Genomic DNA, 57,671 nt, shown 5'->3' with positions numbered 1-57,671 from the left:
GTTGGCGATCGTGTAGCCGAGGATCGCGCTCTTGGCATCGGCGGCCTTGACGTCCTTGCAGGGCCGTCCGATCACGACGGCCAACTCCCCCTCGAAGTCGACCCGCTCCGACGACGGCGGCCGCACGATCGGCACCTCGGGACCGATGATGGAGGTGTTCGGCTTGAGGAAGATCACCGGCGATGCGGGTGCCTGCCCACCCATCTCCGCCACATGTGCCGCGTAGTTCTTGCCGATGCAGATGACCTTGGTGGCCAGGATGGGCGCGAGCAGTCGGACGTCGGCCAACGGCCACGAGCGTCCGGTGAACGTCGGTGTGCCGAACGGATGCTCGGCGATCTCCTTGGCGACGATCCCCTCCGGGGAATCGTCGAGGGAGACAAAAGCGACACCGTCCGGACTGGCGATTCGACCTAGGCGCATAGGTGCGAGGGTATCGCACCCCAGATGTCCACACTTCGAGACGTCGGTTGGTCCCGCGGCACGATCCGGTTCTAGAATGTGGAAACGAAATCTCATTATTTGAGATTCGCCCGATCCTGCGGAGGTGTGATGCGCACTGTCGAGAACGTCGGCACCACCCGGAGGTGGGTGATGCTCATCTGCTCGCTGGTCGCCGCGATGACGACCACCTGCGTGGTCAGTGGCGTCGCCTATCTCATCCCGGCACTGCACGCCTCGGGCATGACCGTCTCGCAGGCATCGGTCCTGGCCGCCGTTCCCACCGTCGGTCTGATGCTGGCGATCCTCGGCTGGGGTGCCCTGCTCGACCGCCACGGCGAACGGCTGATCCTGACGGCGTCCCTGTCGATCACCCTTCTCGGCGCGGTGGCCACCGCGATCGCCGCCGCCACCTCGGCACCGTTCTCGGTACTGGCGATCTGCCTGTTCATGGGCGGGCTCGGGTCGGGCGCGGCCAACGGGGCATCCGGGCGGATCGTGGTCGGGTGGTTCCCACCGCAACAACGCGGCACGGCGATGGGTGTGCGGCAGATGGCACAGCCGTTGGGCATCGCCGTGTGCGCGCTGACCATGCCGGTACTCGCCGAACGGCACGGAATCGCTGCGGCCCTGGTGGTTCCGGTCGCCGTCACGCTCATCGGGCTGCTCGCATGCCTGCTGGGAATCGCCGATCCACCGCTGCGCCGAGCCGACGGCACCGCACCGGAATCCACCCGAAATCCCTACCGGCAGAGCTGGTTCCTGGCCCGGGTACACGCGGTCAGTGTGCTGCTGGTGATCCCGCAGTCGATGCTCTGGACGTTCGTGCCGACGTGGCTGATCGTGGCACGGCAATGGTCTCCGGCGACGGCGGGGATCCTGGTCACCATCACCCAGACCATCGGGGCGTTCGGACGGATCGCGGCCGGTCGATGGTCGGATGCGTGGCTGTCGAGAATGCGTCCGATCCGGGTGATCGCCGTGGCCGCCGGACTGTCGATGGGCGTGTTGGCGTTCACCGATTGGCGCGACAGTTCGATGTCGGTGGTGCTCATGGTGATCGCGTCGATCGCGTCGGTGGCCGACAACGGCCTGGCGTTCACCGCGATCGCCGAGTTCGCCGGCCCGCGCTGGAGTGGACGCGGACTGGCCGTGCAGAACACGGCGCAGTACCTCGCGACCGCGGTCACCACACCGATCTTCGGGGCCGTCATCACCGCCGTCGGATTTCCCCTCGCCTTCGCCGCCGGGGCGATCGCCCCGGCCATCGCCGCACCGTTGGTACCCGATGACCCGGCACCCCGGCCGGAGCCGGTGAGCCGGTAGAGCAGGAACTCCGGCTACGTCATCTCCTGCGCCACAGTCGCATTGATGAGCCCCGCGGCCACCGCGGCGTCGTCGACGACGACGAGGTCACGCCGCCCGTCGGATCGGGTGACCAGCAACGCGTCTCCGGATCGGAGCACGAATCCCTGTGCGCCGGCGAGGGGTCCGCGTATGGCGATCCGCTGACCGTAGCCGCCGAAGTCACGCAGCGCGTGCACCCTCACCACCTCGGCGCGGACGATGTCGGTCATCGGGACCCGGATTCGCGGCCATCCGATCGCGTTCTGCACGGCGAGGTGGTTGCGGTCGACGGTCACCCGTACCGACCAGAATGCCGCCATCAGCATGGTGAGCACCGCCACCAGGATGAGCAACCACCACAGCCCGGTCACGGCCGCGACGATGATCACCGTTCCGAATGACGCGATCACGACGATCATCGGGATCGTCGACATCGCCACCCGGCGCTGCCACAGAAAGCGTTCTGCCGCACCGAGTTGCGCGGTGGGCACCGTACCGACGGGATCACGTCGGGGCGACGGCCACGACGGTACCGCGATCGCCGACAGCGCCGCGGCGCTCAGCCCACACACCGCCGCGACGACGATCGCGAGGGCAGGTACCGACACCCGATGGATGTCGGTGACGCCGCGCTGCGTCTCGATCACACCGAGCAGCAGTACCGTCACGAAGACGGCCAAACCGTTGGCCAGGGCCAGAATCCAACGCAGCGCGCGCGAGTCGGCCACTCTGCCGGTGGCCGCACCGACCACCGCGAGGCCGCCGACGACGGCTCCGACGGCGATCACCGCGGCGAGCGTGACACATGCGCCGACCAGGCTGCTGGTGCCGTCGACTCCACTCGAACCCCAATGGGAGGCAACGGGATCGGGAAGATCGGGCGACCAGGATGTCAGGGCGAGGGCACCGGTGAGGGCCATCGTCACCGCCGGAACGGCCACGATCGCCACCAGAATGCCCAGCGACCGTGACGTCGGGGCCGGTCGGACGTCGTTCATGTCATCCTCCTCGTGATCTCCGCGGCCAGTTCGGGTGCGCTCACGCCGAACCGCCGCGCCATCTCCACCAGACGGTCGAGCGCATCGCCCATCTCGGCGCGCACCGGTGCGTGCGCGGAGACCACCGCTCCGCGGCCCCGTCGTAACTCGACCAGTCCGTCGTCGCGCAGGATCTGGTAGCCGCGCAACACCGTGTGCATGTTGACGTCCAGGGACGCGGCCAACTCGCGAGCCGCCGGCAGCCGCTCTCCGGCAAGCACCTCTCCGTCCGCGATCGACCGGCGGACCGATGATGCGATCTGGGCGAAGATCGGCGTCCGATCGGTCGGATCGATGCGAATCAACACACCCTGATCCTATAGTTCTAGTCTAACTAGAACAAGTAGAGCCGACTGAACACCGATGGCCGGTCCCCTGCTCGGGACCGGCCATCGGTGTCGGATGAACGAATGCTACGCCGAAGCGGTTGCGCTACAGCCGCTCTCGGATGCGCTTGCCGATCTCGGACGTCGACAGCTGCGCACCGTCACGCTCGAGGAGATCGTCGGCGACCGCCTTCTCGACGCGGCGCGCGTCATCGGACCGGCCGACGTGATCGAGCAGCAACGCCACCGACAGGATCGCCGCCGTGGGATCGGCCTTGCCCTGCCCGGCGATGTCGGGCGCGCTGCCGTGCACCGGCTCGAACATCGACGGGTTGGTGCGGGTGGCGTCGATGTTGCCCGACGCCGCCAGCCCGATACCGCCGGACACCGCGGCCGCGATGTCGGTGATGATGTCGCCGAACAGGTTGTCGGTGACGATGACGTCGAAGCGTCCCGGATCGGTCACCAGGTAGATGGTGGCCGCGTCCACATGGCAGTAATCGGTGGTGACGTCGGGGAACTCCTTGCCCACCTCGGCGACCGTGCGACTCCACAGCGATCCCGCGAACGTCAGCACGTTCGTCTTGTGGACCAGGGTGAGGTGCTTACGGCGGCGGGTGGCCCGTTCGAAGGCGTCGCGCACCACACGCTCCACCCCGAATCGGGTGTTGACGCTGACCTCGGTGGCCACCTCGTGCGGGGTGTCGACCCGGATCGCACCGCCGTTGCCGGTGTAGGGACCCTCGGTGCCCTCCCGGACCACGATGAAGTCGATGTCGGGATCACCGGCCAGCGGTGAGGTCACCCCCGGCAGACGCCGCGACGGACGCAGATTGACGTGATGATCGAGCGCGAACCGCATCTTCAGAAGCAGACCGCGTTCGAGGATGCCCGAGGGCACCGACGGATCACCGATCGCGCCCAGCAGGATCGCGTCGTGCTCACGCAGCGAATCGAGGTCGGCGTCGGTCAGCAGTTCACCGTTGCGGTGGTAACGACGCGCACCGAGGTCGTAGTCGGTGGTGTCGACGTCGGGAACCACCGCGCGCAGCACCTCGAGTGCCTCGCCGATGACCTCGGGTCCGATGCCGTCGCCGGCGATTACTGCGAGTTTCATGACAGATCCACCTGTTCGATGAGGGTTGCGCCGACCGCCGCCGAGATCGCGTCGACCAGCGAGTCGTCGAGTTTGCGGCTGATGCGCAGCACCATGGTGGCGCCGCCGCCCTCGGCATCCTGCGACAGGCCGGCGGCCAGGATGTCGACCCCGGCATCACCGAGCAGGGTGCCGATCTTGCCGAGCGAACCCGGCTGATCGGCGTAGCTGACCAGCAGGTTCAGGCCTTCGGCACGCAGATCGAAATTGCGCCCGTTGATGTTGACGATCTTCTCCACCTGATGCGGTTCGGTGAGTGAACCGGCCACGTTGTGCACCGAACCGTCGGCGAAGACCGCCTTGACGTCGACCACGCTGCGATGGTTGGGGCTCTCGGTGGCGACGGTGACCTCGCTGGTCACACCGCGATCCTCGGCCACCTTGGGGGCGTTGACAAAGGTCACCGGCTCCTCGAGGGCCGCCTCGAACAGACCGCGCAGGGCCGACAGACCGAGCACGTCGACCTTGCTCGACGCCAACTCACCGCGGACATCGACGACGATCGAGCTCGGCAGTTCGGAGCTGATCGCGCCGACGAGCACACCGAGCTTGCGGGCCATCTCCAGCCACGGGGCGACCTCTTCGTCGACGGCACCGCCGACGATGTTGACCGCGTCGGGCACGAAGTGTCCGGCCAGGGCCAGCCGCACGCTCTTGGCGACGTCGGTGCCGGCGCGGTCCTGTGCCTCACTGGTCGAGGCTCCCAGGTGCGGAGTCACGACGACCTGCGGGAGCTCGAACAGCGGGGAGTCGGTGCACGGCTCGGTGGCATAGACGTCCAGGCCGGCGGCGCGCACCTGTCCCGAGGTGATCGCGTCGGCCAGGGCCTGCTCGTCGACGAGGCCACCGCGGGCGGCGTTGACGATGACGACCCCCTTCTTGGTGCGGGCGAGCTGCTCGGCCCCGATGAGTCCCAGGGTCTCCGGCGTCTTGGGCAGGTGCACGGTGACGAAGTCGGCGCGCTCGAGGAGTTCGTCGAGGGAGACCAGTTCGATGCCGAGTTGGGCGGCACGCGCCGGCGACACGTACGGGTCGTAGGCGATCACGTGGGTCTCGAAGGCCCCCAGCCGGGCGGCGACGAGCTGCCCGATGCGGCCGAGTCCGACGACGCCGACGGTCTTGTCGAAGATCTCCACACCGTTGAACGAGGAGCGCTTCCAGGTGTGCTCGCGCAGCGTCGCATCGGCGGCCGGGATCTGTCGCGCCGCCGACATCAGCAGGGCGATCGCATGCTCGGCGGCGGTGTGGATGTTGGAGGTGGGCGCGTTGACCACCATCACGCCACGTTCGGTGGCGGCGGGCACGTCGACGTTGTCGAGTCCGACGCCGGCACGTGCGATGATCTTCAGCTTCTTACCGGCGTCGAGCACCTCGGCGTCGACGGTGGTGGCGGATCGAACCAGGATCGCGTCGGCGTCGACGACGGCCTCGAGAAGTTTGGGACGGTCCGGACCGTCCACCCAGCGCACCTCTACGCCGTCGCCGAGGGCTTCCACGGTGGATGGGGCCAATTTGTCGGCGATGAGGACGACCGGCAGGCCTGCTGAGGTCACGTTTGTTCTCCAGAATCGGTTGCGAGATCGGGTGCGATGTCGTAGGGACATCCGCCCCACAGCTTAGAGGCCGCCGCATCGACGTCGGACAACCGGGCGGCCAACTCGGTCTCGACGCTCAGGTTCGACGTGTACATTGTGAGCGGCATTACGGAAGCATTCCAATGCGGTAGCGGAATCCTTGCGTGAGATCGATGCCTCCCCGGCGCCGGTACGGTGGCTGTTCGGGGGGGGGGTGACGTCGCCCAGTCGATCACGTGTGTCGATCGCTATGAATTGGTCCACCACCCGCGCCGGTCGCCGTGGATCAAGAACAAGAGTGGAGTGTGTGGATGAAGAAGAAGCTGACAGTACTGTTGGCTGTTCTGGCGGCAACGGTACTGGCCGGCTGGGGGGCTCCGGGCACGGCCACGGCTGCGCAACCGAAGATCTACCTCGGTGGCGGCTCGGGAATCCTGGTCCTCGAGGGCGGCAACTCGGCGGCCGCGTGCACACTGACCACCATTGGCCACGCCAAGACCGGTGAGTTGATCGGCATCACCGCCGGACACTGCGGCCAGCCCAATCAGCAGGTGCTCTCCGAGAGCTTCTCCGATCGCGGCGTGGCAGGGGTCATCACGCATTCCGATCCCAAGGAAGACATCGCGATCATCAAGTTCAACAGCAATGTCGTTCCGTTGCGCACGGTACAGGGTGTCACCATCAGCGGCATCGACACGCGACCGATCGGCTTCCCGACCATCGCCTGCAAACAGGGACGCACCACCGGCAACACCTGCGGCGTGGCGTGGTTCTCCGACGGCGACGTCCACCTCACCCAGATGTGCGTCATCGAAGGCGACTCCGGCAGCCCGGTGGTCGTCGGCAATCGCCTCGTCGGCATGGTCAACGCGTACTACCTGCTCGGCTGCGTCGGACCGGAGAAGGGCACCAACGCCGCCGCGATTCTCAACTACGTGAAGTCCACCAACTACAAGGGCTTCACACCGATCTGATCGGGACGGATCACCGTCGACGACGAGACCCGGGACGCGCGCGTGCGTCCCGGGTCTCGTCGTCTCATCCCCGGCGCCGTCACAGACGGGAACTGCGCCCGCTGTTGATCTCCCAGTTGTTGATCTCCCAGTTGTTGATCTCATCGTCGAGCTGGGCGCGCACCCAGGCTCCGATCCGGTTCAGGTCCGCCGGCGCCAGTCCCCCGCTGCGCCACGACCATCCGCCGGTGTCGATCCATTCGTCCATCGCCACCGCGAGGCGACGCCGGTACTCCGCCTCGCGTACCCGCTCGTCGGCGCAGAACAGCGCGTAATCGTCGGAGCGCCATTGTGCGGGCATCGGGAAGACGGTGTCGGTGATCGTCTCATCGCCCAGTGCGCCGACGACATCGCGGATCTCCGCCCGGTTCCGTGGATCGGCTCCGAGATCACGAAGCACCGCAAGATATTCCGCGGGAATCGGGGTGTCGGCTCCCCGGTCGGCCGGATCATCGGACATGGCGACCGGCGTCCTCGACGAGCGAGCCCGTGCGCAGCCGCCCCGTCGCCCGGATGTCACCGAGTTCGTCGCGCAACTCGGGGTGGCGGGCATAGAAATCGATGAGCCAGAAGGTCCCGGATGCCCCCAGATGCAGCGGGTCCAGCCGGATCTCGCCGGCGCGGATCGCTGTCGCGTCCTTCTCCGCGGTGGTGGTCATCCGGACGCCCTCGCGTCGGCTCGCCGCCGTCGGTACCGCCCGCACCGCGACCACCTCGCCCCAGGGGAGGAAGCGACGCCGGCCGGCCAGGGCACCGACGTCGACACCGTCCGGGGACACCGTGACCGCCGATCTGCCACGACGGATCACCAGCAGCGCCTCGACGGCCCCGACGACACCGACGGCGAGAAAGGTGTAGGCGGTCGGATGCCGCGGCGAGTCCTGCATCCACGACATGTCGAGGTCACCGCGCCACACCGCGACGAACGCGAGGACACCCGCCGCACCCATGCCCAGCGCCGAGGCGATGTCGCAGCACAGCGCCACCGGGTCGACGCCGAGACGCAGCGCATGCCGGTGGAAGCGGACACCCGCCAACTCGATCCGCCCGCTGCGCTGCCGCCGGCCGGTGCGACACCACGACCACGCCCACAACGCCACCCCGGCACTCCCGGATGCCGCGGCTGCGGCGGTCAGCGGATGGCCGCCGGCCAGGGTGTGCACGGCCGCCCAGCCGAGCAGCACGGCGGCACCGGCCAGGAGATATCCGAACAGGCTCAGACGCCACGAGCGGCCCAACCACGCCGACGGGACCGGGTATCCGGCAGCCGATTCGGCCGAGATCTGTTTGTTCACACCGGAATCCTCACTTGCACACCAACTGTCCGACCACGTTGCCCAGGGTCGACGCACCGAGACTGGTGCCGGTGCCGACCAGAAATGCCTTGCCCGCCGTCATCTCCGGCATCGTGGCCAGCGCCACCAGGTCGACGCCGAGCGATACCCCGCCCGCGACCCCCGCCTTGCAGACCTCGTACTGGTTCTCGGCGGTGGCGACGCTCAGTGCGGTGGACAGGATCGTCAGGCCCGGGCCGGCGACCTTGGCGCCGGCCTGCAGCTGCTGGGCCTGCACCGCCGACAGATACGGCAACCCTCGGGTCACCTGGGATTCCGTTGCCGCCATCCCACCGGCGGCCAACGCCACGGTGATGTCCTGGGAACTGGGAATCGGCGCCTGGAATCCGTCGATGTCGGCGACCGCGGTGCCGTCGGCGCGTTCGGTGACGATCACCGGGGACCGTCCCTCACGCATCAACTCGATCCGCGTCGTACCGTCGGGATTGGGTGTGCGGATGGCGGTTCGGCGGCCGGTGGGATCGAAGAACTCGGTGCGTTCACCGCCGGGTCCGGAGATGTAGACCTGCGAACTCCCGTCCAGCATCGAGACGGTGGTTTCGGTGATGCCGTCGTGGGTGGTGGTCGACGACTCGACCACACTGCCCAGCAGGTGCTCGGTCAGACGCCGGTTTTGATGGGTGCGTCCCAGTTCGGGATTCTCCCCGCGTGTGGTGTCGGCGTACGGATCCTTGGTGAAGTCCTGGGGTGCGCGTGGGTCCAGGTGGAGTTCGGGAAGCTCGATCCCGAGGTCATTGCGCGTCACCTGGTGGCGGATGAAGTTGCCCAGGTCATAGTCGGCGTAGCCCAGCGCGGTCAACTTCGGGTTCAGTTGATCCTGAAAGCCGGCGGCGGCCAGGGCGAGTGCCTTGATCACCTGCGGCGCATAGCGTTTCACCCGCGGCAGCACCACCCAGTCGTCGGCGACGAACAGATCGCCCGACTCGATCACGCCCAGCAGGTGCCGGATGCCGGTGGTGGCCTCCACCAGCTGCGGCCCGAAGCGCCCGATCCCGACGGCCGATCCGGTGGCGATCGCGACGATCTGGTTCACCCGTTCGCGACCGACCTCGACGGCCTCCTCGGCGGCGACCTGCGCCGGACCGGTCCACAACCCGTCGTGGGCGAGTCCGAGCACCTCGTACCAGGAATCGGCGACGGTGTCGGCGAATCCCTCGGCGTCGGCCCGCAGCGTGTCCCCCGCCGCGAGGAGCGCCTCGGGCCGCCATCCGTCGAAGACCGTGCGGCTCGGGATCATTCGGATGCGCCTGCAAGAGAACGGAATCGGGCGGCGAGGGCGTCATCGGCCACCTCGTAGGTGCCCGCTGCGGTGTACACCGCGTCCGCGACGCCCTGGAAGTACCGCGCCACCGCCCGCAACGGTTCACCGATCGCCTCGGCGGCGGTCGCGGCGGAATACTGCGTCGACGATCCCGGGAGGCAGTCGGCGACGGCCGCCAGATCGGCGGGCATGGGAGCCGCCGGGATCCGGCCCGCCAGGCCGGTCACCGATGCCGAGAACTGTCGCAGCGCTTCGGGATTGACGTCCACCCCACACCCCCTCGTGATTGTCGTCTGATCCGACACGATAGGTCATCGGGGCCGAATCGGCGGTCAACCATCCACAGGCCGCTCCCGCTCACGAGTCCCACCGACGGCCGCGAGACGAACCCGGAAACGACCGTGGCCCCGACTCCGGGCGGGAGTCGGGGCCACGACGGGGCGAAGGAGATCAGGCGGTCTCGGTGATCGGGCGATCCACCCAGCTCATCAGGTCGCGCAGCTTCTTGCCGGTGACCTCGATGGGGTGCTCGGCGTTCTTCTTGCGCAGCGCCTCGAGCTCGGCGTTACCGCCCTCGACATTGGCGACGAGTCGCTTGACGAAGGTGCCGTCCTGGATGTCCTTGAGGATGCCGCGCATGCGCTCCTTGGTGTCGGCGTCGATGACGCGCGGACCCGACAGGTACCCACCGAACTCCGCGGTGTCGCTCACCGAGTAGTTCATCCGGGCGATGCCACCCTCGTACATGAGGTCGACGATCAGCTTGAGCTCGTGCAGCACCTCGAAGTAGGCCATCTCCGGTGCGTAACCGGCCTCGACCATGACCTCGAAGCCGGTCTTGACCAGTTCCTCGGTGCCACCGCAGAGCACGGCCTGCTCGCCGAAGAGGTCGGTCTCGGTCTCTTCCTTGAAGGTCGTCTTGATGATGCCGGCGCGGCCGCCACCGATGGCCGACGCGTAGCTCAGGGCCAGGGCCTGACCTTCACCCTTGGGGTCCTGGTCGACGGCGATCAGGCAGGGCACGCCCTTGCCGTCGACGAACTGCCGACGCACCAGGTGGCCGGGGCCCTTCGGGGCGACCATGCCGACGGTCACGTTGGCCGGAGCCTTGATGAGACCGAAGTGGATGTTGAGGCCGTGCCCGAAGAAGATGGCGTCGCCGTCCTTGAGGTTCGGCTCGATGTCCTCGGTGAAGATCTTCGCCTGGCTGGTGTCGGGGGCCAGGATCATGATGACGTCGGCCCAGGCTGCCGCCTCGGCGTTGCTCATCACCTTCAGGCCCTGCTCGGCGGCCTTCTCCCGCGACTTGCTGCCCTCGCGCAGACCGATCGCCACGTCGACGCCCGAGTCACGCAGACTCAGCGAGTGCGCATGTCCCTGGCTGCCGTAGCCGATGACCGCGACCTTGCGGCCCTGGATGATCGACAGATCCGCATCGTCGTCGTAGAACAATTCGATCGCCACAGTTGGATTCCCTTCGATATGTGGTGTGCCCCAGGCGAATCGGTTCTGCACGCGAGGGGCGCGTTGGTGGTGCGTACGTCAGCGGTTGGCCGACATGCTCTTGGGTCCGCGTCCCAGGGTGACCGCCCCCGACTGGGCGATCTCACGGATGCCGTACGGATCGAGCATCCGCAGCAGCGCCTCGAGTTTCTCCGAGGTGCCGGTGGCCTCGACGGTCAGCGACTCCGGCGAGACGTCGATGACCTTGGCGCGGAACAGGTTCACGACCTCGATGACCTCGGTGCGCACCGTGGAGTCGGCGCGGACCTTGACCATCATCAGCTCGCGGGACACCGAGTTGGACGGATCCTGCTCGACGATCTTGATGACGTTGATCAGCTTGTTGAGCTGCTTGGTCACCTGCTCGAGCGGGAAGTCCTCGACCGAGACCATGATGGTCATCCGCGAGATGCCCTTGAGTTCGGTCGGTCCGACGGCGAGGGATTCGATGTTGAATCCGCGCCGGGAGAACAGACCGGACACGCGGGCGAGGACGCCCGGACGGTCCTCGACGAGGACGCTGAGGGTATGGGTACTCATTTCTTCTCACCCTCCTGGCCGAGATTGGTGTTCTGGTTGACGACCTCGTGGATGTCGGCCGGATCCGACGCCGACGCGTCGTCGTCGAACAGCGGCCGGATGTCGCGCGCGGCCATGATCTGGTCGTTGCCGGTGCCCGCGGCGACCATCGGCCACACCTGGGCGTCGGCGCCGACGATGAAGTCGATGACGACCGGGCGGTCGTTGATCGCGCGCGCCTGGGCGATGACCTCGTCCACCTCGGATTCGTTCTCGACGCGGAATGCCGCGCAGCCCAATGCTTCTGCGAGCTTCACGAAGTCCGGGATGCGCATCGAATGCGTCGCGAGGTCGGTGTTGGAGTACCGCTCCTCGTAGAACAGCGTCTGCCACTGACGCACCATGCCCAGGTTGCCGTTGTTGATCAGCGCGACCTTGATCGGGATGCCCTCGATGGCGCAGGTCGCCAACTCCTGGTTGGTCATCTGGAAGCAGCCGTCACCGTCGATGGCCCACACCTCTTTCTCGGGTGCGGCCATCTTGGCGCCCATCGCGGCCGGAACCGCGTAGCCCATCGTGCCGAGTCCGCCCGAGTTGAGCCAGGTGCGCGGCTTCTCGTAGGAGATGAACTGTGCCGCCCACATCTGATGCTGGCCGACACCGGCGCAGTAGACCGCATCCGGCCCGGCAAACTTGCCGACCTGGGAGATGACGAACTCCGGCGACATCGCCCCGTCGGCGGGCCGGTCGTAGCTCAGCGGGTAGGTGCGACGGATGCCGTCCAGATACCGCCACCACGCGGTCAGGTCGGGGATCTCGTCGGTGGTCGCCCGCTCGGCACGCAGCGTCTCGATCAGGTCGACGATGACGGCCTTGCAGTCACCGACGATCGGCACGTCGGCGTGCCGGTTCTTGCCGATCTCGGCGGGGTCGATATCGGCGTGGATGACCTTGGCGTCCGGCGCGAACGAGTCGAGCTGACCGGTGACCCGGTCGTCGAAGCGGGCACCGAGGGTGATCAGCAGGTCGCTGCGCTGCAGTGCGGCCACCGCGGCGACGGTGCCGTGCATACCCGGCATGCCGAGGTGCTGCTGATGCGAATCGGGGAACGCGCCCCGCGCCATCAGCGTCGTCACCACCGGGATGCCGGTCAGTTCGGCCAGTTCGAGCAGTTCGGCCGACGCGTTCGCCTTGATGACGCCACCACCGACGTAGAGGACGGGGTTCTTGGCGGCGTTGATCAGGCGAGCGGCCTCGCGGACCTGCTTACCGTGCGGCTTGGTCACCGGACGGTAGCCGGGCAGATCGATCTGCGGCGGCCACGAGAAGGTGGTCTGGGCCTGCAGGATGTCCTTCGGGATGTCGACGAGAACCGCTCCGGGACGGCCACTTTCGGCGATGTGGAAGGCCTCGGCGATGACCTGCGGGATGTCGGCGGCGTTGCTCACCAAGAAGTTGTGCTTGGTTACCGGCATGGTGATGCCGGAGATGTCGGCCTCCTGGAAGGCGTCGGTGCCGATGAGTGCGCGACCGACCTGGCCGGTGATCGCGACGACCGGGACCGAATCCATCTGCGCGTCGGCCAGCGGCGTGACGAGGTTGGTGGCACCGGGACCCGAGGTCGCCATCATGACGCCGGCGCGGCCGGTGACCTGCGCGTAGCCGGTGGCCGCGTGACCGGCGCCCTGCTCGTGGCGCACCAGGACGTGGCGGACCTTCTTGGAGTCGAGCAGCGGATCGTAGACGGGGAGCACCGCACCGCCGGGGATACCGAATACGACCTCGACACCGAGCTCCTCGAGCGATCGAACCACCGACTTCGCGCCGCTGACGCGTTCGGGGGCGACGGTGTTCTGCCGCACCGCGCGGAGGCTGCCGCCCGCCGGGGAATCCTGGCGTGGCGCGGACGCTTTTCCGCTGGTGTCCGTACGTGCTGTTGGTGCGCTCACTGCACGGTCCTTCATCTTGGTGATCATGGGTGGGTGGATGCTGGCAACAAAAAACCCCCGACAGCGAGGCTGTTCGAGGGTGGCGCGTCGATGCTGGGGTCTCGTGAGTGACCGGTCAGGCGACGACGCGCCGGCCGATTACTACGAGAAGTTCGTCATGCATCACGTCACTCACGGTAGGACTGCGGATACTGAAGAGTCAAACCACGGTCGTCGTCATCCCACGATCTGGGAATGCACTGGTCTGCGGCACCTCACGCAGGGCGGTTTCGCGAGAGTGCCAGAATGGTGGCGTGTCTGCTTCAGCCCCGGAACCGCAATCGTCCTCCTCGGGTTCTGCGTCCCGTCGGCCCGCATCGGCGGCCGGCGATGCCGAACCCGCATCCGATGAGCTGGCGTTGCCGCAGGTGTTCCGGCTGAGCAAACTCGCCTACTTCGCCGTTCCGGCGGCGTTGCTGGTCGCCCTGATCCTGGCCGGCACGAGCCTGGCGTGGCTCGGCTGGACGTTCGTTCTGCCGGTGCTGCTCGCGGTGTGGATCGGGCGGATCAGGACGGTGGTGACCGAGGACGGTCTGCATGTGGTGGGCACGTTCGGTACCCGGGACGTGACGTGGGCCGAGATCGACGGACTCCGATTCACCCGATGGGGGCCGGTGCGCGCGGTGCTCGTCGACGAGACGTCGGTGCGGTTGCCCGCGATCACCTTCCAGGACCTGCCACGCCTGTCGGCCGCCAGCCGCGGCCGTATCCCGGACCCGTTCGCGGCGGCGGCAAACGCCGATTCGTGACATCCCGGCGACCACATTGCGCCATCCGTCGACCGTGGGTTTACCGGCTCCTTAACGATCGGTTTCACCGCATGCAGATTCCGGCCACCGCTGGTTAACGTTCTCGGGTGGTCACGCACGCGGTCCGCCCGCACCAGGTCAAGGAGCTCATCGCCAGGGGCGAGCTCGCCGAACTCACGGATCTGATCGCCACGATGCCGCCCGGCGAGATCGCTGCGGTCGGCAACCGGCTTCCGCGTCGACAGGCGAGCATCGCGTTCCGACTTCTCCCGAAGGACGTCGCGCTCGAGGTCTTCGAGGACCTCAGCCCCAAGGTGCAGTATCGGCTCATCGAACAGCTGGGTACCAGCGAGGTCGGCGAGTTCTTCGGGAGTCTTGATCCCGACGACCGCGCGGAACTCCTCGACGAGCTGCCCGCCCCCGTCGCACACGACCTCGTCGCGTCCCTGGAACGCAGCGAACGCGAGGCGACCGGGCTGGTCCTCGGGTTCCCGGCGGGCTCGGTGGGACGTCGGATGAGTCCGGAGATCGTGCACGCCTACACCGACGATTCGGCCGCGGCGGCGCTGGACCGGGTGAAGGAGGTCGGCCACCAGGTGGAGACCATCTACATGGTCCCCGTCGTCGATCGCGACCACGTCCTGGCCGGGGTGGTGAGCCTGCGCGATCTGCTGCTCGCCGATCCCGGCACGCGGTTGTCGAGCCTGATGCGCACCCCGATCTCCGCCGACGCCGGAGACGACGCGGAGCAGACCTCGTTGCTCTGCGTGGAGCGCGGCATCCTGGCGATCCCCGTGCTCGACAGCGAACGCCACGTCATCGGCGTGTTCACCCTCGATGATGCGGTCGAGGTGATGAGTCAGGCCCGCGACGAGGACCAGGCGCGTGCCGGTGCCAGCGAACCCCTGAACGAGCCGTATCTGGTGGCGTCGGTGCTCTCGATCACCCGCTCGCGCATCGTCTGGTTGTTCGTGCTGGCCGTGTCGGCCATCCTGACGGTCAACGTGCTCGAGATCTTCGAGGCCACGCTGGATCAGATGGTGGCGTTGGCGCTGTTCATCCCGCTGCTCACCGGCATCGGTGGCAACACCGGTTCGCAGGCCGCGGTCACCGTTACCCGCGCGCTGGCCGTCGACGAGGTGTCCCCGCGCGATGTGGCACTCGTGGTCGGCAAGGAACTGCGCGTGGGTCTCACCCTGGGTGTGCTGCTCGGCCTCGTCGGATTCGGCGTCGCGTCGCTCGCCTACGACATGGACATCGGCGCGGTGATCGGTCTGACCATCCTGTCCATCTGCACGATGCGGCCACCGTCGGTGGTGTGATGCCACTGATCGCAAAGTCCATCGGAGTCGATCCGGCGGTCTTCTCGACACCGTTCATCTCGACGTTCTGCGACGCGACGGGGTTGATCATCTACTTCTCCATCGCCAAGGCGGTTCTCGGAATCTGAGACGGCAGTGCCGTCACAAGGGATGGCCGGTTTTGTTTGCCCACGTCAGGCAGGAGTACCGTGGACGCTCGGTGAGATCGTCGACGCACAACGCCGACGATCGTGGTCAGCGCCGGTCGGATGGTGACACGCCCCACCCCGTCCCGATCGGTTCCGCCCGCGAATATCCGCGGCGGTGCATGCGTTGACCCGCATCAGTCCACGCGCACGTCGCACGTACGCGCGAAGAACCACCCGATCGAGGAAAAACCATGCCAGCCTTGAGGTCACGTACCACCACCGTCGGACGAGAAGCCGCCGGAGCCCGTTCCCTGTGGCGTGCCACCGGAATGACCGACGACGACTTCGGTAAGCCGATCGTGGCGATCGCGAACTCCTACACGCAGTTCGTGCCCGGCCATGTGCACCTCAAGGACGTCGGTGAGATCGTGGCGGAGGCGGTGCGTGCCGCCGGTGGCGTGCCCCGCGAGTTCCACACGATCGCCGTCGACGACGGCATCGCGATGGGCCACGGCGGCATGCTCTACTCGTTGCCGAGCCGCGAGATCATCGCCGACTCCGTCGAGTACATGGTCAATGCGCACACCGCGGATGCGTTGGTGTGTATCTCCAACTGCGACAAGATCACTCCGGGCATGCTCAATGCCGCGATGCGCCTGAACATCCCGACCGTGTTCGTTTCCGGCGGACCGATGGAGGCCGGCAAGGCGGTCGTCGTCGAGGGTGTCGCGCAGGCGCCGACCGACCTGATCACCACCATCTCCGCATCGGCCAACTCCGATGTCGACGACGACGGCCTCTCCGAGGTCGAGCGGTCGGCGTGCCCGACGTGTGGATCGTGCTCGGGCATGTTCACCGCCAATTCGATGAACTGCCTGACCGAGGCCCTCGGACTCGCGTTGCCCGGCAACGGTTCGACGCTGGCCACCCACGAGGCCCGCCGCGCCCTGTTCTCGCGTGCCGGTCAGGTGGTCGTGGAGGCCGCCACCCGCTGGTACCGCGACGACGATGCGTCGGTCCTGCCGCGCAGCATCGCCTCGGCCACGGCGTTCCGCAACGCGATGGCCCTCGACGTCGCGATGGGCGGATCCACCAACACCGTGCTGCACATCCTGGCCGCCGCGCAGGAGGGCGAGGTCGCCGACTTCGACCTGTCGGTGATCGATCAGATCAGCCGCAACGTTCCCTGCCTGTCGAAGGTCTCGCCGAACTCCGACTACCACATGGAGGACGTGCACCGGGCCGGCGGAATCCCGGCCATCCTCGGCGAGTTGCGCCGCGCCGGCCTGATCGACGACACCACCTCCACCGTCCATTCGCCGACCCTCGCGAAGGCCCTCGACGACTGGGACATCCGCAGCGGCACCGCCACCGACGAGGCGTTCGAGCTGTTCCACGCGGCGCCCGGCGGTGTGCGCACCACCACCCCGTTCTCGACGGCCAACCGCTGGAGTTCCCTCGACACCGACGCCGAGGGCGGCTGCATCCGCGACTTCGATCACGCCTACACCGTCGAGGGTGGACTGTGCGTGCTCAAGGGCAATCTCGCCGACGACGGTGCCGTGCTCAAGACCGCCGGCATCAGCGAGGACCTGTGGCACTTCGAGGGCCCGGCGCGCGTGGTGGAAAGCCAGGAGGAAGCCGTCCAGGTCATCCTGAGCAAGACCATCCAGGCCGGCGAGGTCCTCGTCGTCCGCTATGAGGGCCCGTCCGGCGGCCCGGGCATGCAGGAGATGCTGCATCCGACCGCCTTCATGAAGGGCACCGGGATGGGCAAGAAGTGCGGCCTGATCACCGACGGCCGCTTCTCCGGCGGTTCGTCGGGTCTGTCGGTCGGCCACATCTCCCCCGAGGCCGCCGCCGGTGGCGTCATCGGCCTCATCGAGGACGGCGACCCGATCCTGATCGACGTGAAGACCCGACGCCTCGAGGTCCTCGTCGACGATGAGGTGCTCGCGGAGCGTCGCGCCAAGATGGAGGCCTCGGAGCGTCCGTGGCAACCCAAGGACCGTCAGCGTCCGGTCACGACCGCGCTGCGTGCCTACGCGAAGCTGGCGACCTCAGCCGACAAGGGAGCCGTCCGCAATGTCGACTGAGTCGGCTCCCCCGGCGGCGACGTCCTCTCGTCACCGGTCGGGTCCCTCGCTGGTCGAGGTGCGAGGAGCGCTAGCGACGAGCCTCGAGACCTCCGTCAGCCGATGCTGGAACATCACCGGGACACCTGCGGCGAGACGCTACACTCACCCCGGATTACCCGGCGACTCAAGCGGATTGGCGCCATTGAGGAAGATCCACACGACGACAGCTGCAGCGATCGCCAGCGCGAGCCACACCACCGACCCGATGAACGGCCGTCGGGCCCACTTGCGTGGTCGGTCCAGGGAGTACAGCCCGGGCCCGGTGAGGATCAACGCAGCAGCCGCGACGGCCAGCAGGATCTCGTACTCGACGCCACCGGCAGAGGCGAAGTAGGAGAACCCGCCGGCCAGGGTGACCCGGAAAGTCGTGGCCAACAGCATCACCGACAGGATCGCGCAGGCACCGATCGGCGTGAACAGTCCGAGGATGATGAGTGCGCCACCGACGACCTCGGTCACGCCGCCGGCGATCGCCAGGATGTGCACCGCGTCGGGATGGAATCCGAGCGCGGGATTGGCGTCGTTGGCGAGGAAGTCCTGATATCCCGAGATGCCGGGCCCACCCCACCACCCGAACAGATGCTGCAGGCCGTGCGCCACCGCTGCGACGCCGAGACCGAGGCGCAGGATCAGCAGGCCCAGATCGAGGGTGCCGCGCGGTTCGTGGACCGCGGCCACCGTCACGGGTTCGCGGTCGCGGTCGAGGTCCGGCTGATCGGACTGCTCGTGCGGTTCGTCAGTGTCGTAGGCGGCGAGGGCCGCCGGGGCCGGCATCGCCGCGGTGCGGTTATCCCCGTCGTCGGAGGTGTCGAGGTCCTCATCGGTCAGTGCCCGGGTGGGCGCAGTGCCGTCGGACTGGGCGTCCTCGCGACGCGTCTTCGCAAGCTCCGGGAAGGTTTCCTCGACCGACGGGATCGGCGTGGGAGGCTGCCGCGTGGTCGCCTCGGCGTCGATCTTCTCCGTCTCCTGCGCGGCGGTCTTCGCGGTCGTGGTCTTCTCCGTCGCGGCGGCCGACGTCGGCACGGCTTGTGCCGTCGGCGCCCCCTTCTCCGCTGACGGCGCCCGGTCCTGCGCTGACGGCGCCCTGTTCTCCGTTGCCGGCGCCCGCTTGTCCGCTGACGGCGCCTTCGGCCGACCGGCGGGGGTCGCCGATCCCGCCCCCGTGCCGATCTTGGCGGTGGGCGCGGTGTCCGCCGCCGAGGGTCCGCCCGTGGACGAGGCGGGCGGGTCGATCGATGTCACCGGCGGCATCGGCACAGGGTTGCGCCGATTGGCCGACGGCGGCACCTGCAGCGGCCTGGTCTCGACCTCGTCGGGTCCGATGTCGTCGAGGGATTCCACCCGCGAGACCGGACCGGGCCGACGCCGGTGACGCTCGTAGAACGCGTCGCGGTCGGCTTCGCTGATCTCGGGTACCCGGAACGAGCCCGTCGGTTCGTCGTACGGGCTCGGCGGCTGAAAGTTCTCGCCACCGGCGTCGGACTGTCCACGCTCGCTCACATGGCCGATGCTAGAGGTTTCGACGGTGGAGGCGGTCGACCGCCGCGCGGTCGGAGGGCAACGATTGGTGATCGCTACTGTGGTGGGCATGCGACAGGGGCGGCATATTCACCGACGAGCCCGGAATTCACGGTCCCGGCAGAATGCCGCCTCCATCCGCAATCGTGTTGCCGTATTGCTGGGGATCCTCGGACTCGTCGTCGCGCTGGCCGGTTGTGATTTCTCTCAGCAGGACCGCGATCAGGCGGCGGGGCAGTTCAGTGAGAACGACGAGAACTTCAACCTCCCATCGACTCCGCCGCAGTCGACTCCGCAGGAGGGGCCCAGTCCGTCGCCTCCGCCGCCGGGGCCGTGCGTTGATCCGGACCCGGCGGTCATCGCCACCTGCCTCGCCTCCACCGGCGGCCTGCGTGCCGGCGACGATCAGGGTGAGGTGACAATCGTCGCCGAACGCACCACCGGCAAGATCATCACCACCAAGCGCTACGGACCGCCGCGGACGGTCGCGACCTTCCCGGTCGACGGTTCCGGCGACGGTGGTCTCATCGACTTCGCCTTCTCCCCCACTTACGACCAGGATCAGCTCGTCTATGCGTTGATCACCACTCCCAGCGACAACCGGGTGGTGCGGTTGGCGCCGGGTGACGTCCCCAAACCGATCCTGACGGGAATCCCGAAGGGCGCCACCGGAAACATGGGCGCCATGCTGTTCGCCTCGCCGACCGAACTGGTGGTGGCGACGGGAAATGCGGGTAACCCGGCAGCGGCCAACGACCCGGCCTCCTTGGCCGGAAAGCTGCTCTCGATCACCGATCTGTCGTCCGGCGGCAATGCTCGCCCGAAGGTTCTCACCTCCGGGCTCGGCTCCAATGTGTCGTTGTGCCCCAACAATTCCGGCACCTTGTACATCGCCGACCAGGGCCAGACGGAGGATCGCCTGCAGTCGGTCGACGAGTCGGGGACTGCCACCGTGCTGTGGACCTGGCCGGACAAGCCGCAGATCGCCGGTTGCGCGGCCACCACCGGTCAGGTCTTCGTCAGTGAGACACGGGGCCAGCGGATCGAGGCGATCACCGCCCCGACGCGCGACAACCCCACCGTCAATCCGCCGACCGTGGTGTTGGACAAGCGGTATGGGGCTCTCGGCAAAATGACCGCGCTGGAGAACGGCGTCATCCAGTTCGCGACGGTCAACCGCGCCTACGGTCAACCGGTCAGAACCGATGATCGTGTCGTCCGCTTCATCGCTCCGCCGGCGGGTGAGAGTCGGACGTAGTCCGGACCACCAGGGCCCCTGGTGTATGCCATCCGTCCGGACTACATTCGCAGCCCCACCAGCGGTTTGCCGGTAATGTGCCGATGCACAAACAACGCGGAGGTGATGGGTGGCGCTCCAACCGGGCGACGAGTTCGCGGGATACCGGATCATCTCCCTCCTCGGCCGCGGCGGCATGGGTCAGGTGTACCTCGTCGAGAATCCGCACCTGCGCCGCCGCGAGGCGTTGAAGGTCATCTCCGCGGCCGGCGCCCACGACGCCGACTTCCAACGCCGTTTCACCCAGGAAGCCCAAACCGCGGCCGCACTCAGCCATCCCGCGATCGTCACCATCTATCACTACGGCGTCGAGGACGAGACCCCGTGGTTCACCATGGAGCATCTCGACGGCGCCAACCCCACCCACCGATCACTGACCACCGATGAGGTCATCGAGGTCGCCGGACATGTCGCCGCAGCCCTCGACTACGCCCACCGCCGCCACGTCGTTCACCGAGACATCAAGCCCGCCAACATCATCGTGCTCCGAGACGACGACGGGAGAATCGAACGCGCCGTCGTCCTCGACTTCGGCATCGCCAAACTCCTCGACGCCACCGGCCTGACCGCGAGCAGCGCGTTCATCGGAACGCTCGCCTACACCGCGCCGGAGATCATCGACGGCCATCCGGCGTCACCGGCGTCGGATCAGTATGCACTCGCCTGCACCATCTACGAACTGCTCTGCGGCACAACACCCTTCACCGATACGACGCCTTCGGCGTTGATGATGGCGCACTTCTCGCGACCGTATCCGCCACTGCTCGCGCAGGACCGCACCCTTGGCCGGTTTGATCAACTACTGTCAAAGGCACTCGCCAAGAGTTCGCCCGAACGGTTCACAACCTGTCGCGACTTCACGCATGAACTCACCTTCGAGGCACCGAAGACCTCACCCCGCCACGACGAAACGGCAGTACAACAAGCAGCCCTTCAGTTCGCGCCGACCATCGTCCCACCCCATAAGGTGATTGAACCGACTCCGTCGGAACACGGTAGCTTCACACCGGACGCCCCTTCGGACGCATCGACCATTGTCCAATCAGCGGAGATTACCCATGAGCGCCGCCCACCAGCGACTACCCACGTAAACCGGGCGATCTCGACACCAGAAGCGAAAGGGACCGCACAGGCCAGGGTCACGGACTCAGAGCGGTCGCGCTTGCGCACGAAAGGGCGACGGACCATCGCCATGTCAATCATTTCGTTGCTGGTTGTCATTGCCGGCTCAGTCGCTACGTGGCTGGCGGTTGATGGGCAGCGAGACTCGGTTGCCGATGCAATTCGCACCGCCGCACCGGGCACGTGCGTTCACTACGAGTACGACGGTTCAAAGATTACCGAGTTCTACCACACCGACTGTGCGTCGCTGTCGGCCAACTATCGCGTGGGAAGTCGCACCTCAGATCCGGAAGAATGCGCGAACAACCAGTGGGTCCGGTCGACCTCTTCAGGCGATGAAAGCGTACTTTGCCTGGTCAGAGAGCTTCACTTCTGACATCCTCCGAACCAAGGGGGACTGAGTTGTTCCCGACCTCCGCCAACACGTCATCGGCCAGTATGAACACCGTCCCAGTGCGGATGCAGCGTTCCGTGGACACTGGTGACGGCCGACGCCGATCTTCTCGGTCGCCTCGACCTCGATCAGCGACTGCAGGCTGGCATGGGCCATACGGGCGAACGCCGCACCAGAATCGGTGAAGGTGAGTGAATGGAGCTTTGCGTCCCGCCTCGACTGGCGTCATGCCAGAACCCACATCTCTGGTGACTCACCCAAATTCGCTGTTCGCCAATATGTTTCATGAGTAGCATGGCCTGCCACCTGTCCGCGCGCCCCCGACACTTCGGACAATACACAGCTCGGACGTCAGTACCTCTCGACAACGACGCCTCACAGCACATTCACCCGCACACCCGTGTGACTTCTGTTCACCACAGCGACGTACGTTCACCCCAGTTCACCCCAGGGGAAACTGTTCACTGAAGGTACGAAATGCCTTGCAACCGTTACACATTCACCTCATGATTCACCCCATGACGAACTGATTATCGGCTACACTAGATATCAGCTGCACTCACACAGGGGGACGAATGAGCGACCACGACCTCGCCGAGATTCTCGACGTCATCATCGACAACCTCACCGAACCGAGCATCGACCAGAAGTCACTGACCGACCGGCACGCCACCGAGGTGATGACCCAACTGCGCCTCATCCGCAACCTCGTCGACCACCTGTGCGTGGTGTTCACCGGACACCTCGAACAACTCCACGTCGCCACCCACCAAGGCCGTAAACTCCGAGAACTGTTGATCTGCATGGGATATCCACCCGCCGTCGCACAGCGCTACCTCAGACTAGCCGCCGCCACCGACATCCCCCGCGTCACCGCAAGCACCGCACTCGGTTCCCTCAGTTCCGAACACGCCGACGCCATCATCCGCGGACTGACCCACATCGCCCACCGCTCCCCCGAAGAAGTCACCCCCGACATGCGGCACGACCACACCATCGCCCTGCTCTCCCACGCCGGAGCCGGAATGGCCCCCTCCGACATCCAGAAGTACGCCCGGCAACTGGGCAACCAACTCGCCGCCGACACCGACGGCGGCCTCCCCGCCGCCGAGGACCGCAGCGTCAACGAACTATCCCTGCACCATGACGCGGACGGACGACTCGCCGTCACAGCCGACCTCGACGTGACCGTTGGAGAGAAACTGTCCACCGCGATCGACGTGCTGTCCGCCCCCGTACCCCAACCCGACGGCAGCCACGATCCCCGCTCCACCGAACGCCGCCAAGCCGACGCCCTCGAAACCCTCCTCGACGCCGCCGTCCGCGGCCTGGCCGATGACACCATCCCCACCACCACCCGCCTCGAGGTCCTCATGATCCGCTCCGCCGACGACCCGGCCGCAGCGTCACTGCCGCACTCCGGGCCCGTCACCGAATCCACCGCCGACATGCTCAGCTGTGACAGTGCCGTCACCGACATCACCACCAACGGTGACGGCGTCCCACTGAACGTCGGCCGCCGCAAACGGTTCTTCACCAACGCCCAACGCAAGGCCTACATCGTCCGCGACGACGGCTGCATCAAATGCGGGGCACCCGCATCCCGCTGCCACGCCCACCACATCCAGCCGTGGAGCGAGGGCGGCGCCACCGACCTCGACAACGGATGCCTGCTCTGCCCGTCGTGTCACGACGACATCCACCACGGCGGATGGGCCGTCATCATGGGCGCCGACCGACACCCATGGCTCATCCCACCAGCCACCGTCGACCCCAAACAACGACCCCAACCCGCCTACAACCGCCGCACCATGCGACTCGACGACGCCGCCTGACCCACCCCCGCAGGACCGTCTCGGTGCACGACATGTGACCCCATAACCCGGTCCACACCAACAGCTTTCGTTCTTTGACAAGTCCACAGAGAAACAGCGCGGGTTCGCATCCGACGATGAGCAGCACACCACTGCGGCACTCGGATCCGAACCCACCCGGCCCCAGCGCGAAACAGCCGGCAGGCCGTGAACTACTGGCAGGCAGCCAGCACAAGCTCCTGAACCCGAGCCGGATCTGCCTGTCCACGAGTCGCTTTCATGACATCGCCGACGATCTTGCCGGCCGCCTTGACCTTGCCGCCGCGGATCTTCTCCACGATGTCGGGGTTGTTGGCGAGCGCTTCGTCGATGGCCTTCTGCAAGGCGGAGTCGTCGCGCACGACCTCGAGGCCACGATCGGCGACGATCTGCTCGGGCTCACCCTCACCGTCGAGGACAGCGACAACGACCTGCTGGGCCAGCTTGTTGGTGAGCTTGCCGGCGTCGACGAGACCGATCACCGTGGCGACCTGCGCCGGCGTGATCGGCAGATCGGCGAGCTCGACCTCACGGGAATTCGCCTGCTGGGCAAGGAATGACACCCACCAACCACGAGCCGCCTCGGGCGCTGCGCCCGCGTCGACGGTCGCAATGATCAGGTCGACGGCACCCACGTTGACCAGGTCACGCATCACCTCGTCGGAGACACCCCACTCCTCCTGGATGCGCGCACGACGCACCCACGGCAACTCGGGCAGCGTCGCCCGGATCTCCTCGATCCACGCCGGATCCGGCTGCACCGGAGGCAGATCCGGCTCCGGGAAGTAGCGATAATCCTCGGCGGTCTCCTTGCGGCGGCCGGGAGAGGTGGTGCCATCGGTCTCGTGATAGTGCCGGGTCTCCTGGATGATCTCGCCACCCGCCGCCAAAATGGCTGCCTGACGCCGCATCTCGTAGGTGACAGCAACCTCGACACTCTTCAGCGAGTTCACGTTCTTGGTCTCGGTGCGCGTGCCGAATTCACTTGCGCCCTTGGGCATCAGCGACACGTTGGCGTCACACCGCAGCGAACCCTGATCCATCCGGACATCGGAGACGTCGAGCGCCTTCAGCAGATCACGCAGCGCCGTCACATAGGCGCGGGCCACCTCGGGTGCCCGCTCCCCCGCACCGACGATCGGCTTGGTGACGATCTCCACCAATGGGACACCGGCACGGTTGTAGTCGAGCAGCGAATGGTCGGCACCATGGATGCGTCCGGCACCACCGATGTGCAGCGACTTTCCGGTGTCCTCCTCCATGTGGGCGCGCTCGATGTCGACGCGCCACGTGGTGCCGTCGGAGAGCACCACATCGAGGTAGCCGTCGTAGGACGTCGGCTCGTCGTACTGACTGATCTGGTAGTTCTTCGGCTGGTCCGGATAGAAGTAGTTCTTTCGTGCGAACACACTCGACGGCCGGATCGAGCAGTTCAACGCCAGTCCGATGCGGATGGCGTACTCGATGGCCTTCGCGTTGGCCACCGGCAGCGAACCGGGTAGCCCGATGCACACCGGGCAGACCTGCGTATTGGGGTCGGCACCGAAGGCGGTCGGGCAGCCGCAGAACATCTTGGTCGCGGTGCCCAATTCGACGTGGACCTCCAGGCCCATCACCGGGTCGAACTCGGCGATGACCTGGTCGTAGTCCATCAAGTCGGCAGCAGCGGCAGTCATGGCCACCAGTTTATGCGGCGACCGACGCACCGGGCCCGACGGGTGAGGCACTCACGGACCCCAGGGCCCGAGAAAGTTCCGGGTGCACGCTACGGGGGAACCCCGATGTGGTTCCCCTCGCCCGCTCCTACCGTGGAACTCACACGATGATTGATCACCGATCACGAAAGGAATTGCCCGATGACCACCGACTACTCACCCACCCGACTGTCGCAACCAACGCCGGAGCGACGACTCACCCGATCGCGCAGCGACGCCTGGATCGGCGGCGTTTGCGGTGGAATCGCCCAACGCTACGGCTGGGATCCCACCCTGATCCGAGTCCTGTTCGTCGCCTCGATTCTGCTCCCCGGCCCGCAGGTGCTCCTCTACCTGCTGTTGTGGATCGTCATCCCCCGCGACCCGGCCTGAGGCCGACAGCAAACCCCGAGGCGCACCGATCACCCGAAGATGACGCGGATCTCCTGATACTGATCGAGCGGCACCGTCTTGGGGTTGGCCAACGCCTGATCGAAGGTGATCCGGGCGATCTCGGTACCGTGCAACGCCACCATGTGACCCCACTCCTTGTCGGCGACGAGATCGGACACAGCCATCCCCAGCCGCGTCGCGAGCACCCGGTCGAACGCCGTCGGCGTACCACCCCGCTGGATATGCCCCAACACGGTAGCCCGGGTCTCGATGCCGGTGCGCTCCTCGATCATCGGGGCCAGCACCTCGGCGATTCCGCCCAGTCGGGGACGGTTGAAGCCGTCGAGGCCCTTGGTCGAGTGCGCGGAATCCATGTCCGGAAGCTTGAACCCCTCGGCCACCACCACCATCGGTGACCGGCCACGATTCTTGACGCTGGTCACCCACGCACAGATCTGATTGATGCTCTCCGGCTGCTCCGGGATGAGGATGGCGTGGGCGCCGCCGGCGATGCCGGAGTTCAGCGCGATCCACCCGGCGTGACGGCCCATCACCTCGAGCACCATGCAGCGTTTGTGCGAGTTGCCGGTCGTGCGCAGCCGGTCGATGGCCTCGGTCGAGATCTCGACGGCCGTGTTGAAACCGAAGGTGTAGTCGGTGGCGTTGATGTCGTTGTCGATGGTCTTGGGGACGCCGACGATGTTGATGCCGTCCTCGTACAACCGCTTCGCCGCCGACGCGGTGCCCTCACCACCGATGGCGATCACCCCGTCGATGCCGAGGTTCTTGAGCACCTTCTTGATGTTCTCCGGACCGCCGTCGGGCTCGGAGTACGGCCCGAAACGGCTGGTCCCCAGGATCGTGCCGCCCTGATTCGACAGGCCACGGACCACGCTGCGGTCGAGGTCGATGATGTCGCCGTAGACCAGCCCGTACCAGCCGTCGCGGAATCCGACAAACTCCTGGCCGTAGACGGTTTCCCCTTTGAGGACGGCTCCACGGATCACCGCGTTGAGTCCCGGGCAATCGCCGCCGGACGTGAGTATCCCGAATCGCTTGGCCATACCGCTGAGTGCCTCCTGCCGCGTCTGATTCCGCGAACGGTTGTCCCGTCCCCGAACAGCACTCAATCTAGTGCGCTGGGAGCACTCGTGCCGGACGTGCGATGGCCCGCCTGAGCGTCGAACACCTCACTTGAGACCGTTCTCATAGGCAAACACGACGGCTTGCGCACGATCACGCAATGACAACTTGGCCAGCACACTGCTCACATGCGTCTTCACCGTCTGCTCCGCGACGAAGAGTTCGGTGGCGATCTCGTGATTGGACTTCCCCTCGGCGACAAGGTCGAGCACCTCACGTTCACGCGGCGTCAGGATGTCGACAGCGTCGGATCGAGGTCGACGGGGACGCCGATCAGTGACCTCGCGGATCAGCCGCCGGGTGATCGACGGGGCGAGTAACGCCTCACCGGCGGCGACCACCCGCACCGCACGGACCAACTCGTCTGCGGGAGCGTCCTTCAACAGGAACCCGGAAGCGCCGACCCGCAGGGCCTCGTACACGTAGTCATCGATGTCGAAAGTCGTCAGCATCAACACCTTGGTGCGCCCGGAAGCCCCGTCGGCGGGGAGTTGCGCGCCTGCCGGCCCGCCCGATCCGAGCGACGCGCCCGATCCGAGAATCCGGGCGGCCGCCCAGATTCCGTCCTTGCGCGGCATCCGCACGTCCATGAGGACGACGTCAGGTTTCACGCGTCGACATACCTCGAGCGCCGCCACGCCGTCGGCGGCGTCGCCGAGAACCGCGAAATCCGGTTGCGCGGCAAGTAACGCGGAGAAGCCTTGACGAACCATTGCCTGGTCATCGGCGACGACGAGCGTGATCGGCACGGCCGCAACGCTACCCGAACACCGTGGCGAACCCACCCGGTACCTCGACGACACCGCGGCCGGCAATGGCCGGGATGTGCGCACGCACCACGAATCCGCCATCGCGAGTGGGATGCGCGGTCAGCCATCCACCGACTGCCCGTGCCCTATCGCTCATGCCGGTGATCCCGACACCCGCGCCGCCGAGATCGAGCGGTGCGTCGGTACCAGCCGCGTTCGCCACCGTCACCTCGGCGCCCGTCACTTCGGCACCATCGTCAGCAGGCGAGAGGGTCACCGCGATCGGGGCGCCGGGCGCGTGTCGTGTCGCATTGGCGAGGGATTCCTGCACGATGCGGTAGATGACCAGCGCCGATGACTCCGCGAACTCCGCATGATCAAGCGTGTTTGACACCGTCACCGACGCCCCCGCCAACCGCGTGTGGTCGAGCAGCGAATCGATATCGGCGAGACCCGGATTGGGTGCCGCACTGGCCTGTGTCCCGTCGAGACGCAGGACACCGAGAAGTTGCCGGACCTCATCGAGCGAGTTTCGGGCGGCCGACGCGATGGCATCGAACTCGGCAGCGGCGGCATCGCCGACATCGGGAATGCGGTAACGCGCAGTCTGCGCCATCACCACCACCATCGACATCCGGTGTGCCACAACATCGTGCAGGTCGCGGGCAATGCGGGCCCGCTCTTCGAGGACCGCGGTCACCGATTCGGCCGCCTTGGTCTCCTCGGCACTGACCGCCAGTTGCCTGCGGGAGCTGAGCAACCCTCTGAGCAAGGCAACGACCACCGCCATCGATGTCACGCCGAACACCCACCCCACTCGGACGGTGGGAGGGGCTGCAAGCGCGAACGCTGCTGCCGACACCAACCACACCGGGGCGAGGTACCGCAACGGACACCGCAGATACGCCACGAACGTCAGCACCAGCAGCGCAATGATCTGGGTGACCTGAATCGTCCACGGCCAGCCATTGGCGGTGGGCACCAGAAACCCGATCAGCTGCGCGGCGATCACACAGGCCGCCCACCCCAACAGGGGCGCCGCCCATGCAAGGGCCAGCGGCAGCGTCGCCATCGCCGCCGTCACCGGCAACGCATACGACGGAAGGTCATGCGTCTCCGGCAGCGTCGGCCATGCCACGGTGAACAACACCACCGCAAAGATCAGGAAGAACCAGTTGACCGGCGACCGTAGATAGGCGCGGACATCGGGATGTTGTACCACCGGCAGACCCCGGATCTCCGTGGCGGCCGCGCTGCCGATCTGACGAACTACGCGCAAGAACATGTCACTCACCTCCCGCTCCACGCTAGAGGGTGCGGACCTCGGTGTCGTCATACCGCAGAGGGAGATGCGGGTGATACCGGGTAGCTACCTCGCACGTCACTCCCCGCTCCGACGTCGTGAGACAGAACCACCGCTGCGACCGATGTGTGCAGGCGTGTGCGATTCCTAGCGTCGAGAACCATGACCTTGCAGCATGACGATGATCCGAACGCGTCCGTAGCACCACACCCACCGGACCATCACCGACCGGTCCAACGCCGACACCGTGTCATGCGAATCATCTTGTGGAGCTTGTGTCTGCTTGCGGTCGCCCTCATCCACACCGCGATTCGTGTTCCGGCAGCAACGGCCGGCGGACAGTTGGCCGATCTGTCGACCGCGCGCAATTCCCCGGCCGCCACGTCGGCGGTCGACGCCCTGGTCGGCCCTGACCCTGCCCAGACCCTTCGGTACCTACCTCCGGATTTCGCACGAGTGATCGGCTACCGACCACTCTTGGCGGATGGATACCCGGTCAACCCGACCGGACGGTGCTCCTCACCGGTACCCTTACCGTCGAGGTTTGAACCACTCTGCAAGACACACGATTTCGGGTATGATCTGCTCCGCTACAGCGCACGGGCCGGTGCGCCGCTGCCGCCGTCGGCCAGACTCGCCATCGATCGCATGCTGATCGATCGCATGCGCGCCGACTGCACCGGAACTCCTTGTGCCGCCGCCGCGGAGGCCAGCCGAATCGGATTGGCCGTCAACACCTGGCGCCAGAACGGCGAAGCCCCGGTCTCACGAGAGTCGTTGTCGCACATCGTGATGACGACACTGTGGAAGGCTGTCGCCGGAAACCTTGGTGTCATCGGCGGTGAACGATGATGGCCGTGCGGACTTCGCGCGCCGTCGAGGTACCGCATGCTTGCGTCCCGATTTCGGCCGCACTCGGTCTGATCATCGCCCTGTGGCCCGGCTCGCTGCCTCGCTCCACGGGCTCCTCGGCAGCCGTCGTCGCCGGATGCGTAGGAATCGCCACGATCGCGGCACGCCTGTCCACGTGCCGACGAACCGCGGACTCGTCGCCACGCCGACGCCTGATACCGGCGGTCGCCACTCTCGCCGCGGCCTCCACCGTCAGCGCCAATGTCGCGTGGCAGAACACCATTCGCACAGATCTCGGTGTCGCATCGATCGGCGTGACGTACTGGTGGATGATGCTCGGGACTGCCGTTGCCACATTCGCGATCTCCGTCTGGACGTCACGTCGCGCCGTCGTCATCGCCAGTCTGCTGACAGCCGTCGTCGCGGGCTCGATCGCCCCACCCGCCCAGGCGGAAGCGGCCACTCATACCGACCACCCACCGACTGACACCGACACAGCGGCGGCCGCGATCACTCGACAGTGGGTCCGCAGTGGCGGGCTCGATGGCGCCGCTGTGGTGATCGCGGTACCGACCGGCTCCGGCTGGGTCGACCCCCAGGCCATCGCCGAGATTCAGGATCGATTCGGCGGCAGCCAGATTCGTCCCACGGGTCAGCTTCTGCCCGCACGCCGGATTCCACCCGGCGGCCGGCACACCGGTGTCGCCATACTCACCTTGCCGTATGCGGATGCATCGTCATGGCGGGTGTTCCTCACCGACCCCGATGCGGCCGCGCGCAGCGCGATCGCGCTGTTGCGTCACGTGCTCGACGCGCGTGATCGCCGACCCGGTGGTGCGCGTCTGCCCCGCGTGTATCTCTACGGGCAGAGCCTCGGCGCGCTGGGGGCCGATCGCGCCCGGGCATGGGCCGAACGCACCCACCCCGGTGCGGTGAGTGCGACCATGCTGGCCGGGGTACCGGCAGACAGTGTGGACACCGGTCGATCGTCCTCGCCGCGCACCATCGTGGCCAACGACTCCGACCCGGTCACCCGCTGGTCGGTGCGATCGCTGTGGCATCGACCCACGCCACCGGACGGAACCCGACGGGTGGGCAGGCCGGTGCACAGGCCGCCGTGGCTGCCTGTCGCCTCATTCATTCAGGCGTCGGCAGATCTGCTGGCGTCACTCGACGGGCCGGTCGGAACCGGTCACCGTTATGGGCGCGAGCAGATTCAGGCGATCGGGCCGCGCGCCGCCTCATAGGCCGCGCCCACCCGGTACAGCCGGTCGTCGGCAAGGGCCGGAGCCATGATCTGCAAACCGACGGGCAGTCCGTCGTCCGCGGACAGGCCCGACGGCACCGACATCGCGGCCACCCCGGCGAGGTTGACCGGCAGCGTGCACAGGTCGAACAGGTACATCGCCAGCGGATCGTCGACCTTCTCCCCGATCGGGAAGGCGGTGGTCGGGGTGGTCGGCGAGACCAGGACGTCGACGGATTCGAATGCCGCGGTGAAGTCGCGGGCGATCAGCGTGCGCACCTTCTGCGCCTGACCGTAGTAGGCGTCGTAATAGCCCGCCGACAACGCGTAAGTGCCGATCATGATGCGGCGCTTGACCTCTGGACCGAATCCGGCTTCCCGGGTCAGTGCCATGACCTCTTCGGCGCTGTGGCGTCCGTCGTCGCCGACGCGCAATCCGTAGCGCATGGCGTCGAAGCGTGCGAGGTTCGACGACACCTCGCTGGGCAGGATCAGGTAGTAGGCACCCAGCGCGTAGGTGAAGTTCGGGCACGACACCTCGACGACCTCGGCGCCCCGCGCGGTCAACTCCGCGACGGCCTTCTCGAAGGAGCCCAAGACCCCCGCCTGATAGCCCTCACCCTGCAACTCACGGACCACACCGACCCGCACACCGGCGAGATCGCCTGCGGCACCGGCGCGTGCGGCGCCGACCACATCCGGGACCGGAACGTCGATCGAGGTGGAGTCGCGCGGATCGTGACCGGCGATCACCTCATGCAACAACGCGGTGTCAAGGACGGTGCGACCACACGGACCGCCCTGATCCAGCGACGACGCGCAGGCAACCAGTCCGTACCGCGAGACGGTGCCGTAGGTGGGTTTGACGCCGACCGTCGCGGTGACCGCGGCCGGCTGCCGGATCGAGCCACCGGTGTCGGTGCCGATCGCCAGCGGCGCCTGATACGACGCGAGCGCCGCAGCGCTGCCACCGCCGGAGCCACCCGGAATCCTGGTGGTATCCCACGGATTTCGGGTCACCTGATAGGCGGAGTTCTCGGTGGAACTACCCATCGCGAACTCGTCCATGTTGGTCTTGCCGAGGATCGGGATGCCCGCGGCACGCAGCCGGGCGGTGACCGCGGCATCGTAGGGCGGCACCCAGCCTTCGAGGATCTTCGATCCGCAGGTGGTGGGTGCGTCGGTGGTGGTGAAGACGTCCTTGAGTGCGATCGGCACGCCGGCCAGCGCGGACGGTGCTTCGCCGGCGGCGATCGCATCGTCGGCGGCCTTGGCGGCTACCAACGCCTCCGCGCCGCTGACGTGCAGGAATGCGCCGAGTTGATCATCGATCTCGGCGATGCGATCGAGGTGCGCCTGGGTGACCTCCACCGAGGAGACCTCACCGGCGGCGATCTTCGCGGCGAGGTCGGCGGCGGACAGTCCGGTGATCTCGTTCGCGGCGCGGGTGGCGGACTCGGTGCTCACTGCTCTTCCCCCAGGATCTGCGGAACGGCGAAACGGTCTTGCTCGACGGCCGGCGCACCCGAGAGCGCCTGCTCGGTGGTCAGGCCGGGCACCACCTCGTCGGCGCGCAGCACATTGGCCAGCTTGGCCGGGTGGGCGGTCGGCGGGACATCGTCGGCAGCGACCTCGGACACCTGGGCGACATGCGCCAGGATCGAATCGAGCTGCGCGGCGTAGACGTCGAGTTCTTCGTCGTCGAGTGCCAGTCGCGACAGCCGCGCGAGATGGGCGACCTCCTCGCGGGTGATCGCGGACTCTGACTGCCCTGACATGTCGATCGTGTCCTTTCTGACCTGGCACTCGAAGACGAGGGCGCACCTCATCCGCGCCTGCGCACTGTGCCGACAACCCCATCAAGCCTAGACGCCGCGGCCGACGGCGGACTCGGCACGGTCAGTGCAGCTACCTGGCCAGGCGGGCGGTGATCCACGGCAACACCAGATAGACCATCAGCGGCGTGTTGATGAGGGTGCCGATCAGGGTTTTCAGGACGATGTGAACGCCGTCGAGGTGGGCGAGCACCAGCACGTTGATCAGCAGGGACATCGGGAAGAACCCGAGCCAGATGGTGATGGCCTGCTTCCAGCGTGGCGGTGGGGCGCCGACGACCTTCACCGCGTTGGTGAGGTTGTGCTGCGGTTCGAACCATCCCTCGATCCCGGACAGCCGGTGCGTCGCGTATTCGACGGCGACGCCCTCGCCGCGGGACAACCACGCCTTGCGCACCGGCGACGAGTTCCAGTCGTCGAGCGCGTCCTCGTCGGCGAATCGGTAGACGACGTAGTACTCGTCCGGTTTCTTGGTCGACCGCAGCCAGCCTCCGCCCAGGAATCCCGGGAAGGTTCGTGCCAATGCGATGCCGGCGTCGGTCCAGGTCACGAAGTCGTGTTCGCGGCCTGGCTGGATGCGGCGGGCCACCGACGTCGTGACGTGTGGGGACTCGTCGACCGCGTTCTCGGCTGGATCCGTCATTCCCCCATCGTCACGGCTGCACCGGCCGGACGCACGTTCGTTGCCGACAACCGTGAACGGACCGCCTCGTCCCTCGTCGACGTGATCGACGTCACCCCCGGGCATCCGCCGGCGGCGCACCGCCCCGAGCACGCCACGCCCGCCGGTGCGACAATGCTCGTCGTGTCGTACCTCCTACGGGTCTACCTCCAAGACCGCCCGGGCAGCCTGGGGCTGCTCGCCGTGCAACTGGGATCGGTGGGCGCCGACATCCTCTCCCTGGAGGTCGTCGAACGCGGTGAGGGCTATGCGGTCGACGATCTGGTCGTCGAGGTCGCGCCGGGATCACTGCCCGACGCGTTGATCACCGCCGCGGAGAAGGTCAAGGGCGTACGGGTCGATTCGATTCGGCCGTATTCGGGTGTGTTGGACACCCATCGCGAACTCGAACTGGTCGACAAGGTCGCCACCGCCGGCAATGACCGACTGCAGATCCTGGTCGACAACGCGCCCCGCGTGCTCCGAGTCTCCTGGGCCACCGTCATCACGCGGGCGGCCGGCGGCGTCCTGCAGCTGTTCGGGAGTTCGGGTGCACCGGAAACCCCGCTGACCACGGCCGATTGGCTGCCGCTGACCACTGCGACGCAACTCGACTCGGAAGCCGAGTGGGTTCCGCAGGCGTGGCAGGACATGGACACGCGGATGGCGGCGGCACCACTGGGTGACGGGGCGAAGGCAATCCTGTTGGGCCGCATCGGCGGTCCCGATTTCCGGCCGTCGGAGATCGCGCGTCTCGGCTACCTCGCCGGGATCGTCTCGACGGTTCTGCGCGCAGAAGGCTGAATCCCAGCGGTTTGACCCCAGCCGATTGCCCGGTGGGTTGAGCCCGGCCCCTTGCCCCCGATCCGAACTGCGCCGACAATCGCAGGGTGGTCGAGATCGCGTTGGTCCGGGGTGACATCACCGCCGAATCGGTGGATGCCGTGGTCAATGCGGCCAATTCGTCGTTGCTCGGTGGTGGCGGCGTCGACGGGGCCATTCACCGTCGGGGTGGTCCGGAGATCCTCGCCGAATGCCGGGATCTGCGCGCCACCCGATTTCCCGATGGCCTGCCCGCCGGGCAGGCCGTGGCCACCACCGCGGGACGCCTGCGTGCACGGTGGGTCATCCACACGGTTGGCCCGGTCTACTCGGCGCACGCGGACCGGTCGGCGATCCTCGCCTCCTGCTACCGCGAATCCCTGCGGGTCGCAGACGAACTCGGTGCGACATCGGTGGCGTTCCCGGCCATCTCCACCGGAATCTACGGGTGGCCGATCGATGACGGGGCACGGATCGCCGCGGCCACGGTGCGGGCCACCGACACCTCGGTCACACAGGTCCGCTTCGTATTGTTCGATGATCGCGCGTTCGACGCGTTCAGCGCTGTCACGAGGTGAGTTGCCACAGGGCGAGCCGTGCCGAGACATGGTGTGACGAAACATGGTGTGCCGAAACATGGTGTGCCGAGACATGGTGTGCCGCGACATGGTGTGCTGGGGCGATGGTCAACTCGGTTCGGCGTCACCGGTTTCCAGGAGTCGTTTGAACCCGTCTTCGTCGAGGACGGGCACACCGAGTTGTTCGGCCTTGTCGGCCTTGCTGCCGGGTGAATCCCCCACCACCACATAGTCGGTTTTCTTCGACACCGAGCCCGACGCCTTCCCGCCGCGGACCAGGATGGCCTCCTTGGCACCGTCGCGGGAGAAGTCCTGCAGCGATCCGGTGACGACGATGGTCTTGCCCTCGAGTGTGCGGACGATCGACTCGTCGCGTTCGTCCTCCATGGACACGCCTGCGGCACGCCACTTCTCGACGATCTCGCGATGCCAGTCGACGCCGAACCAGTCCCGGATGCTGGTGGCCAGGGTGGCCCCGAGTCCTTCGACCTCGGCGAGTTGTTCGGCGGTGGCGTCCTCGATGGCCTGCAGCGAACCGAACTCGGTGGCCAGCGCCCGCGCGGCGGTCGGTCCGACGTGGCGGATCGACAGTCCGACCAGAACCCGCCACAGCGCAACGTGTTTGGCGTTGTCGAGGTTGGCGAGCAGCCGTTTTCCGTTGGCCGACAACGCACCGTTCTTGGTGGTGAACAGGGTGGTCTTGATCAGGTCATCGGCGGTCAGGGAGAAGAGGTCACCCTCGTTCTTCAGGACTCCGGCCGACAACAGGGCCGTCGCCGCCTCGTACCCGAGTGCCTCGATGTCGAAGGAGCCACGCCCGGCCAGATGGAACAGGCGCTCCCGCAACTGGGCCGGGCAGCTTTCGGCGTTGGGGCATCGGATGTCGACGTCGCTGTCCTTCTCAGGGCGCAGCGGCGCACCGCATTCCGGGCACCGATCCGGCATCACGAACGCGCGCTCGCTGCCGTCGCGGAGGTCGACGACGGGACCGAGGACCTCGGGGATGACGTCGCCGGCCTTGCGGATGGTCACCGTGTCACCGATGAGCACCCCCTTGCGTTTGACCTCGGACTCGTTGTGCAGGGTCGCGCGCGCCACCGTGGAGCCGGCCACCAGCACCGGGTGGAGCACGGCATACGGCGTGACGCGTCCGGTACGTCCCACGCCCACTTCGATTCCCAGCAGTTTGGTGGTCACCTCTTCGGGCGGGTACTTGTAGGCGATCGCCCAGCGCGGGGCCCGCGACGTCGCCCCCAGTCGGCGTTGCAACCCGAAATCGTCCACCTTGACGACGATCCCGTCGATCTCGTGTTCGACGTCGTGGCGATGCTCACCCCAGTAATCGATCTTGTCCAGGATCGCCTGTGCGCCGGTGAGTTTGGTGGTGTGCGAGGAGACGGGCAGGCCCCAGGCTCCCAACGCCAGATACGCGTGGTGCAGTGAATCGGGCCGCCATCCTTCGGTGTGCCCCACCCCGTGGCAGATCATCCGCAGCCGACGGCGAGCGGTGATCTGCGGATTCTTCTGCCGCAGCGAACCGGCCGCGGAGTTGCGGGGATTGGCGAACGGGGGTTTGCCGTCGGCCACCAGCGACGCGTTGAGCGTCTCGAAATCCTCGACCCGGAAGAACACCTCTCCACGCACCTCGAGGACGTCGGGGACGGGATACTCCGGTGACGCCGTCAGCCGTGCCGGGACGTCCTCGATGGTGCGGGCGTTGAGGGTGACGTCCTCACCGGTGCGGCCGTCACCACGGGTGACCGCGTGATCGAGGACCCCATTCCGATACACCAGGGCCAGCGCCACGCCGTCGATCTTGAGTTCACACAGGTACTCGACACCGGCACCGACCTCGTCCTCGACGCGTGAGACCCACGTCCGCATCTCGTCGGCGTCGAAGACGTTGTCCAACGACAACATTCGTTCGAGATGGTCGACCGGGGTGAACGCGGTGGAGAATCCGCCGCCGACGAGTTTCGTCGGCGAGTCGGCGGTCGCCAGCTCCGGGTGCGCGTCCTCGAGTTCTTGCAGTTGGCGGAGGAGCCGATCGAACTCTCCGTCGGAGATGACGGGGGCGTCCTTCACGTAGTAACGGAACTGATGCTCACGGATCTCTTCGGCGAGCGTCGACCATTGCTCCCGGATGCCGGGATCGATCGGGGTCTGCTCCTCATCTGCCACGTCATGAGGGTATCGGAGCCCCCCGACAGACCTCGTCGACCTCCGGCCGCCCGCCACTCACCCGGGGTCAGTGCACCGCGCGTCGCCCCATCAGTGCGACATACCCCGCGATCAGCGCCGCGGCGACGGCGATTCCCACGATGAACGGGATGACCTTCCAGCCGCCGTTGTCGTTGCTGTATCCGAAGAGCGAATAGCAGATCCAGGACCCGATCAGTGATCCGGCGATCCCCAGGACGATGGTCATGATCACGCCGATCGCCTGCTTGCCCGGCATCACCAGTCGCGCCAGTGCTCCGATGATTGCGCCCACCACGATGGCGCTGATGATGGTCATGAACATGGCCGCCTCCTTCGTTTGTCCTACTCGATGGCGGACCACGCTCGCTGCTCGACGTGATCTGTTCGCAGCCTACGTCCGCGTCTCCGCTGTGGCGAGGACCTCGGGAATCCGAGACCGCACTGCAATGTCACCCGATTCGCGTACGGTACGGCGCAAGAGGTTCCGGCCCACGCGCGGAGAGGACACCCATGCCGCATCCGATCATGTTCGACGACGCCGATCCGCACCTGATCCGGGTCCGCGAGATCGCGCTCGCCCTCCCGGACACCACCGAGGTTGTCGCACACGGCCGCCCGACGTTCCGGTGCGGAAAGATGTTCGGCAACTACGGCGGCGGTGAGAAGGGCGGGCCCCGGCATGATCAGTCGTTGCTGTTCATCCCCGACCCCGCCGAGCGGGACGCGCTGAGCGCCGATCCGAGGTTCTTCCTGCCCGCGTACCTGGGCCCCTACGGGTGGCTCGGGATCCTGCTCGACGACGATGCCGATTGGACCGAGGTCGCCGAACTCCTCGACGCGAGCTACCGGCAGGTCGCCCCGAAGCGTTCGGTCGCCAAGCTGGACGGCTGACGATCACCGACCGTAGGTGCACGCGCAGTTCCCACATACCCACCATGCATTCCGTGCAGGTGGGAGGAGAACGCGCAGCTACCGCGGTCGAGGGCTACAGGGCGTCCGGATCGGTGGCCAGCAACTCCCCCACCTGGGCACAGATACCGAGGGCCGTCGTCGCCCAGCGTGGGGAGGCGCCCGCCAAACCGCAGGTGGGCGTGACGATCGCCTTCTCCGACAGCACTTTTCGGCTCAATCCGATGCGGTCGATCACCGCCGCCAGCGACGTGGCCACCGTCTCGGCACGCACACCGGGCCGCTCCCGTTCCGCCGGAACCACCCCGGCGACGAGCACGTCTCCCCGGTCGAGGAGCGCTCCGATGCCGTCGAGTGTCTCCGCGTCGAGCGCTGCCGCACCGATGGTCGTGGCGGTGGCCGCGCTGACGTCGACGCTGTGTGCCACCCCCGGGACCCGGGCGATCAGATCCCAGCGCGGCGCACCGCAATTGTGGATGATGATCGGCGCGTCGATGCGTTCGGCCAGCGATGCCAACGCGTTCGCGACGTCGGCGATCGGCAGCGGCGGGATGACGTCGAGCCGGGTCAGCGGTGGCACCGTGCCGTCGAGGACCGCACCGATCATCGGTTCGTCGATCTGTACGGTCACCTCCGCACCCAACCGGCGTCGGACCTCGGCGATGTGCGTTCCGACGCCTTCGACGGCCGAGTCGGTGAGGTCACGCAGCGCCCCCGGATCGCGAATCGCCCTGTGCCCGTTGGTCAATTCGATCGAGGATGCCAGGGTGAACGGTCCCGCCGCCTGTACCTTGACGGCGCGTCCGGTACCGATGAAACCCGCGGTATCCCAGATCTCCTCCACCGCATCGAGATCGGCACTCAGGAAGCCGCGGGCGCGACGCACCACCGACGATCCCCGGGTGCCCAGCCGGTACCCCCAGGTGGATGCGTCGATGGGCATGTCCACCAGGATCGCGGACATCCGCCCGATCATGTCGGCACCGATGCCGCGCGCGGGAAGCTCGGCGAGATGGGCGAAGTCGAGTTCACCGTTGATCACCGCGGCGGCCTGCATCGGGTCGGTGCCGGGCATGGAACCGACGCCGGTTCCCACGCCGGTGGGCGGCTGGCTCATCGGCCGGTGCTCACCGTGCCGATACCGCGTGGGTGTCGGCGGGTCGCGTCGACGAGGTCACGCTGATGCGGCCCGAGCCGACCACGAGGTCACCGCGCTGCGCGTCGGGCAGGTACAGCACCGCCGCCTGTCCGCGGGCGACGCCGGTCAGTGGTTCGGCCAGCGAGATCTCGATGCCGGGTCCGTCGGCGTCGTCGATCGGGGTCGCGAGCGCCGGGGCCATCCCGCCGTGCGCACGCACCTGGACGATGCACTCGAACGGCCCGTCGGGTGTCTGTCCGGAGGTCCACACCGCACGCGATGCCCGGATCATCCACACCTGCAGGTGTTCCTCGGATCCGACTCGGACGGTTCCTGATTCCGGATCGATGTCGGTGACATACCGTGGCCGCCCGTCCGCGGCGGGCGCCTCGATACCGAGGCCCTTGCGCTGCCCGATCGTGAAGCCGTGCACGCCCTCGTGGTCGGCGAGGCGTTCACCGGTGTCGGCGTCGACGACGGCGCCGGGGCGAATGCCGATGCGGGCACCCAGGAAGGCGCGGGTGTCGCCGGTCGGGATGAAGCAGATGTCGTGCGAGTCCGGCTTGTTGGCCACCGACAGCCCCCGACGCGCCGCCTCCGCACGGATCTCGGGCTTCGGGGTGTCGCCGATCGGGAACATCGCGCGGTCGAGTTGTTCGCGGGTGAGTACGGCCAGCACATAGGACTGGTCTTTGTCGGCATCGACCGCCCGGCGCAGCTCCCCGTCGGTCAGCTGTGCGTAGTGACCGGTGGCCAGCGCATCGAATCCCAAGGCGATCGCCTTCTCGGCCAGGGCGGCGAACTTGATCTTCTCATTGCAGGTCAGGCACGGATTCGGGGTCTGACCGGCGGCGTAGGCCTCGATGAACTCGTCGATCACGTCGTCCTTGAACCGATCGGCGAAATCCCACACGTAGAACGGGATGCCCAGCACGTCGGCGGCGCGGCGCGCATCGTCGGCGTCCTCACGGGAACAGCATCCCCGCGAGCCGGTGCGCAACGCCCCCGGTGCGGTGGACAGGGCGAGGTGCACGCCCACGACGTCGTGGCCGGCCTCCACCGCGCGGGCCGCGGCGACCGCCGAATCGACGCCGCCACTCATCGCCGCCAGTACGCGCATCAGCGGGCCTTCCCACTCGGGGAGGCGACCAGCCCGGCGACGCGGGCCCGTTCGACGACCTCACCGATCACCTCGGCGACGGTCTCGATGTCGGCGCGGGTGGTGGTCGGTGCCAGGGAGAAGCGCAGCGATCCGCGCGCACTGGCCATGTCGATGCCCATACCCAGGAGCACGTGACTGGCCTGCGCGACACCGGCGGTACAGGCCGAGCCGGTCGAGCACTCGACACCGTTGGCGTCCAGGAGCATCAGGAGCGAGTCGCCCTCGCAGCCTTCGAAGGAGATGTGGACGTTTCCGGGTAGGCGTCGCTCATCCATCGGTCCGTTCGCGCTGCTGCCCGGAACGTCGAGCAGGATCGCGAACAACTCGTCACGCAGCGCGGCGACCTGCCGCATCGAGTCGGCCAGTTCCTCGGTGGCCAGCCGCAGTGCGGTCGCCATTCCGACGACCGCCGCCACCGGCTGGGTACCCGACCGCACATCCCGCTCGTGTCCGCCGCCGTGCAGCGACGGCACGCACGCGACATCGCGGCCGAGCAGCAGGGCACCGACACCTTGCGGTCCGCCGAACTTGTGGGCGGCGATGCTGACCGCCGAGAGTCCACTCGCGGCGAAGTCGACCGGGATGTGCCCGACTGCCTGCACGGCGTCGGAGTGCATGGGCACGCCGAACTCCGCGGCGATCGCGGCCAACTCGGTGATGGGTTCGACGGTGCCGACCTCGTTGTTGGCCCACATGACCGAGACCAGCGCGGTCTGCGCGCCGTGCTCGGCGAGTTCGGCGCGCAGATCGGCCGGTGAGACGAATCCCTGGGTGTCGACGGGCAGGATCACCAGTTCGGCGCCCTGCGCCTGAAGCCACTCGGCGGCGTCGAGGACGGCGTGATGCTCGATCGCGGAGATCACCACCCGCCGGCGGCGGTCGTCGGCCTGCCGTCGGGCCCAGTAGATCCCCTTGATGGCGAGGTTGTCGGCCTCGGTGCCGCCGCTGGTGATGATCACCTCGGACGGCCGGGCGCCGACGGCGGCGGCGATGGTCTCGCGGGCCTCCTCGAGGAGACGACGCGCCCAGCGGCCCGACCCGTGCAACGACGACGCGTTGCCGGGCTGGGCGTGGACGGCATTCATCGCCTCGATCGCCTCCGGACGCATCGCGGTCGATGCGGCGTGGTCGAGGTAGACGGGCACTCGGCTGGGGAAAGACATGTCGATGCCAAGGATAAACGCGTGACCGGCAGCGACAAATTCCTGACGCCGCCACATCGGCGTGGTGCCTCGGTCACCGGACCACCTGGCCGACGTGGAGCACCCCGCGTGGATCGTGCTGCGCGGCCAGCGCCGACAGCCAGGCGGCGGTGTCCTCGTCGTAGCAGCGGCGGATGTACGCCGCATCGGTGGTGGTCGCAAAGTTGGGCATCTCACCACCGTGCGCCCAGGGTCGTAGCGCATCGACGGTCTGCATTCCGGCGGCGGTGAGCAGATCGGCGATCGGTGGGACGAGGACGCCGATCGTGTGCAGGGTGTAGGCGGCGTCGCGGTGGCAGAAGGCACTGGGAACCGCGGGCCGGTCGGCGAGCGCACCACCGAGCAGCCGTAGTTCGACGATGGTCAGCGGCGAGCCCGATTCCGGTCCCGCGACCCGCAGCAGTTCGGTGGCCGCGTCGTCGGTGAATTCGCGCAGCAGGGTCCCGCATTCGGCAGCCGGCATCGGCGCCGTGGGGTCGGCGTGGATGGCCCCGATCTGCGCGTAGGGCATGACGCCGACGGCGTCGAGGAGCACGGTGCCGAGGGTTCGCAGCGGAGCGATCAGGTCGGGGCCGTGGGCGAGGTCGCCCACCACGGCGACGCGGACCGCGACGCTGAGGCGGCCGGCCAGCATCGGCGGGACGTCGGGCATCTCGGGCAGTCGGAGCAGCGCGAGCGAGGTGCTCACCTCCCGGGGCAGCGCCTGCGCCCAGTTGCGCCAGCCGCGGAGCACGGCCTCGGCATCGGTCCCGTCGAAGTACAGTGCGCCACCGTAGATCTCGGCGATGGGCGGGAGTTCGATGACCACCTCGGTGATGATGCCGAGGGTGGACTTGCCGCCGCGGAGTCCCCAGAACAGCTCAGGGTTGATCTCGGATGTGGCCTGTTTGACGGCACCGGTGCCGGTGACCACAGTGAAGGACCGCACGTGATCCGCGGACATGCCGACGGTCCGGACCAGCGGCCCGATGCCGCCGCCGGTCAAGAGGCCGACCACGCCGACGCTCGGCGAGGAGCCGCACAGCGGCGCCAGGCCGTGCGGTGCGGCGGCGTCGATCACCGTCTGCCACCGCACCCCGGCGCCGACGCGCGCGGTCCGTGTCTGCGGGTCGATGACGCAGTCGTCGAGCGCGGCGGTGCGCACCACGATCGTCCCGTCACCGACGGGAGTGGCGCCGTGACCGGTGGCGTGGACCGCAACCGTCATCCCGTGGGCGGAGGCGAATCCGATCACCGCGGCGACGTCGGCCGCGTCGGCGACGTCGACGACCGCCCAGGGATTCTGGGCGACGGCGACGTTGAAGGTCACCGACGGGTATCCGGGGTCTCCAGGGCGGTGGACGGCGCCGCGCACCGCGGCCTGCAGCGCGGTGACGTCCGCGGTGATCGGGTCGGCGGCTACGGGGCGAGTCGCCTCGGGGATCGATGACATGCGTTCTCCTGTGTGACTGTGATCCAGCGGTGCTGGCTGATCGATGCCCTCAGAGAATGCGGCGGGCCGGTTGCGCCATTCTTGGAACGTCCTTGGAGCAGAACCGTCAGCGGATCGCGGCGGTGGAATCCGGTGTCCCACCCGACTCGACCGGCTCGGCGAGCAACGCGCCCGCGGTCGCCGCAACCTGCGTCATACCCAGGGAGCGGGACCGGAACTCGATCTCGGCCAGGATCTCCGACCGTTCCGTCGACGGTGGCTGCAACTGCGCGGCGAGCAGCCGGCATCGCAGAGTCGAGGGCACCCCACGTCCCTGTCGGGCGATCTGGTGCGCGGTGACCAGGGCGTCGTAACCACGTTTCTCGTCGCCGACGAGGTAGTGCAACTCAGCGAGGGCCAGGGCAACCGGCCCCACGCATCCCACGTGCCCCAAGGTCGCGACGCAGTCCTGGTACGGGGTCAGGTAGTCGATGAATGCCGGCGCGAACTCCGACAGTTCGAGTTCGGCCACCACGTGCGCCAGGAGGACGCCGTAGCACAGCGACGTCCAGACCATGGGCCTGTCGTCGTCGACCCACATGGTGATCATCGTGCGGGCCAGACTGCGGTCGCCCTCCGCTCCGGCGATCCGGGCGATCCCCGCGGCGAGCAGGACCGCGACCTGGTTGTCGCTGGCCCCCTCACTGACCCGACGAGCCCAGTCCAGCGGCTGCAGCCCTTCGGTGTCGACGACCTCGTCGAGCATGCCGCGTTCGCAGGCCAGGGCCATCATGGCCATCCAATTGCTGCCGGCGACATACAGTTCGGTCTGCTCGTGCACCGCGACGGCGGTTTCGTAGTGGCTGCGGGCCAGCGAGAAATCACCGTGCCACGCGGCCAGCGACATCTCCATCCACCGCAACTGCGCCCGCACGATCGGCAATCGGAGCCGCTCGCTGCCCGCGATGCCACGGCGCACGAGCGCCTCGGTCGTGTCGATGTCGCCCAGCGTCATGGTCGCCATCGTCAACGCGGCGTCGACGATGACCTCGTCGACGCCGGCGTCGGGGTAGGTGAGCCCGCGCAGGGTCTCCGCCCAATTCAGGGATACGGCAGCGTATTCGGCCACGCCGGCGTAGGTGATCAGGCGGGCCAGTGTGACGTCGGCCAATACGTCCTCACCGAGATGTGCGGCGAGATCATCTGCCGCGGCGAGGAGTTCGGCGGGGACGCCTGGATCGTGGTGATAGCAGTGACCGATCGCCGAGGCCGCCAGCACCCGGGCGAGGCTTGCCGGTTCGGTCCCGACGGCGGTCGCGGCCGCGCTCAACGCGGCGAGGAGGCTCTCGTTCTCGTCTGTCGGGCCCATCCATGGCCACGACCCACCGGCCCGGATCAGGCTGCTCGCCAAACGTCCCACGGTGGACAGTGCGCCGGACCGAATCGATTGGTACAGGCGGGTTTCTGCCGTGTCGAGAACCATCTGGAGTTGCCCGGCGCGGGCTCGGGCGGCCAGTAGCGCGATCAGCAGGTCATCGCGTGCGGTGGTATCGCCGCCGGGCACGGCCACCGATTCGTGGGTGCGCAGCGCCGCATCGAGCCAGAATGCCGCGGTCTGCGAATCCCATTGTGCGGTGGCCTCGTCCGCGGCCGCGCGGCAGGCCGCCACCACCTCGGCCGCGTCGGCGACCGGACGCGCCTCCAGCAGGTGCGCCGCCCGGCGCGGCGCAGCGTCCACCCCACCGGCGGCGGCGAGGACCTCGGCGAATCGCAGGTGGATGCGGCAGCGGCGCAGCGGACGGATCGTCGACAGTGCCTCGTCGCGGAGCAGGGCGTGGGCGAAACGTGTCCGCCCGCCGGTCGCCGCGGCGACCAGGATGCGTTCGTCGACGGCCTCGTCGAGGCAGTCGGCGATCTCGGCGACGTCCCGGTCCATCGCCGTGGCCAGCAGGGTCACGTCGATCTCCTCACCGAGGACCGCGGCGTAGCCGACCACTTCCAGGACCGCGGGGTCCAGGGAGAGCAACCGTCGGTCGAGGACCGACCGCACCGCCGCCGGGACCATCTCGCGACGCCGCTCCTCGGGTGGCAGCCGCGCGAACTCCGAGACGAACAGCGGATTTCCGCCGGTACGCCGGGTGAGGGTCTCGATGTCGGTCGGGCCGAGCGTCTCGTCGGCGACGACGCGGACGAGTTCGGCGACCTCGGCGTGCGCGAGTTGCGGCACCGCGATCAGGGTGCCGCCGGCTCGGGAGAACGCGGTGCGCAGTCGCTCGGTGTCGTCACCACCCTCACCGTCGCGGGCGGTGGCGATCACGCGTAGCGGCGCGGTGTGCATCACCGTCGTCAGGTAGGCCAGCAGCCGCAGGGTCATCGCGTCGGCCCAGTGCACGTCGTCGACGATCACCGTCAATGATTGCGGCGCCACCGATTCCAGCATCGTCTGGACGTGTTCGTACACCGCGAAGCGGGCGGTGTCGGCGTCGACGCCGGCGGGCACGGTGAGCACGTCGGCCGGTGGCACATCGAGTGCCCGGCACAGTTGCCGCAAAGGCCACCACGCCGGAACGCCCTCCGCGTCGGGACAGCGCACCCACACCACGAGGTCGCCGAGTGCCTGCGCGTGACGGGCCGCCTCCTCGGCGAGGCGGGTCTTGCCGATTCCGGCCGGGCCGCTGAGCATCAGCCATCTGGTGGTCGCAGGACCGTCGAAAAGTGCTGCGATGCGCTCAGTTTGAGCTGCACGACCCACGAGTGGGACGTGGTCGACGGCGTCGTCGACGGACGGGGCTGCCACCGCCACCGGCTTCTCGGCCTCGGTCGGCATGGCCACCTCGGTGGCGCCCGACCAGTGCGGCGCGCGTGGCCAGGCCGCGATGACCGGATCGTGCCGGAGGACCGCGCCCTGCAATTCGATGAGTTCACCGCCGGGTGCCAGCCCCAGTTCCTCGTCGAGGAGCGCCGCGTGCCTGCGGTAGACCTCGAGCGCCTCGGTGGATCGACCGGCCCGATAGAGGGCCACCATGTGCAGCCATACTCCCCTGTCGCGCAACGGGTCCCGGGCACGGAGGGCGACGATCCCGGCGAGCGCGCCGCCGGTGTCGCCGGCGGCCAGCAGTGCGGTGATGTGGGTGTCCTCGACGGCCATGTGTGCCTCGGCGAGTGCGGCCGCCTCGGCCACGATCCACCCCGCATCGGTCCCCTCGTCGCCCAGCAGTTCCCCGCGCCACAGGGCGCGCGCCGCGTGCGCGTCGGCGAGGGCGTCGGCCCACCGGGCCTCATCCCGCGCCGCCCGGGCGCCGGCGACGAGGTCGCCGAAGGTCATCAGGTCCAGCCGGTCGGCACCGAGGTCGAGTCGGTAGCCCGCGGCGACCCGCTGGATCGGGGAGGTCTCCCCCCGGTCGCCGCGCAGTGCGCGCCGCAGATTCGAGATGTAGGCCTGCAGGCTCGTGGTGGCCGCCGAGGGCGGTTCGTCGCCCCAGACGGTGTCGATCAGACGGTCGGTGGAGACGACACCGCCGCGTGCCAGGAGCAGCGCCGCGAGCACCGTCCGTTGTTTCGGTGAGCCGAGTTCGACGGGGACGCCGTCGCGTCGTACCTCCAGCGGCCCCAGCACCAAGTACTCCCGCATGCCGGATTCCTCGCTTGTGTCGATCGTCCGATCCAGATGTCGCCTATGTCCGAGAATTCTAGGCGGCAATGCGTGATCGCGGCGGCCGACCGGGAGAGCTCGTCGGTTGTCGATTCCGGCGGGGATCATCGGTTCACCGGCATCGGGGCCTCGCCCCTCGTGCCGTCGCCCCTCCTGCCGTCGCCCCTCGTACCGTCGCCGGTCGGGTCAAGCTGCGCGGACGGGATGTCACCGGTGGTGGCCCGGGCACTGCGCATGGTGAGCGCGGCGATCACCGCGCCGCCGATCGCGACAGCGGCGCTGATCCACAGCGCGGTGTCGAGTGCGGCCACGAAGTCCGCGGGCGATCCGCCACTCAGCACCGACTGCACCGGGAACACCGCCCCGAGTGCCGCCACCCCGAGCGCGATGCCCGACTGCCGGAACACGTCGTTGATTCCGGTGGCCAGCCCCGCGTCGTCGAGACCGCTCTCGGCGAGCACGATTCCGCTCATCACCGGATTGAAGACGCCGGCTCCGATGCAGGCGAGCACGAAGCCGCCCATCAGGTCCCAGCCACTGCTGTCCAATCCGCCGATGGTCATCCAGGCGAGGCCACCACCCACCGCGAGCAGCCCGCCGGCGATCAGCCGCCACGGCGCGACCCGCCCGAGGATGCGGTCGGTCGCTCCCGCGACGATCAGCATCACCACGGTTCCGGGGAGGTAGACCAGGCCGGCATCGATGGGCGAGAGTCCCACCACTCCCTGCAGGAAGATCGTGACGTAGATGAACACCGCGAACATCGATGCGGAGATCGCGAAGGTCGCGACCTGCGCACCGGCGAAACCCGGGTTGGAGAACAGGGACAGCGGCATCATCGGTTGTGCCACCCGGCTTTCGACGAGCACGAAGCCCACGATGGCGGCGGCGGCCAGACCCAGGGCGGCCAGGGTCACCGGATCGGTCCATCCGCGGGTGTTGGCCTCGATCAGCCCGTAGGCGAGTGCGGCCAGGGCGATGATCACCGCCACCCCACCGGCCTTGTCACCGCGTCGCGGTGTCTCGCTGCGGGATTCGTCGACCAGACGGGTGCATCCGATCATCACCACCCCGACCGGGATGTTGATCAGGAAGATCGCACGCCAGTCGAGGGTTTCGGTGAGCACTCCGCCGAGGAGGGGGCCCACGGCGAACGACGCACCGATCGTGGCGCCGTAGGCGGCGAGCGCCTTGCTGCGGGCGGTGGGTCCGGGGAAGGCGGGTGCCAGCAATGCCAGCGATGTGGCGAACAGCAACGCCGCACCGATTCCCTGGACAATCCGAGAGATGTTGAGCAGCAGCATGTCCGGCGCCAACGCGCAGGATGCCGACGCGGCGGTGAACACCACCGCGCCGATCAGGAAGACGCGGCGACGGCCGCTCCGGTCCGCCCATGCACCCGCCGACAACACGATGGTGGCCAGGGCGAGTGTGTAGCCGTCGATGACCCATTTCAGGGCGGCGAAGTCGGCGTCGAACTCCCGGGCGATGGCGGGCAGCGCGGTGTTGACCACGGCGATGTCGAGCATGAGCATCGCGGTGGCCGCGCAGGAGACCCCGAGGGTGATCCGCGCAACGAGGCGGGAACGGGTCGGTGGTGGTGTGGTCTGGGGCGGAGTGGTCTGGGGCGGAGTGGTCTGGGGCGGAGAGGTCTGGGGCGGAGTGGGCACAGGGCTTCCTTCGTCGGGCCGGTATGTCGGCCACCACCGTCACCCGATGATCTTGGAACCCTCTTGTCGACTGCTTGGCCGCTCACGTGGCACGGCTTGGACGAGCACCCGCTCGCGCGCCGCCCGGCCCGGTCCGCGACCTCCTGCGGTCAGTCCCGATCGAGGAAGAAGTACAGGTGACGGCCGTCGATGACGCCGCCCTTGCCGTTCATGATGCCCATCAGGGTGGAGTCGTTCACGCGCTTGAAGTGGTCGATCACGGGTTGTCCGTCGTAGACCATCGATGCGGTGACCTCACCGCGGAACTCGATCATCCACAGGCTGGCCTCGCCCTTGCCCAGCTTTGTGTTGGAGAACAGTTCCCCGTTCTCGTCGCGGCACACCAGCGGCTGCACGTCGTTGCGGGAGATGAAGGTCTTGCCGTACCAGCCGACCTTGGGCAGCAACCCGTTGGTCTGGTGGCCCGTCGTGAACTCGCCGCCCTTCCACCGGCCGAGCATCTCCTCGGGACGCAGGGTCGGCAGCGCCGCCCAGATCTCGTCGAGTTCGGCGTCGTCGACGGTGCCGTCGACGGCACGCAGGTCGGCGAAGCGGGCGCGCGCCTGGTCGGCGGTGAGCTTCGTCGGTGGAGTTGGGGTGGCGGTGTCGGACATGTGGCGGTCCCTTCCGGCGCGTGAGACAACATCGGTGTCGCGTCCATCACAGACGCGAGCAACATCATATATGTTGTCAGATCCTCAGCGCAGCGGTGCCGGTGCCCATGGCTCGGGGGCCGATCGGATCAGCATCTCGCATCGCGCGGCGAGCGCGCGCCGATCGCCGCGCGGCAGTTGGGGTTCGTGCAGGCTGACGTGCACCGTGAGGTCCCGCAGCGCCAGCACCCGGCGCAACGTGTCGGCGGGCCCGTCATCGCCGATGAATCCCGGCGCGGTGCATCGCCCGCCGCGTGCGCTGAAGGCGATCCCGACCGGGAGGACCGGGACGCCGGCATCGAGTGCGGATTGGAAGAAGGCCGGGCGGAAGCTGCCCTGCGCGTGCCCGCACCACGTGGTGCCCTCCGGGAACACCGCCACCGAGGAGTCCGCGCACAGTCCGGCGGTCGCCTCGTCGATGACCGTGGGCAGGGTGCGCAACGATGAGCGGTCGATGCAGATCACCCCGAATCGCTTGGCCAGCACCGAGATTCCCGGCATCTGGGCGACGTCGGACTTGGCCACGAAGTGCGCGGGTTGCACCACCGCGATGGCGAGAATGTCGAGGTAGGAGATGTGGTTGGCGACCACGAGACCGCGGGCGCGGGAACCGAAGGGGCGGTGATCGTCGAGGAGGATGCGGATGCCGATGGCATGCAGCACCGCCTGCGCGGAGCGACGGAGGTACGCGCGTCGCACCAGTCGTGGCATGGGCGCGACCAGTGCCCCGAGGAATGCGATCACGGTGAGGACCATTGTCAGCCGGATCAACCGGGCCGCGACAATCACTCGTCCCGCGCGTCGCGCCGGGGCGTCGAGGCACTCGGCGCCGCAGGGGCTCGTCGGGTACCACGAGTGGTGGTCGTGCCGGCAGACCTTCCCGTGCGGTTGCCGGAGAACACGATCGGGTGTCGGTTCGGCAGCCGGGAGCACCGCGGTCATCGGGCACCGCCGAGGCGAGCCACCGAGTCACGGAGCCGGTCGAGATACCGGGCGTTGGCGGTGCGGGTGTCGAGCACCGTGAGGAAGTCACCGACGTCGAAGGCCGAGTCGACGGCCGGCTCACCGCCGATCTTGGCGCCGAGACGCAGGTAGGCGCGCATCAGCGGCGGCATCGTCACCGAGGCGGGCGGCTCGATCTCGTCGAGCAGCACTCCGTCGATGCGGGCCCGCACATGGGGGTATGCCTGCCAGTCGGCCCGATGACGCTGCGCCACGACATCCCGGACGCCACGCAGCAGCGAGCCACGGGCCGCCGGGTGGCCGGCAATGCGGATTGCGGTGTCGCCCAGCGGAACCGACACCGACCCCATGACGTAGCGGTAGCCGGTCTCGTCGAGGTGACGGAAGAGGGCCGCCCACAGCAGTGCCGTCACCGAGCCGTGACGATGGCCGTCGAGCACACATGCCCGGCCCATCTCGACGGTGGCCGGGGCGATCTCGTCGAGTTCGGACAGGTCGAATTCGCCCGAGCTGTACCACCCGCCGGCCGCGATGGCCCGCGGCGGCGGCAGCAGACGCGCGCACCCGATGAGGCCGTGATCGTCATGCCAGGCGAGCAGATGCTCGCAGTGGGCGTCGAAATGGTCTGCGTCCCTACCCGACTCGTAGTCGCCGATCGTGTCGGCGAATCCGGGTTCGGCGGCGAAGACGGTGTAGCGCAGTCGCTGGGCGGCGGCGATGGCGGACGGTTCGTCGGTCAGGATGACCCGTAGCGGGCCCGCATCGACGAGGGTGCGGAATCGGCCGGTGAGGACGGTGACCGGGGCTGATGTCATACCCCAGATGAAAACGAGGCGACACATCGCGACGGCGACGGTGGCACGTCGTGTCGGTGCTGGGCGGGTGAACACGTCGACGGCCCAACCGACCGTCGCATGAACCGTCCCTGAAATGCCGGTGACCCCCGACCATGAGGGTCGGGGGTCACCGGAAGACGGGTGTCACCGAGGTGACACGGACGTCACTTGCGCTTCTTGACCTCGTCGGTCAGCTGCGGGGCGACGTTGAACAGGTCGCCGACGACACCGAAGTCGGAGATCTCGAAGATCGGCGCCTCTTCGTCCTTGTTGACGGCGACGATGGTCTTGGAGGTCTGCATGCCGGCGCGGTGCTGGATGGCACCGGAGATGCCCAGCGCCACGTACAGCTGCGGCGACACGGTCTTGCCGGTCTGACCGACCTGGAACTGACCCGGGTAGTAGCCGGAGTCGACCGCGGCGCGGGACGCACCGACGGCGGCACCGAGCGAGTCGGCGAGTTCCTCGACGACCGAGAACTTCTCGGCCGAACCGACACCGCGGCCACCGGAGACCACGATCGAGGCCTCGGTGAGCTCGGGACGGTCGCCGCCGACGTTCGGCTCGACCTTGGTGATCTTCACGCCACCGTCCTGGTCCGGGACGGCGACGTCGACGCGCTCGCCGGCACCGGCCTGCGGGGCGGCCTCGACGCCACCGGGGCGGACCGAGAAGACCGGGACGTCACCCTTGGCCTGGGCCTCGACGGTGAACGCGCCACCGAAGATCGAGTGGATGCCGATGCCACCCTCCTTGACGTCGATGACGTCGGCGAGCACGCCCGAACCGAGGCGCACGGCGAGGCGACCGGCGATCTCCTTGCCGTCGGCGGTGGCCGCGACCAGGACGCCGGCCGGAGCCGCATCCTCGGCGATCGACGACAGCACGTCGACCTGCGGGCTGATCAGATAGCCTGCGGCGTCATCGGATTCGGCGACGTAGATCTTCTCGGCGCCGGCTTCCTTGAGGCCGTCGATGATGGGATCGGCCGAGCCGGACTTGCCGACGACGACCGCCGACGGGGTACCCAGTGCGCGTGCGGCGGTGATGAGTTCGCTGGTCACCTTCTTCAGGGCGCCCTCGGCGTCCTGCTCGACCAGAACCAGAACTTCTGCCATTTCCTTCTCCTGAATGTGTGTGGGGCCCAGCGTCATTCGCTCCGAATGCGCGGGCGCGGTGATGTGGTTCCGGCTGGGGCCTAGATGATCTTCTGGCCGACCAGGTACTCGGCGACCTTCACGCCACCATCACCCTCATCGGTGACACGCTCACCGGCGGTCTTCGGCGGCTTCGGGGTGGAGCTGGTGACAGTGGATCCGGCGTTCTCCAGGCCCACATCCGACGGCTCGACGTCGATCTCGGCCAGGGTGAGGACGGCGACTTCCTTCTTCTTGGCGGCCATGATGCCCTTGAAGGACGGGAAGCGCGGCTCGTTGATCTTCTCGTTGACGCTGACGATGGCCGGCAGGTCCGCGGTGATGGTGTAGATGCCGTCGTCGGTCTCACGCTCACCGGTGAGGGTCTCGCCCTCCAGGGTCAGCTTGCGCAGGTGCGTCAGGTGCGGCAGTTCGAGGTACTCGGCGATCATCGCGGGGATGGCACCGACACGACCGTCGGTGGCCTCGTTGCCGGCGATGACCAGCTCGACACCCTCGACCGTGCCGAGCGCGCGGGCCAGCACGTAGGCGGTCTGCACCGCGTCGGAGCCGTGCAGCAGGTCGTCCTTGATGTGGATGGCCTTGTCGGCACCCATCGACAGTGCCTTGCGGATGGCCTCGGTGGCACGCTCGGGGCCCGCGGTCAGCACGGTCACCTCGCCGCCGTTGGCCTCCTTGATCTGCAGCGCTTCCTCGACGGCGCGCTCGTTGATCTCGTCGAGTACGGCGTCGGCGGCCTCACGGTCCAGGGTGAAGTCGTCGTCGGAGAGCTTGCGCTCGGACCAGGTGTCCGGAACCTGCTTGATCAGAACGACAATGTTTGTCATGGGTCTACGTCGACCTCCTGCGTCGGGTTCGGCAACTTACCGGCGGGTAAGGCCATCGGTCTCCCCACTTTAACCCGTCCTATTATCGGGCTGAACATCGACTACCTCACAAAACGGAGGGGGGACTAGTGTCGTGGGGATGACCGACGTACACCGGACACCCGTGCCCGGCGCGCCGCAGGCACTGACGACCGACCAGCAACTCGCCCTCACCGGCGAACGCACAGTTCCGGGCATTCCCGCCGAGAACTACTGGTTCCGCCGCCATGAGGTCGCCTATACCCACATCACCGGGCGCTGCGCGGGCCTGCGCGTTCTCGAGGCCGGGTCCGGTGAGGGCTACGGGGCAGCCATGCTCGCCGCCGCCGGCGCCTCGGTGACGTGCGTGGATTACGACGACGCCGCGGTCGCCCACACGCGGGTGCGCTACCCCGAGGTCGAGATCGTGCAAGGGAATCTGATCGACCTCCCTCTCGCCGACGCCTCGGTCGATGCGGTGGTGAACTTCCAGGTCATCGAGCATCTGTGGGATCAGCCGGCGTTCATCGCCGAATGCCTGCGGGTGCTGCGTCCCGGCGGCGAGCTGCTGATCTCGACCCCGAATCGCATCACCTTCTCCCCCGGCCGAGACACCCCGCTCAACCCGTTCCACACCCGCGAGCTCAATGCCGCGGAGCTGACCGAACTCCTCGTCGACGGCGGGTTCGTCGTGTCCGCGATGCTCGGAGTGCATCACGGCGCGGCGTTGGCGCGCCTGGATGCGAAGTGGGGTGGGTCGTTGATCGACGCGCAGATCGAACGCGCCCTCGCCGGGCAACCGTGGCCGGACGAGCTCGTGGACGATGTGGCGGCCGTCGCGGCCACCGACTTCGACATCCGCGACGACGCCGACATCGACGCCTGTCTGGACCTTCTCGCGATCGCGGTGCGACCCTGAATCCCCGGATCTGCGACGCGACGCCGGTACCGGGGCAGTTCACGCTGGTTCTGCACTCACATCTGCCGTGGTTGGCCCACCACGGCCGGTGGCCGGTCGGCGAGGAATGGCTGTATCAGTCGTGGGCGGGTTCGTATCTCCCGGTGTTCGACATGCTGCGCCGCCTCGCCGACGACGGATTGCGCGACGTCATGTCGCTGGGCATCACACCGGTACTGGCCGCACAACTCGACGATCCGCACTGCTGCGCGTCGATGTACGAATGGCTCGCGGACTGGCAACTGCGCGCATGCGAGGCCGCGGTGTCGCGGGAGGACACCCGCCGCGTGTTGGGGACGCGTGAGTATCGTTCGGCGGCGGCGGCCATGCGCGACTTCGAGCAGCATTGGCGACACGGGGCGTCGCCCATGCTGCGCCGGGTCGCCGACAGCGGGGTCGTCGAGATCCTCGGCGGACCGCTCGCCCATCCGTTCGCGCCGCTTCTCGATCCGCGGCTGCGCCGGTTCTCCCTGTCGGAGGGCCTGGCCGACGCCCATGCACGGTGGGGGCGACGCCCACGCGGGATCTGGGCGCCGGAGTGCGCCTTCGCCCCCGGTATGGAAGCCGAGTATGCGGCGGCGGGGGTCGGTCACTTCATGGTCGATGGTCCGACGCTGCACGGCGACACCGCGCTGGCCCGGCCGGTCGGTGACACCGATGTGCTGGCGTTCGGCCGGGACCTGCAGGTCAGTTATCGCGTGTGGTCACCGAAGTCCGGCTATCCCGGTCACGGCGCCTACCGCGACTTCCACACCTACGACCACGGCACCGGACTGAAACCGGCCCGGGTCACCGGCAAGAAGGTCCCCGGTCACGCCAAGAAGCCTTACGACCCGCAGCGCGCGGATGCGGTGATCGATCGCCACGTCGACGACTTCATCGCTCACATCCGCCGGCGCCTGATCGACGAGTCCGCCCGGATCGGTCGGCCCGCCCTGGTGGTGGCCGCCTTCGACACCGAGTTGTTCGGCCATTGGTGGCATGAGGGACCGATCTGGTTGGAGCGGGTGCTGCGTCGACTTCCCGAGGCGGGCGTGCGGGTGGGGACACTCGCCGGTGCCGCGGCCGACGGTTTCGTCGGGGAACCGGTGGATCTCCCCGCGTCGTCGTGGGGGTCGGGAAAGGACTGGCGGGTGTGGGAGGGACCGCAGGTCTCGCATCTGGTCCAGCTCAATGCCGAGGTCACCGAAACCGCCCTGGCCGCCCTCGACAAGCTCGTCGTACCGGGTGCCGGACGCAATCGGGTCGCCGACCAGATCGTGCGCGAGACCCTGCTGACGGTGTCGTCGGACTGGCCGTTCATGGTGTCCAAGGACACCGCCGCCCACTATGCCGTCACGCGTGCGCATACCCACGCCCACGCCACCCGCGAAATCGTCGATGCCGCACTGAGCGGACGTGACCGCGAGGCACAACGGTTGAGCCACAACTGGTTTCGAGCAGACAATCTCTTCGCCGACCTGGATGCCCGCCGGGTCCCCCCGGCGATGGCCGCAGGCCGCGCGGAGTCGATCTGATGCGCATTCTGCTCGTCTCCTGGGAGTACCCACCCGTGGTGGTTGGAGGTCTCGGGCGTCACGTGCACCATCTGGCCACCGAACTCGCCTATCTCGGACACGATGTGGTGGTGCTGACGCGCCGCCCGCCGGGCACCGATGCGCTGACGCATCCGACGACCGACACCGTCGTCGACGGGGTGCGGGTGATCGCCGTCGCCGAAGACCCGTTGGAGTTCGAGTTCGGCACGGACATGATGGCGTGGACCCTCGCGATGGGGCATGCCTTCATCCGGGCCGGTCTCACGATCCTCGGCGGCCACCACCCGACGCACGGCGGTTGGTCACCGGAGGTGGTGCACGCCCACGACTGGATCGTCGCGCACCCGGCGATCGCGTTGGCCGAGATCTTCGACGTCCCACTCGTGTCGACCATTCACGCCACCGAGGCCGGGAGGCACAGCGGTTGGGTGAGCGGCCGGATCAATCGGCAGGTGCATTCGGTGGAGTGGTGGCTCGCCGAGGAGTCCGACGCCCTGATCACCTGCTCGGTGTCGATGTGCGACGAGGTGTCGCGACTGTTCGATCCGGTCGCCGACATCACGGTGATCCACAACGGGATCGACATCACCGTATGGCCTTTCACCCCGCGGCCGACTCCGTCGGGACCGGCCGAGCTGCTGTTCGCCGGGCGCCTGGAGTATGAGAAGGGCCTGCAGGATCTGCTGGCCGCGCTCCCCCGCATCCGTCGGACACATCCGGGAACGACGCTGACCGTGGCCGGGACCGGAACGCAGCGCGACTGGTTGGTCGAGCAGGCGCGGCGGTACCGGGTGTCGCGCGCGGTGAGCTTCATCGGCGCCGTCGACCATCACGGTCTCGTCGATCTGATGCACCGGTGCACCGCGATCGTGTTGCCGAGCCGCTATGAACCCTTCGGCATCGTCGCCCTCGAGGCCGCCGCGACGGGCATCCCGCTGGTGGTGTCTCGAGCCGGCGGACTCGGTGAGGCGGTGCAGGATTCGGCGACGGGGCTGAGTTTCGCACCCGCCGACGTGGCGGGCCTGACGGCGGCCGTGCGGGCGACACTGTCGGACCCGGCCGAGGCCGCCACCCGAGCCCGCAATGCGCGGGCCCGTCTTGGCACGGACTTCTCCTGGACCGAGGTCGCAACCCGCACCCTGGCGGTCTATGCAGCCGCGAAACGGCGAGTTCGTACCCCGGTCGGTCGTCGGCCGATCGTCGAACGCCCACTGCCCGAACGTGATCCGAACAACCCCTGACCCGCGGCGACCTCACGTTGCTGAAACTCGTTGCGCCGCCGGTCGAACCGCCCCATTTCGCCGGTCGAGCCGACCGGAGCGCCAGCGGAGGTCGTGTCGAGACCACGCAACCCGAAGCTGGAACCGATTGCAGCACAACCCGACTCCCGCAGGTCGAGCCGTCGTCGTCTCGCCGGTCGAACCGGCCCATTTCGCCGGTCGAGCCGACCGAAGCGCCAGCGGAGGTCGTGTCGAGACCACGCAACCCGAAGCTGGAACCGATTGCAGCACAACCCGACTCCCGCAGGTCGAGCCGTCGTCGTCTCGCCGGTCGAGCCGCCTCGTGCGAGCTTGCGAGCCCGTGGCGTGTCCGCCGGGCCGAGCTTGTCGAGGTCGAGACCACCCAACCCGACGCTGGAAACCGACTGCAGCGCAGCACCACCCGACGGTAGTGACCTACCGTGGATAGGTAGTGATGGTCTCCCCGGACACCGGATCACGCCACACGACAGCCCGATCCGACAACATGGTGGGGATCAACAACCCCATATGCTTTCGCTGATGGTCCGGGGTGCACAACGGCATCAGGTTGAATTCCACGGTCCAGCCACCGGTGATCGGATCCTGGTGCACGAATTTCACCAGGTGATCGATCTGGCATTCACTGGCCGGGCGCCCGCAGTGCGGGTACCGGCAGGTGCCATCCAACTCGATGATCTTCTCCCGCAACCAGGCCGGTATCCGATACGTCAACGCACCCGAGGGTGGGAGCAGATGTCCGCCGTGCCCGGTGGGGTCG

50 protein-coding genes and 1 pseudogene (1 of these 51 running past the window's edge) are annotated in these 57,671 nt (G+C 67.8%); 17 read left to right on the top strand and 34 right to left on the bottom strand.

The genetic code is table 11. From position 1 onward, the window contains the following. Positions 1 to 423, bottom strand: partial view of a fumarylacetoacetate hydrolase family protein gene (locus ABLE92_RS20790; RefSeq protein WP_348806691.1) — the 5' portion only. It extends 351 nt beyond the left edge of the window; the window shows 423 of its 774 coding nt (coding positions 1-423); the start codon lies at positions 421 to 423; the stop codon falls past the left edge of the window. Between the two features lie 129 nt (positions 424 to 552). Between ABLE92_RS20790 and ABLE92_RS20785 the strand changes: the two genes are divergently transcribed. Then, positions 553 to 1,767 carry an MFS transporter gene (locus tag ABLE92_RS20785; RefSeq protein ID WP_348806690.1) on the top strand — a complete coding sequence of 405 codons (1,215 nt, stop codon included), beginning with the start codon at positions 553 to 555 and terminating at the stop codon, positions 1,765 to 1,767. Positions 1,768 to 1,781: 14 nt separating this feature from the next. On the opposite strand, the gene ABLE92_RS20780 is transcribed toward ABLE92_RS20785, so the two are convergent. The 4 genes from ABLE92_RS20780 to serA all read right to left on the bottom strand — a co-directional run bounded on the left by ABLE92_RS20780 (position 1,782) and on the right by serA (position 5,860). Further along, the gene (locus ABLE92_RS20780; protein ID WP_348806689.1) at positions 1,782 to 2,786 is read right to left on the bottom strand and encodes a hypothetical protein; all 1,005 of its coding nucleotides are present in this window, start codon (positions 2,784 to 2,786) and stop codon (positions 1,782 to 1,784) included. Then, positions 2,783 to 3,133, bottom strand: coding sequence for a GntR family transcriptional regulator (locus ABLE92_RS20775; protein WP_348806688.1), 351 nt, complete (start codon positions 3,131 to 3,133; stop codon positions 2,783 to 2,785). The genes ABLE92_RS20780 and ABLE92_RS20775 overlap by 4 nt, the downstream gene beginning before the upstream one ends. A gap of 124 nt (positions 3,134 to 3,257) precedes the next feature. Further along, positions 3,258 to 4,268, bottom strand: a complete 1,011-nt coding sequence (locus tag ABLE92_RS20770; protein ID WP_348806687.1) for a 3-isopropylmalate dehydrogenase — start codon at positions 4,266 to 4,268, stop codon at positions 3,258 to 3,260. Further along, a complete protein-coding gene (serA, locus tag ABLE92_RS20765) occupies positions 4,265 to 5,860 on the bottom strand; it encodes a phosphoglycerate dehydrogenase (protein ID WP_348806686.1) in 1,596 nt (531 codons plus the stop codon). The genes ABLE92_RS20770 and serA overlap by 4 nt, the downstream gene beginning before the upstream one ends. A gap of 332 nt (positions 5,861 to 6,192) precedes the next feature. Here serA and ABLE92_RS20760 point away from each other — a divergent pair, with 332 nt between their 5' ends. After that, on the top strand, positions 6,193 to 6,855 hold the full coding sequence (locus ABLE92_RS20760; RefSeq protein ID WP_348806685.1) for a trypsin-like serine protease: 663 nt from the start codon (positions 6,193 to 6,195) through the stop codon (positions 6,853 to 6,855). Positions 6,856 to 6,934: 79 nt separating this feature from the next. Here the strand turns inward: ABLE92_RS20760 and ABLE92_RS20755 are convergent, their stop codons facing one another. The 7 genes from ABLE92_RS20755 to ABLE92_RS20725 form a co-directional block, all read right to left on the bottom strand. After that, positions 6,935 to 7,354, bottom strand: coding sequence for a hypothetical protein (locus ABLE92_RS20755; RefSeq protein ID WP_348806684.1), 420 nt, complete (start codon positions 7,352 to 7,354; stop codon positions 6,935 to 6,937). Beyond that, positions 7,344 to 8,189, bottom strand: a complete 846-nt coding sequence (locus tag ABLE92_RS20750; protein WP_348806683.1) for a PH domain-containing protein — start codon at positions 8,187 to 8,189, stop codon at positions 7,344 to 7,346. The genes ABLE92_RS20755 and ABLE92_RS20750 overlap by 11 nt, the downstream gene beginning before the upstream one ends. A 10-nt stretch (positions 8,190 to 8,199) precedes the next feature. Beyond that, positions 8,200 to 9,486, bottom strand: coding sequence for a hypothetical protein (locus ABLE92_RS20745; protein WP_348806682.1), 1,287 nt, complete (start codon positions 9,484 to 9,486; stop codon positions 8,200 to 8,202). Then, the gene (locus ABLE92_RS20740) at positions 9,483 to 9,779 is read right to left on the bottom strand and encodes a type VII secretion target (RefSeq protein WP_348806681.1); all 297 of its coding nucleotides are present in this window, start codon (positions 9,777 to 9,779) and stop codon (positions 9,483 to 9,485) included. Before ABLE92_RS20740 ends, ABLE92_RS20745 begins: the two co-directional genes overlap by 4 nt. Before the next feature lie 181 nt (positions 9,780 to 9,960). After that, entirely contained in the window at positions 9,961 to 10,974 is a 1,014-nt protein-coding gene (gene ilvC, locus ABLE92_RS20735) for a ketol-acid reductoisomerase (RefSeq protein ID WP_348806680.1), read from the bottom strand. A gap of 78 nt (positions 10,975 to 11,052) precedes the next feature. Further along, entirely contained in the window at positions 11,053 to 11,553 is a 501-nt protein-coding gene (gene ilvN, locus ABLE92_RS20730; protein ID WP_348806679.1) for an acetolactate synthase small subunit, read from the bottom strand. Continuing rightward, the gene (locus ABLE92_RS20725; RefSeq protein WP_348806678.1) at positions 11,550 to 13,481 is read right to left on the bottom strand and encodes an acetolactate synthase large subunit; all 1,932 of its coding nucleotides are present in this window, start codon (positions 13,479 to 13,481) and stop codon (positions 11,550 to 11,552) included. The genes ilvN and ABLE92_RS20725 overlap by 4 nt, the downstream gene beginning before the upstream one ends. Positions 13,482 to 13,774: 293 nt before the next feature. On the opposite strand from ABLE92_RS20725, the gene ABLE92_RS20720 reads away from it, so the two are divergent. From ABLE92_RS20720 to ilvD, 3 genes and pseudogenes are all read left to right on the top strand, one after another. Further along, positions 13,775 to 14,269, top strand: coding sequence for a PH domain-containing protein (locus ABLE92_RS20720; RefSeq protein ID WP_496560832.1), 495 nt, complete (start codon positions 13,775 to 13,777; stop codon positions 14,267 to 14,269). Positions 14,270 to 14,376: 107 nt separating this feature from the next. Continuing rightward, positions 14,377 to 15,719 (top strand): annotated as a pseudogene (gene mgtE, locus ABLE92_RS20715) (magnesium transporter). 251 nt (positions 15,720 to 15,970) lie between these two features. Beyond that, positions 15,971 to 17,815 carry a dihydroxy-acid dehydratase gene (gene ilvD / locus ABLE92_RS20710; RefSeq protein WP_348806677.1) on the top strand — a complete coding sequence of 615 codons (1,845 nt, stop codon included), beginning with the start codon at positions 15,971 to 15,973 and terminating at the stop codon, positions 17,813 to 17,815. Positions 17,816 to 17,959: 144 nt separating this feature from the next. Here ilvD and ABLE92_RS20705 read toward each other — a convergent pair whose 3' ends face one another. Beyond that, positions 17,960 to 19,357 carry a DoxX family membrane protein gene (locus ABLE92_RS20705; RefSeq protein WP_348806676.1) on the bottom strand — a complete coding sequence of 466 codons (1,398 nt, stop codon included), beginning with the start codon at positions 19,355 to 19,357 and terminating at the stop codon, positions 17,960 to 17,962. An 88-nt stretch (positions 19,358 to 19,445) separates the two neighbouring features. Here ABLE92_RS20705 and ABLE92_RS20700 point away from each other — a divergent pair, with 88 nt between their 5' ends. The 3 genes from ABLE92_RS20700 (at position 19,446) to ABLE92_RS20690 (ending at position 24,023) form a co-directional block, all read left to right on the top strand. Further along, positions 19,446 to 20,633: a PQQ-dependent sugar dehydrogenase gene (locus ABLE92_RS20700; protein ID WP_348806675.1), complete on the top strand. Its 1,188-nt coding sequence runs from the start codon at positions 19,446 to 19,448 to the stop codon at positions 20,631 to 20,633. Between the two features lie 109 nt (positions 20,634 to 20,742). Beyond that, on the top strand, positions 20,743 to 22,170 hold the full coding sequence (locus ABLE92_RS20695) for a serine/threonine-protein kinase (RefSeq protein WP_348806674.1): 1,428 nt from the start codon (positions 20,743 to 20,745) through the stop codon (positions 22,168 to 22,170). 593 nt (positions 22,171 to 22,763) lie between these two features. Beyond that, the gene (locus ABLE92_RS20690) at positions 22,764 to 24,023 is read left to right on the top strand and encodes an HNH endonuclease (RefSeq protein ID WP_348806673.1); all 1,260 of its coding nucleotides are present in this window, start codon (positions 22,764 to 22,766) and stop codon (positions 24,021 to 24,023) included. A 191-nt stretch (positions 24,024 to 24,214) separates the two neighbouring features. On the opposite strand, the gene gatB is transcribed toward ABLE92_RS20690, so the two are convergent. Beyond that, entirely contained in the window at positions 24,215 to 25,717 is a 1,503-nt protein-coding gene (gene gatB, locus ABLE92_RS20685) for an Asp-tRNA(Asn)/Glu-tRNA(Gln) amidotransferase subunit GatB (protein ID WP_348806672.1), read from the bottom strand. A 180-nt stretch (positions 25,718 to 25,897) separates the two neighbouring features. Between gatB and ABLE92_RS20680 the strand changes: the two genes are divergently transcribed. Further along, positions 25,898 to 26,128: a PspC domain-containing protein gene (locus ABLE92_RS20680; RefSeq protein ID WP_348806671.1), complete on the top strand. Its 231-nt coding sequence runs from the start codon at positions 25,898 to 25,900 to the stop codon at positions 26,126 to 26,128. Between the two features lie 29 nt (positions 26,129 to 26,157). On the opposite strand, the gene ABLE92_RS20675 is transcribed toward ABLE92_RS20680, so the two are convergent. The 3 genes from ABLE92_RS20675 to ABLE92_RS20665 form a co-directional block, all read right to left on the bottom strand. Continuing rightward, positions 26,158 to 27,192, bottom strand: a complete 1,035-nt coding sequence (locus ABLE92_RS20675; RefSeq protein WP_348806670.1) for a 6-phosphofructokinase — start codon at positions 27,190 to 27,192, stop codon at positions 26,158 to 26,160. A gap of 126 nt (positions 27,193 to 27,318) precedes the next feature. Beyond that, positions 27,319 to 28,020, bottom strand: coding sequence for a LuxR C-terminal-related transcriptional regulator (locus ABLE92_RS20670; RefSeq protein ID WP_348806669.1), 702 nt, complete (start codon positions 28,018 to 28,020; stop codon positions 27,319 to 27,321). A 10-nt stretch (positions 28,021 to 28,030) separates the two neighbouring features. Beyond that, positions 28,031 to 29,305, bottom strand: a complete 1,275-nt coding sequence (locus tag ABLE92_RS20665; protein ID WP_348806736.1) for a sensor histidine kinase — start codon at positions 29,303 to 29,305, stop codon at positions 28,031 to 28,033. Between the two features lie 270 nt (positions 29,306 to 29,575). Here ABLE92_RS20665 and ABLE92_RS20660 point away from each other — a divergent pair, with 270 nt between their 5' ends. Together ABLE92_RS20660 and ABLE92_RS20655 are read left to right on the top strand one after the other, a co-directional pair. Continuing rightward, entirely contained in the window at positions 29,576 to 30,175 is a 600-nt protein-coding gene (locus ABLE92_RS20660; RefSeq protein WP_348806668.1) for a hypothetical protein, read from the top strand. Positions 30,176 to 30,180: 5 nt separating this feature from the next. After that, entirely contained in the window at positions 30,181 to 31,422 is a 1,242-nt protein-coding gene (locus ABLE92_RS20655; RefSeq protein WP_348806667.1) for an alpha/beta-hydrolase family protein, read from the top strand. Here ABLE92_RS20655 and gatA read toward each other — a convergent pair. From gatA to ABLE92_RS20640, 3 genes are all read right to left on the bottom strand, one after another. Continuing rightward, the gene (gene gatA / locus ABLE92_RS20650; RefSeq protein ID WP_348806666.1) at positions 31,392 to 32,888 is read right to left on the bottom strand and encodes an Asp-tRNA(Asn)/Glu-tRNA(Gln) amidotransferase subunit GatA; all 1,497 of its coding nucleotides are present in this window, start codon (positions 32,886 to 32,888) and stop codon (positions 31,392 to 31,394) included. The two genes, ABLE92_RS20655 and gatA, sit on opposite strands and share 31 nt — an antisense overlap. Then, positions 32,885 to 33,199 (bottom strand): Asp-tRNA(Asn)/Glu-tRNA(Gln) amidotransferase subunit GatC, encoded by a 315-nt coding sequence (gene gatC, locus ABLE92_RS20645; RefSeq protein WP_348806665.1) that lies wholly within the window; start codon positions 33,197 to 33,199, stop codon positions 32,885 to 32,887. Before gatC ends, gatA begins: the two co-directional genes overlap by 4 nt. Before the next feature lie 130 nt (positions 33,200 to 33,329). After that, complete coding sequence (locus tag ABLE92_RS20640; protein ID WP_348806664.1) at positions 33,330 to 33,899, bottom strand: antibiotic biosynthesis monooxygenase; 570 nt, start codon at positions 33,897 to 33,899, stop codon at positions 33,330 to 33,332. Positions 33,900 to 34,052: 153 nt separating this feature from the next. Between ABLE92_RS20640 and ABLE92_RS20635 the strand changes: the two genes are divergently transcribed. Further along, complete coding sequence (locus ABLE92_RS20635; protein WP_348806735.1) at positions 34,053 to 34,721, top strand: ACT domain-containing protein; 669 nt, start codon at positions 34,053 to 34,055, stop codon at positions 34,719 to 34,721. 86 nt (positions 34,722 to 34,807) lie between these two features. Continuing rightward, positions 34,808 to 35,317: an O-acetyl-ADP-ribose deacetylase gene (locus ABLE92_RS20630; RefSeq protein ID WP_348806663.1), complete on the top strand. Its 510-nt coding sequence runs from the start codon at positions 34,808 to 34,810 to the stop codon at positions 35,315 to 35,317. Positions 35,318 to 35,425: 108 nt separating this feature from the next. Here the strand turns inward: ABLE92_RS20630 and ligA are convergent, their stop codons facing one another. Together ligA and ABLE92_RS20620 are read right to left on the bottom strand one after the other, a co-directional pair. After that, positions 35,426 to 37,498: an NAD-dependent DNA ligase LigA gene (gene ligA, locus ABLE92_RS20625; RefSeq protein ID WP_348806662.1), complete on the bottom strand. Its 2,073-nt coding sequence runs from the start codon at positions 37,496 to 37,498 to the stop codon at positions 35,426 to 35,428. 67 nt (positions 37,499 to 37,565) lie between these two features. After that, positions 37,566 to 37,841, bottom strand: coding sequence for a GlsB/YeaQ/YmgE family stress response membrane protein (locus ABLE92_RS20620; protein WP_348806661.1), 276 nt, complete (start codon positions 37,839 to 37,841; stop codon positions 37,566 to 37,568). Between the two features lie 188 nt (positions 37,842 to 38,029). Here ABLE92_RS20620 and ABLE92_RS20615 point away from each other — a divergent pair, with 188 nt between their 5' ends. Further along, on the top strand, positions 38,030 to 38,410 hold the full coding sequence (locus ABLE92_RS20615; RefSeq protein WP_348806660.1) for an MmcQ/YjbR family DNA-binding protein: 381 nt from the start codon (positions 38,030 to 38,032) through the stop codon (positions 38,408 to 38,410). A 94-nt stretch (positions 38,411 to 38,504) separates the two neighbouring features. Here the strand turns inward: ABLE92_RS20615 and ABLE92_RS20610 are convergent, their stop codons facing one another. The 11 genes from ABLE92_RS20610 to ABLE92_RS20560 all read right to left on the bottom strand — a co-directional run bounded on the left by ABLE92_RS20610 (position 38,505) and on the right by ABLE92_RS20560 (position 53,138). Further along, a complete protein-coding gene (locus ABLE92_RS20610) occupies positions 38,505 to 39,545 on the bottom strand; it encodes a uroporphyrinogen decarboxylase/cobalamine-independent methonine synthase family protein (RefSeq protein ID WP_348806659.1) in 1,041 nt (346 codons plus the stop codon). A 10-nt stretch (positions 39,546 to 39,555) separates the two neighbouring features. Then, complete coding sequence (gene mnmA, locus ABLE92_RS20605) at positions 39,556 to 40,686, bottom strand: tRNA 2-thiouridine(34) synthase MnmA (protein WP_348806658.1); 1,131 nt, start codon at positions 40,684 to 40,686, stop codon at positions 39,556 to 39,558. Continuing rightward, the gene (locus ABLE92_RS20600; protein ID WP_348806657.1) at positions 40,686 to 41,891 is read right to left on the bottom strand and encodes a cysteine desulfurase family protein; all 1,206 of its coding nucleotides are present in this window, start codon (positions 41,889 to 41,891) and stop codon (positions 40,686 to 40,688) included. Before ABLE92_RS20600 ends, mnmA begins: the two co-directional genes overlap by 1 nt. A gap of 73 nt (positions 41,892 to 41,964) precedes the next feature. After that, positions 41,965 to 43,362, bottom strand: a complete 1,398-nt coding sequence (locus tag ABLE92_RS20595; RefSeq protein WP_348806656.1) for an FAD-binding oxidoreductase — start codon at positions 43,360 to 43,362, stop codon at positions 41,965 to 41,967. A gap of 106 nt (positions 43,363 to 43,468) precedes the next feature. Then, positions 43,469 to 46,972 (bottom strand): ATP-binding protein, encoded by a 3,504-nt coding sequence (locus tag ABLE92_RS20590; RefSeq protein ID WP_348806655.1) that lies wholly within the window; start codon positions 46,970 to 46,972, stop codon positions 43,469 to 43,471. Between the two features lie 125 nt (positions 46,973 to 47,097). Beyond that, positions 47,098 to 48,528, bottom strand: coding sequence for an MFS transporter (locus ABLE92_RS20585; protein WP_496560833.1), 1,431 nt, complete (start codon positions 48,526 to 48,528; stop codon positions 47,098 to 47,100). A 284-nt stretch (positions 48,529 to 48,812) separates the two neighbouring features. Further along, positions 48,813 to 49,316, bottom strand: a complete 504-nt coding sequence (locus ABLE92_RS20580) for a DUF4334 domain-containing protein (RefSeq protein WP_348806654.1) — start codon at positions 49,314 to 49,316, stop codon at positions 48,813 to 48,815. Between the two features lie 84 nt (positions 49,317 to 49,400). Beyond that, positions 49,401 to 50,297 carry a lysophospholipid acyltransferase family protein gene (locus ABLE92_RS20575; RefSeq protein ID WP_348806653.1) on the bottom strand — a complete coding sequence of 299 codons (897 nt, stop codon included), beginning with the start codon at positions 50,295 to 50,297 and terminating at the stop codon, positions 49,401 to 49,403. Then, on the bottom strand, positions 50,294 to 51,160 hold the full coding sequence (locus ABLE92_RS20570; protein WP_425476204.1) for a GNAT family N-acetyltransferase: 867 nt from the start codon (positions 51,158 to 51,160) through the stop codon (positions 50,294 to 50,296). Before ABLE92_RS20570 ends, ABLE92_RS20575 begins: the two co-directional genes overlap by 4 nt. Positions 51,161 to 51,318: 158 nt before the next feature. Then, entirely contained in the window at positions 51,319 to 52,272 is a 954-nt protein-coding gene (locus ABLE92_RS20565) for an electron transfer flavoprotein subunit alpha/FixB family protein (protein ID WP_348806651.1), read from the bottom strand. An 80-nt stretch (positions 52,273 to 52,352) separates the two neighbouring features. Further along, positions 52,353 to 53,138 (bottom strand): electron transfer flavoprotein subunit beta/FixA family protein, encoded by a 786-nt coding sequence (locus ABLE92_RS20560; RefSeq protein ID WP_348806650.1) that lies wholly within the window; start codon positions 53,136 to 53,138, stop codon positions 52,353 to 52,355. A 139-nt stretch (positions 53,139 to 53,277) separates the two neighbouring features. Here ABLE92_RS20560 and ABLE92_RS20555 point away from each other — a divergent pair, with 139 nt between their 5' ends. Genes ABLE92_RS20555 through ABLE92_RS20545 form a run of 3 tightly spaced genes read left to right on the top strand, consistent with a single transcriptional unit; the run spans position 53,278 to position 56,893 of the window. Next, on the top strand, positions 53,278 to 54,075 hold the full coding sequence (locus tag ABLE92_RS20555; RefSeq protein WP_348806649.1) for a class I SAM-dependent methyltransferase: 798 nt from the start codon (positions 53,278 to 53,280) through the stop codon (positions 54,073 to 54,075). Between the two features lie 8 nt (positions 54,076 to 54,083). After that, positions 54,084 to 55,631, top strand: a complete 1,548-nt coding sequence (locus ABLE92_RS20550; RefSeq protein ID WP_348806733.1) for a 1,4-alpha-glucan branching protein domain-containing protein — start codon at positions 54,084 to 54,086, stop codon at positions 55,629 to 55,631. Continuing rightward, the gene (locus ABLE92_RS20545) at positions 55,631 to 56,893 is read left to right on the top strand and encodes a glycosyltransferase family 4 protein (protein ID WP_348806648.1); all 1,263 of its coding nucleotides are present in this window, start codon (positions 55,631 to 55,633) and stop codon (positions 56,891 to 56,893) included. The genes ABLE92_RS20550 and ABLE92_RS20545 overlap by 1 nt, the downstream gene beginning before the upstream one ends. A gap of 435 nt (positions 56,894 to 57,328) precedes the next feature. On the opposite strand, the gene ABLE92_RS20540 is transcribed toward ABLE92_RS20545, so the two are convergent. Continuing rightward, the coding region (locus ABLE92_RS20540) for an HNH endonuclease signature motif containing protein (protein ID WP_348806647.1) at positions 57,329 to 57,671 on the bottom strand (343 nt) is incomplete at its 5' end.

Origin of the sequence: Gordonia oleivorans (genome assembly GCF_040044975.1) — a bacterium.
GTDB classification, from domain to species: Bacteria; Actinomycetota; Actinomycetes; order Mycobacteriales; family Mycobacteriaceae; genus Gordonia; species Gordonia oleivorans.
This window is presented reverse-complemented; position numbering and strand designations above follow the sequence as displayed.

What these genes read in the sequence shown, in the direction of transcription:
- ABLE92_RS20560 (WP_348806650.1), bottom strand. Translation starts at nt 53,138, where the DNA reads ATGACAAACATTGTCGTTCTGATCAAGCAGGTTCCGGACACCTGGTCC.
- ilvD (WP_348806677.1), top strand. Translation starts at nt 15,971, where the DNA reads ATGCCAGCCTTGAGGTCACGTACCACCACCGTCGGACGAGAAGCCGCC.
- ABLE92_RS20755 (WP_348806684.1), bottom strand. Translation starts at nt 7,354, where the DNA reads ATGTCCGATGATCCGGCCGACCGGGGAGCCGACACCCCGATTCCCGCG.
- ABLE92_RS20635 (WP_348806735.1), top strand. Translation starts at nt 34,053, where the DNA reads ATGCTCGTCGTGTCGTACCTCCTACGGGTCTACCTCCAAGACCGCCCG.
- ABLE92_RS20690 (WP_348806673.1), top strand. Translation starts at nt 22,764, where the DNA reads ATGAGCGACCACGACCTCGCCGAGATTCTCGACGTCATCATCGACAAC.
- gatC (WP_348806665.1), bottom strand. Translation starts at nt 33,199, where the DNA reads ATGTCAGGGCAGTCAGAGTCCGCGATCACCCGCGAGGAGGTCGCCCAT.
- ABLE92_RS20610 (WP_348806659.1), bottom strand. Translation starts at nt 39,545, where the DNA reads ATGAGCCAGCCGCCCACCGGCGTGGGAACCGGCGTCGGTTCCATGCCC.
- ABLE92_RS20660 (WP_348806668.1), top strand. Translation starts at nt 29,576, where the DNA reads ATGCGAATCATCTTGTGGAGCTTGTGTCTGCTTGCGGTCGCCCTCATC.
- ABLE92_RS20640 (WP_348806664.1), bottom strand. Translation starts at nt 33,899, where the DNA reads ATGACGGATCCAGCCGAGAACGCGGTCGACGAGTCCCCACACGTCACG.
- ABLE92_RS20575 (WP_348806653.1), bottom strand. Translation starts at nt 50,297, where the DNA reads ATGACCGCGGTGCTCCCGGCTGCCGAACCGACACCCGATCGTGTTCTC.
- ABLE92_RS20665 (WP_348806736.1), bottom strand. Translation starts at nt 29,305, where the DNA reads ATGTTCTTGCGCGTAGTTCGTCAGATCGGCAGCGCGGCCGCCACGGAG.
- ABLE92_RS20585 (WP_496560833.1), bottom strand. Translation starts at nt 48,528, where the DNA reads ATGCTCATGCTCGACATCGCCGTGGTCAACACCGCGCTGCCCGCCATC.
- ABLE92_RS20615 (WP_348806660.1), top strand. Translation starts at nt 38,030, where the DNA reads ATGCCGCATCCGATCATGTTCGACGACGCCGATCCGCACCTGATCCGG.
- ABLE92_RS20570 (WP_425476204.1), bottom strand. Translation starts at nt 51,160, where the DNA reads ATGTGTCGCCTCGTTTTCATCTGGGGTATGACATCAGCCCCGGTCACC.
- ABLE92_RS20675 (WP_348806670.1), bottom strand. Translation starts at nt 27,192, where the DNA reads ATGGCCAAGCGATTCGGGATACTCACGTCCGGCGGCGATTGCCCGGGA.
- ABLE92_RS20580 (WP_348806654.1), bottom strand. Translation starts at nt 49,316, where the DNA reads ATGTCCGACACCGCCACCCCAACTCCACCGACGAAGCTCACCGCCGAC.
- ABLE92_RS20595 (WP_348806656.1), bottom strand. Translation starts at nt 43,362, where the DNA reads ATGTCATCGATCCCCGAGGCGACTCGCCCCGTAGCCGCCGACCCGATC.
- ABLE92_RS20545 (WP_348806648.1), top strand. Translation starts at nt 55,631, where the DNA reads ATGCGCATTCTGCTCGTCTCCTGGGAGTACCCACCCGTGGTGGTTGGA.
- mnmA (WP_348806658.1), bottom strand. Translation starts at nt 40,686, where the DNA reads ATGCGCGTACTGGCGGCGATGAGTGGCGGCGTCGATTCGGCGGTCGCC.
- ABLE92_RS20760 (WP_348806685.1), top strand. Translation starts at nt 6,193, where the DNA reads ATGAAGAAGAAGCTGACAGTACTGTTGGCTGTTCTGGCGGCAACGGTA.
- gatB (WP_348806672.1), bottom strand. Translation starts at nt 25,717, where the DNA reads ATGACTGCCGCTGCTGCCGACTTGATGGACTACGACCAGGTCATCGCC.
- ABLE92_RS20600 (WP_348806657.1), bottom strand. Translation starts at nt 41,891, where the DNA reads ATGTCTTTCCCCAGCCGAGTGCCCGTCTACCTCGACCACGCCGCATCG.
- ABLE92_RS20565 (WP_348806651.1), bottom strand. Translation starts at nt 52,272, where the DNA reads ATGGCAGAAGTTCTGGTTCTGGTCGAGCAGGACGCCGAGGGCGCCCTG.
- ABLE92_RS20555 (WP_348806649.1), top strand. Translation starts at nt 53,278, where the DNA reads ATGACCGACGTACACCGGACACCCGTGCCCGGCGCGCCGCAGGCACTG.
- ABLE92_RS20785 (WP_348806690.1), top strand. Translation starts at nt 553, where the DNA reads ATGCGCACTGTCGAGAACGTCGGCACCACCCGGAGGTGGGTGATGCTC.
- ilvN (WP_348806679.1), bottom strand. Translation starts at nt 11,553, where the DNA reads ATGAGTACCCATACCCTCAGCGTCCTCGTCGAGGACCGTCCGGGCGTC.
- ABLE92_RS20745 (WP_348806682.1), bottom strand. Translation starts at nt 9,486, where the DNA reads ATGATCCCGAGCCGCACGGTCTTCGACGGATGGCGGCCCGAGGCGCTC.
- ABLE92_RS20700 (WP_348806675.1), top strand. Translation starts at nt 19,446, where the DNA reads ATGCGACAGGGGCGGCATATTCACCGACGAGCCCGGAATTCACGGTCC.
- ABLE92_RS20680 (WP_348806671.1), top strand. Translation starts at nt 25,898, where the DNA reads ATGACCACCGACTACTCACCCACCCGACTGTCGCAACCAACGCCGGAG.
- ABLE92_RS20590 (WP_348806655.1), bottom strand. Translation starts at nt 46,972, where the DNA reads ATGCGGGAGTACTTGGTGCTGGGGCCGCTGGAGGTACGACGCGACGGC.
- ABLE92_RS20780 (WP_348806689.1), bottom strand. Translation starts at nt 2,786, where the DNA reads ATGAACGACGTCCGACCGGCCCCGACGTCACGGTCGCTGGGCATTCTG.
- ABLE92_RS20620 (WP_348806661.1), bottom strand. Translation starts at nt 37,841, where the DNA reads ATGTTCATGACCATCATCAGCGCCATCGTGGTGGGCGCAATCATCGGA.
- ABLE92_RS20770 (WP_348806687.1), bottom strand. Translation starts at nt 4,268, where the DNA reads ATGAAACTCGCAGTAATCGCCGGCGACGGCATCGGACCCGAGGTCATC.